The sequence below is a fragment of the Streptomyces sp. NPDC032161 genome (genome assembly GCF_040636995.1).
GTDB lineage: Bacteria > Actinomycetota > Actinomycetes > Streptomycetales > Streptomycetaceae > Streptomyces.
Map to the genome: position 1 here is coordinate 1,278,875 of NZ_JBEZVN010000001.1, position 53,184 is coordinate 1,332,058.

Here is a 53,184-nt window from a genome sequence, read left to right on the forward strand (position 1 = left end):
GGGCGGGGCGAGGCAGGTGTCGCAGTTGCCGCAGGCCGCGGCGCCGGGCTCCTGGCCGAAGTACCGCAGCAGCTGGCCGCGGCGGCACTGTGCCGTCTCGCACAGGGCCAGCATCGCGTCGAGGTGGGAGGCGGCGCGGCGGCGGAACGCCTCGTCGCCCTCGCCGCCCTGGATGAGCTTGCGCTGCTGGACGACGTCCTGGAGTCCGTAGGCCATCCACGCCGTGGACGGCAGCCCGTCACGGCCCGCGCGGCCGGTCTCCTGGTAGTAGCCCTCGACCGACTTCGGCAGGTCGAGGTGGGCGACGAAACGGACGTCCGGTTTGTCGATGCCCATGCCGAAGGCGATGGTCGCGACGACGACCAGGCCCTCCTCGCGCAGGAACCGGGACTGGTGCGCGGCGCGCGTGCCCGCGTCCAGACCCGCGTGGTACGGAACGGCCTCGATGCCGTTGCGGCACAGGTACTCGGCGGTCTTCTCGGTCGCGTTGCGCGACAGGCAGTAGACGATGCCCGCGTCCCCGGCGTGCTCCTCCTTGAGGAAGGAGAGCAGCTGCTTCTTCGGATCGGCCTTGGACACGATCCGGTACTGGATGTTGGGCCGGTCGAAACTGGCGACGAAGTGCTTGGCGTCGGGCATGCCCAGGCGCCGGGTGATCTCCTCGTGCGTGGCGTTCGTCGCGGTGGCCGTCAGGGCGATCCGCGGGACGTCGGGCCAGCGCTCCCCGAGGACCGAGAGGGCCAGGTAGTCGGGGCGGAAGTCGTGGCCCCACTGGGCGACGCAGTGCGCCTCGTCGATCGCGAAGACGGAGATCTCGCCCCGCGCGAGCAGGCCCAGCGTGGAGTCCAGCCGGAGGCGCTCCGGGGCCAGGTAGAGCACGTCCAGCTCGCCCGCGAGGAACTGCGCCTCCATCGAGCGGCGCTCGTCGAAGTCCTGCGTGGAGTTGATGAAACCGGCCCGCACGCCCAGCGCCCGCAAGGCGTCGACCTGGTCCTGCATCAGGGCGATCAGCGGGGAGACGACCACGCCCGTACCCGACCTGACCAGGGCCGGGATCTGGTAGCACAGGGACTTCCCGCCACCGGTCGGCATGAGCACGACGGCGTCGCCGCCCGCCACCACGTGGTCGACGACGGATTCCTGCTCCCCGCGGAACGCCTCGTACCCGAACACGCGGTGCAGGGTCCGCCGTGCTTCGCTCTCGGTCACATCCATGGTCCCGCCCGTCGTGCTCATCCGCCTGGCCCCGGTGCCGCACGTGCCGTGCCTCCACCGCTCCCTGCCACGATAGGCGCCGCGTACGACAACGCCGGACGGGCTTGACTTCTCGAGCCCGTCCGGCGCCGTTCCGGCCGGGGGTGCCGGCCGTGCGCGTGTGCGCTACCTCACGAAGACCCCCGCCTGGCTCGCCAGGTCCAGGAAGTACTGCGGGGCCAGGCCCAGCACCAGCGTGACCGCGACGCCGACCGCGATCGTCGTCATCGTCAGCGGGGACGGGACGGCGACCGTCGGGCCGTCCGCCTTCGGCTCGCTGAAGAACATCAGCACGATGACCCGGATGTAGAAGAACGCGGCGATCGCCGACGAGATCACACCGACCACGACCAGCCCGCCCGCGCCTCCGTCCGCCGCCGCCTTGAAGACGGCGAACTTCCCGGAGAACCCGGAGGTGAGCGGGATACCGGCGAAGGCCAGCAGGAACACCGCGAAGACCGCCGCGACCAGCGGCGAACGGCGTCCGAGCCCCGCCCACTTCGACAGGTGCGTCGCCTCGCCGCCCGCGTCGCGCACCAGGGTGACGACGGCGAACGCGCCGACCGTCACGAAGGAGTACGCGCCCAGGTAGAAGAGGACCGACGAGACGCCGTCCGGGGTGGCCGCGATGACACCGGCGAGGATGAACCCGGCGTGCGCGATCGACGAGTAGGCGAGCAGCCGCTTGATGTCGGTCTGGGTGATGGCGACGATCGCACCGCCCAGCATCGTGACGATCGCGACGGCCCACATGACCGGCCGCCAGTCCCAGGTGAGGCCCGGCAGCACCACGTACAGCAGACGCAGCAGCGCGCCGAACGCGGCGACCTTCGTGGCCGCGGCCATGAACCCGGTGACCGGTGTCGGTGCGCCCTGGTAGACGTCCGGGGTCCACATGTGGAACGGGACGGCGCCGACCTTGAAGAGCAGACCGGTCAGGATCATCGCCCCGCCGATCAGCAGCAGCGCGTCGTTGCCCATGGTGGCGGCGAGCGCCGGGTCGACCTTCGTGACGGAGCCGTCGACCACGTGCGCGATCTCGGCGTACGAGACGGAGCCCGCGTACCCGTAGAGCAGGGCGATCCCGAACAGCAGGAACGCCGACGAGAAGGCACCGAGCAGGAAGTACTTCACCGCCGCCTCCTGCGACATCAGCCGCTTGCGGCGGGCGACGGCGCACAGCAGGTAGAGCGGGAGGGAGAAGACCTCCAGGGCCACGAACAGCGTCAGCAGGTCGTTGGCCGCCGGGAAGACCAGCATCCCCGCCACCGAGAAGAGGACCAGCGGGAAGACCTCGGTGGTGGTGAACCCGGCCCGGACCGCGGCCTTCTCGCCGTCGCTGCCGGGGACCGACGCGGCCTGCGCGGCGAAGGAGTCGACCTTGTTGCCGTGCGAGGCGGGGTCGAGCCGGCGCTCGGCGAAGGTGAAGACGGCGACCAGCGCGGTCAGCAGGATGGTGCCCTGCAGGAACAGCGTCGGGCCGTCGATCGCGATGGCGCCCATCGCCACGATGCCCGCCTTCGTCGCGGCGTGTCCCCCGGCCGCGAGGCCGATGATCGCGGCGAAGGAGGCGGCGAGGGCGACGACCGTCAGGAAGACCTGTGTGTAGTAGCGGAACCGGCGCGGCACGAACGCCTCGACGAGCACTCCGACGACGGCCGCGCCGATCACGATCAGGACCGGCATGAGCTGGGTGTACTCGATGACGGGTGCCTGGAACTTCTCGCCCGGGGCGGCCGACGTCACCCCGCCCGCCGTCGCCCACAGGTTGTGGACAGCTGTTGCGCTCACTTGGCGGCCTCCACCTCAGGCTGGGGGTCCTTCTTCTGGACGTCCGACATGGTGTGCTGCACCGCCGGGTTGACGATCTCGGTCAGCGGCTTCGGGTAGACCCCCAGGAACAGCAGCAGCGCGATCAGCGGCAGGACCACCGCCATCTCCCGGACCTTGAGGTCCGCCATGCCCTTGACCTCAGCCTTCACCGGGCCGGTCATCGTCCGCTGGTAGAGGACGAGGACGTAGAGCGCGGCGAGCACGATGCCGGTCGTGGCGATGATGCCAGCCGCCGGGTACGCGCTGAACGCGCCGACCAGGACCAGGAACTCGCTGACGAACGGGGCGAGCCCGGGCAGCGACAGGGTGGCCAGACCGCCGATCAGGAACGTGCCGGCCAGGACGGGCGCCACCTTCTGCACCCCGCCGTAGTCGGCGATGAGCCGCGAACCGCGCCGGGTGATCAGGAAGCCCGCCACCAGCATCAGCGCGGCGGTCGAGATCCCGTGGTTGACCATGTAGAGCGTGGCACCCGACTGGCCCTGGCTGGTCATCGCGAAGATGCCCAGGACGATGAAGCCGAAGTGCGAGATCGACGCGTAGGCGATCAGCCGCTTGATGTCGCGCTGGCCGACGGCGAGCAGCGCCCCGTACACGATGCTGACCAGGGCCAGGACGACGATCACCGGCGTCGCCCACTTGCTGGCCTCCGGGAAGAGCTGGAGGCAGAAGCGGAGCATCGCGAACGTGCCGACCTTGTCGACGACCGCGGTGATCAGGACGGCGACCGGGGCGGTCGCCTCGCCCATCGCGTTGGGCAGCCAGGTGTGCAGCGGCCACAGCGGTGCCTTCACCGCGAAGGCGAAGAAGAACCCGAGGAACAGCCAGCGCTCCGTGCTCGTCGCCATGGAGAACGAGCCGCCCGCTCGGGCCTCGGCGATCTCGGAGAGCGAGAACGTCCCCGCGACCACGTACAGCCCGATCACGGCGGCCAGCATGATCAGCCCGCCGACCAGGTTGTAGAGGAGGAACTTCACCGCCGCGTACGAGCGCTGCGCCGCCGCGTTCTCGTCGCTGCCCGTGTGCGCCCGGTCCCCGAAGCCGCCGATGAGGAAGTACATCGGGATGAGCATGGCCTCGAAGAGGACGTAGAAGAGGAAGACGTCGGTGGCCTCGAAGGAGAGGATCACCATCGCCTCGACCATCAGGATCAGGGCGAAGAAGCCCTGGGTGGGGCGCCAGCGCGAGGACTTCGTCACCAGGGGGTCGGCGTCGTGCCAGCCCGCCAGGACGATGAAGGGGATGAGCAGGGCGGTGAGCGCGATGAGCGCCACCCCGATGCCGTCCACGCCCAGCTCGTACCGGACGCCGAAGTCCTTGATCCAGGCGTGCGATTCGATGAGCTGGTAGCGGTCGCCGCCGGGCTCGAACCTGGCGAGCGCGACGCCCGCCAGGACGAGCGTGGCCAGCGAGAACACCAGCGCCGTCCATTTGGCGGCGGTGCGCCGGGCGGCCGGGACGGCGGCGGTGGCGATCGCGCCGATCGCCGGGAGCGCCGCCGTCGCTGTCAGGAGGGGAAAGGACATGGTGATCAGACCGCCCTCATCAGCAGGGTCGCGGCGATGAGGATCGCCGTACCGCCGAACATCGAGACCGCGTAGGAGCGGGCGTAGCCGTTCTGCAGCTTGCGCAGCCGGCCGGAGAGCCCGCCCATCGTGGCGGCCGTGCCGTTGACGACGCCGTCGACCAGGGTGTGGTCGACGTACACCAGGGAGCGGGTGAGGTGCTCGCCGCCGCGGACCAGGACCACGTGGTTGAAGTCGTCCTGGAGCAGGTCGCGGCGGGCCGCCCGGGTCAGCAGCGAGCCGCGCGGGGCGGTGACCGGGACCGGCCTGCGCCCGTACATCGCCCAGGCGATGGCGACGCCGACGGCGAGCACCACCATGGTGGCCGCCGTGACGGTCGTGGCACCGACCGGAGCGTGTCCGTGGCTGTGGCCGGTGACCGGCTCCAGCCACTTCAGGAAGCGGTCGCCGACGGAGAACAGGCCGCCCGCGAAGACCGACCCGAAGGCCAGGACGATCATGGGGATGGTCATCGACCTCGGGGACTCGTGCGGGTGCGGCTCGTTTCCGTCCGCGTCCGGCTGCCAGCGCTTCTCGCCGAAGAAGGTCAGCAGCATCACGCGCGTCATGTAGAACGCGGTGATCGCGGCGCCCAGCAGGGCGACCGAGCCGAGGATCCAGCCCTCGGCGCCGCCCTTCGCGAAGGCCGCCTCGATGATCTTGTCCTTGGAGAAGAAGCCGGACAGTCCGGGGAAGCCGATGATCGCCAGATAGCCGAGGCCGAAGGTGACGAAGGTGACCGGCATGTGCTTGCGCAGGCCGCCGTACTTGCGCATGTCGACCTCGTCGTTCATGCCGTGCATGACGGAACCGGCGCCGAGGAAGAGCCCGGCCTTGAAGAAGCCGTGCGTCACCAGGTGCATGATCGCGAAGACGTAGCCGATCGGGCCGAGGCCCGCGGCGAGCACCATGTAGCCGATCTGCGACATCGTCGAACCGGCGAGGGCCTTCTTGATGTCGTCCTTGGCGCAACCGACGATCGCACCGAACAGGAGCGTGACCGCGCCGACGATCACCACGACCAGTTGCGCGGCGGGCGCGGCGTCGAAGATCGCGGCCGAGCGGACGATGAGGTAGACGCCCGCGGTCACCATGGTCGCGGCGTGGATGAGCGCGGAGACCGGGGTCGGGCCCTCCATCGCGTCGCCGAGCCAGGACTGGAGCGGCACCTGGGCCGACTTGCCGCAGGCGGCGAGCAGCAGCAGCAGGCCGATCGCCGTCAGCTTGCCCTCACCCGTCTCCCCCGTCGCCGCCAGGACGGGGCCGAACGCGAACGTGCCGAAGGTGGTGAACATCAGCATGATCGCGATCGACAGGCCCATGTCGCCGACCCGGTTGACCAGGAACGCCTTCTTGGCGGCGGTGGCCGCGCTGGGCTTGTGCTGCCAGAAGCCGATCAGCAGGTACGACGCCAGGCCGACGCCCTCCCAGCCGGCGTACAGCAGCAGATAGTTGTCGGCGAGGACCAGCAGCAGCATCGCCGCGAGGAACAGGTTCAGATAGGCGAAGAAGCGGCGCCGGCGCTCGTCGTGCGCCATGTAGCCGATCGAGTAGAGGTGGATCAGGGTGCCGACGCCGGTGATCAGCAGCACGAAGGTCATCGACAGCTGGTCGAGCTGGAAGGCCACGTCGGCCCGGAAGCCCTCGACCGGGATCCAGCTGAACAGCTTCTGGTGCAGGGCCCGTTCGTCGGCGGCCCGCCCCAGCATGTCGGTGAAGAGCACCGCGCCGATGACGAAGGAAACGGCGGCGAGCAGGGTGCCGATCCAGTGTCCGGAGCGGTCGAGTCGTCGGCCGCCGCAGAGCAGGACCGCCGCTCCGAGCAGAGGCGCCGCGACGAGCAGCGCAATCAGGTTCTCCACGATTCAACGTCCCCTTACAGCTTCATCAGGCCGGCGTCGTCGACCGAGGCCGAGTGGCGGGAACGGAACACCGACACGATGATCGCGAGCCCCACCACGACCTCGGCGGCGGCGACGACCATCGTGAAGAACGCGATGATCTGGCCGTCGAGGTTGCCGTGCATCCGGGAGAAGGTCACCAGCGCGAGGTTGCAGGCGTTGAGCATCAGCTCCACGCACATGAACAGCACGATCGCGTTCCGCCGGATCAGCACCCCGGACGCGCCGATGGTGAACAGCAGGGCGGCGAGGTAGAGGTAGTTGACCGGATTCACTTGGCGACCTCCTCTGTTTCGTTGTCGCTGCCATCGTTGTTCCGGCCGCGCGACCCGCCGCGGCCCTCGCCCTCGCGGCCCTCGCCGTCACGGCCGAGCCGCTCCTCGGAGCGCTGTTCCAACGCCCTGAGCTGTTCCAGGGACTCGCCCGACACGTCGCGGATCTGGCCGCGTTCGCGCAGGGTCCGCATGACGGTGAGCTCGGCCGGGGTGCCGTCCGGGAGCAGACCCGGGATGTCCACGGCGTTGTGCCGGGCGTAGACGCCGGGGGCGGGCAGCGGCGGCAGCTGCGCCCCGCGCACCCGGGCCTCGGACAACTCCCGCTGGGTGCGGGCGCGTTCGGTGCGCTCCCGATGCGTGAGCACCATCGCGCCGACCGTCGCCGTGATCAGCAGGGCGCCGGTGATCTCGAAGGCGAAGACGTACTTGGTGAAGATGAGGGCGGCCAGCCCCTCGACGTTCCCGCCGTGCGCGGAGTTGGCCGCGCCGAGCCCGTTGAAACTGTTCAGCGAGGCGTTGCCGATGCCCGCGATCAGCAGGACGCCGAAGCCGATCCCGCAGGCCGCGGCCAGCCAGCGCTGCCCCTTGATGGTCTCCTTCAGCGAGTCGGCGGCCGTGACGCCGACGAGCATGACGACGAAGAGGAACAGCATCATGATCGCGCCGGTGTAGACGACGATCTGGACGATGCCGAGGAAGTAGGCGCCGTTGGCGAGATAGAACACCGCCAGGACGATCATGGTCCCGGCGAGGCTCAGCGCGCTGTGCACGGCTTTTTTCATCAGTACGGTGGACAGCGCGCCGATCACGGCGACGATGCCCAGCAGCCAGAACTGGACGGCCTCACCGGTCGAGGTCTGCGAGGCCGCCGCGGCCAGGAGCATCATGCGTCCACCTCCCGCGCCGAGCCGTCGTTCTCACGGTCGCCGCTCGTCCCGGACGCCTCGTCGAGGGGCTTCTCGCCCTTGGAGACGGCGGTCTGACGCACCGTGCCCGGCGCGGCCTCGGTGACCAGGCCCCGGTAGTAGTCCTGCTCGTCCATCCCCGGGTAGATCGCGTGCGGGGTGTCGACCATGCCCTCCTCCAGGCCCGCGAGCAGCTCGTCCTTGGTGTAGATGAGGCTCGCGCGGGAGGTGTTGGCGAGCTCGAACTCGTTGGTCATCGTGAGCGCCCGGGTCGGGCACGCCTCGATGCACAGCCCGCACAGGATGCAGCGCGCGTAGTTGATCTGGTAGACGCGGCCGTAGCGCTCGCCCGGGGAGTAGCGCTCCTCGTCCGTGTTGTCCGCGCCCTCCACGTAGATGGCGTCCGCCGGGCAGGCCCAGGCGCACAGCTCGCAGCCGATGCACTTCTCCAGGCCGTCCGGGTGACGGTTGAGCTGATGCCGGCCGTGGAAGCGCGGCGCCGTCACCTTCGGCGTCTCCGGATACTGCTCCGTCAGCCGCTTCTTGAACATGGCCTTGAAGGTCACGCCGAAGCCGGCGACGGGGTTCTGGAACTTCTCCCCCGAGGGCTCCTTCGACTCAGACACCGTCAGCCTCCTTTCCGTCACTCGAATCTCCGTCACTCTCAGTATCCGATCCGCCACTGACAACGAGCTGCCGTTCGCCCCGCGGCCTGCGGCGCGGCACCGGCGGCAGGGTCTGTCCGGGCAGCGGCGGCACCGGGAATCCGCCCGCCATCGGGTCGAACTCGGGCTCCGGCCCGGCCTTCGCCGCCTCGGCCCGGCCCTTCTTGTCGCGGAAGACGTCCGCGACGAAGGAGAGCAGCAGGACCGCGATCACGGCCCCGGCCACGTACAGCACGATCCGCGTGAAGTCGTAGCCGTCGTTGCGCAGCGCCCGTACCGTGGCGACCAGCATCAGCCAGACCACGGACACCGGGATCAGGACCTTCCAGCCGAGCTTCATCAGCTGGTCGTAGCGGACCCGGGGCAGCGTGCCGCGCAGCCAGATGAAGAAGAACAGCAGCAGCTGGACCTTGAGGACGAACCAGAGCATCGGCCACCAGCCGTGGTTCGCGCCCTCCCAGAAGGTGCTGATGGGCCACGGGGCCCGCCAGCCGCCGAGGAACAGGGTGGTGGAGACCGCGGAGACGGTCACCATGTTCACGTACTCGGCGAGCATGAACATCGCGAACTTGATCGACGAGTACTCGGTGTTGAAACCGCCGACCAGGTCGCCCTCGGACTCCGGCATGTCGAACGGGGCCCGGTTGGTCTCGCCGACCATCGTGACGATGTAGATGAGGAACGACACCGGCAGCAGCAGGACGAACCAGCGCTCCTGCTGCGCCTCCACGATCTTCGAGGTCGACATCGACCCGGAGTAGAGGAAGACCGAGGCGAACGCGGCGCCCATCGCGATCTCGTAACTGATCATCTGGGCGCAGGAACGCAGCCCGCCGAGCAGCGGGTACGTCGAACCGGAGGACCAGCCCGCCAGCACGATGCCGTAGATCCCGACCGAGGCGACCGCGAGGATGTAGAGCATCGCGATCGGCAGGTCGGTGAGCTGCATCGCCGTGCGCTGCCCGAAGATCGAGACCTCGTTGCCGGGCGGGCCGAAGGGGATCACGGCGATCGCCATGAACGCCGGGATGGCGGCGACGATCGGCGCGAGCACGTACACGATCTTGTCGGCGCGCTTGACGACGACGTCTTCCTTCAGCATCAGCTTCACGCCGTCGGCGAGCGACTGGAGCATGCCCCAGGGCCCGTTCCGGTTGGGGCCGATGCGCAGCTGCATCCAGGCGACGACCTTGCGCTCCCACACGATGGAGAACAGCACGGTCACCATCAGGAACGCGAAGCAGAACACCGCCTTGACGACGACCAGCCACCACGGGTCGGTGCCGAACATCGACAGGTTCTCGGCGGCGAGCACGGGTCCGTGCGGTGCCGCGGCCAGTTGAGCGAAGGCAGTCACGCCCCCACCTCCGGTGTGGTGTCGTCGGTGCCCGGTGCGGCGGGGCCGATCCGGACCAGGCCGCCGGGCCGGGCGCCGGTGTCGGCCGGGACGCCCCGCCCGACGGAGTTCAGCGGCACCCAGACCACCCGGTCCGGCATGTCGGTGATCTTCAACGGGAGTTCGACGCGGCCCGTCGGGCCGCTCACGGCCAGCAGGTCGCCGTCCTTGACACCCGTCTCGGCCGCGGTGGCGGCGGAGAGCCGGGCGACCGAGGCGTGCCGGGTGCCGGCCAGCGCGTCGTCGCCCTCCTGGAGCCGGCCCAGGTCGAGCAGCATCCGGTGGCCCGCCAGGACCGCCTCGCCGTCGCCGGGCCGGGGCAGCGGCCGGGTCGGCTCGTCCGGGTCCTCGGCGTGCGCGCCGCTCCAGCCGCCGAGCCGGTCCAGCTCGCGGCGTACGGACCTCAGGTCCGGCAGCGCGAGCGGGGTGCCCATCGCGTCGGCCAGCATGTGCAGCACCCGGGCGTCGGTCGGCGGGAGCGTCCGCGTCATCTGCTCGGGCTTCAGCGCCGCCGCGAACGGCCGGGCCCTGCCCTCCCAGTCGAGGAAGGTCCCGGCCTTCTCCGCGACCGCGGCGACCGGCAGGACCACGTCGGCCCGCTCGGTGACCTCGCTCGGCCGCAGTTCCAGCGAGACCAGGAAGCCGACCCCGTCCAGGGCCTCCAGGGCCCGCGCCGGGTCCGGCAGATCGGCCGGCTCGACCCCGGCGACGAGCAGCGCGCCCAGCTCGCCGGTGGCCGCGGCCTGAAGGATCTGGCCGGTGTCGCGGCCGAAGCCGGAGGGCAGTTCGGCGACGCCCCAGACGGCCGCCACCTCGTCCCGGGCCCGCGGGTCGGTCGCGGGGCGCCCGCCGGGCAGCAGCGACGGCAGCAGGCCCGCCTCGATCGCGCCGCGCTCACCGGCCCGACGCGGGATCCACACCAGCTTCGCCCCGGTCGCCGTCGCGGCCCGCACCGCGGCGGTCAGCCCGCCCGGCACGGCGGCCAGCCGTTCGCCGACCACGATCACGGCGCCGTCGCCGCGCAGCGCCTCGGCCGCCGCGGCCCCTTCGCCGTCGAGTCCGGAGCCGCCCGCGAGGGCGTCCAGCCACTGGGGCTCGGTGCCGGGGGCGGCGGGCAGCAGCGTGCCGCCCGCCCTCGTGAGGCCGCGGGTGGCGTGCGAGGCGATGGCGAAGGTGCGCTGGCCGTGCTTGCGCATCGCCTTGCGCAGCCGCAGGAAGACGCCGGGCGACTCCTCCTCCGCCTCGAAGCCGACGAGCAGCACCGCCGGGGCCTTCTCCAGCGAGGCGTAGGTGACGCCCGTGCTTCCCGGTTCCAGGTCCCGGCCGCGTCCGGCGACGCGGGCGGCCAGGAAGTCGGCCTCCTCGCCGCTGTGCGCGCGGGCCCGGAAGTCGACGTCATTGGTGTCGAGGACGACCCGGGCGAACTTGCCGTACGCGTACGCGTCCTCGACGGTCAGCCGGCCGCCGGCCAGGACGCCCGCCCGGCCACGCGCGGCGGCGAGCCCGGTGGCCGCGGCGGCCAGGGCCTCGGGCCAGCTCGCCGGTTCCAGCACCCCGTCGGCGCCGCGCACCAGCGGGGTGGTGAGCCGGTCGCGCTGCTGCGCGTAGCGGAAGGCGAAGCGGCCCTTGTCGCAGATCCACTCCTCGTTGACCTCGGGGTCGTCGGCGGCGAGCCGCCGCATGACCTTGCCGCGCCGGTGGTCGGTGCGGGTGGCGCAGCCGCCCGCGCAGTGCTCGCACACCGACGGCGACGACACCAGGTCGAAGGGGCGGGAGCGGAACCGGTACGCGGCCGAGGTCAGCGCCCCGACCGGGCAGATCTGGATGGTGTTCCCGGAGAAGTACGACTCGAACGGGTCGCCCTCCCCCGTGCCGACCTGCTGGAGCGCGCCGCGTTCGATCAGCTCGATCATGGGGTCGCCCGCCACCTGGTTGGAGAACCGGGTGCAGCGGGCGCAGAGCACGCACCGCTCGCGGTCCAGCAGCACCTGGGTGGAGATCGGGACGGGCTTCTCGTACGTCCGCTTCTTCCCGTCGAAGCGGGATTCGGCGTCGCCGTGCGACATCGCCTGGTTCTGCAGCGGGCACTCGCCGCCCTTGTCACAGACCGGGCAGTCCAGCGGGTGGTTGATGAGCAGCAGCTCCATCACACCCTTCTGCGCCTTCTCCGCGACGGGCGAGGTGAGCTGGGTGCGCACCACCATGCCGTCGGTGCAGGTGATGGTGCAGGACGCCATCGGCTTGCGCTGGCCCTCGACCTCGACGATGCACTGCCGGCAGGCGCCGGCCGGGTCGAGGAGCGGGTGGTCGCAGAAGCGCGGGATCTCGATGCCGAGGAGTTCGGCGGCGCGGATGACCAGGGTGCCCTTGGGCACGCTGATCTCGATGCCGTCGATCGTCAGTGTGACGAGGTCCTCGGGCGGGACGGCCGCCTCGCCGCCCCCGGTGGGCGCGCTCGTGGTGACGGTCATGCGTTCACCCCCTGGTGAGCGGTCTTGTCGTCGGCCCAGGCGGTCGACCTGGCGGGATCGAAGGGGCAGCCGCTGCCCGTGATGTGCTGCTCGTACTCCTCGCGGAAGTACTTCAGCGAGGAGAAGATCGGCGAGGCGGCACCGTCGCCGAGGGCGCAGAAGGACTTGCCGTTGATGTTGTCGGCGATGTCGTTCAGCTTGTCGAGGTCGTCCGCCCGGCCCTTGCCCGCTTCGATGTCGCGGAGCAACTGGACGAGCCAGTACGTCCCTTCGCGGCAGGGCGTGCACTTGCCGCAGGACTCGTGGGCGTAGAACTCGGTCCAGCGGGTGACGGCCCGCACCACGCAGGTCGTCTCGTCGAAGCACTGGAGCGCCTTGGTGCCGAGCATGGAACCGGCGGCGCCGACGCCCTCGTAGTCGAGCGGCACGTCGAGGTGTTCGTCGGTGAACATCGGGGTGGAGGAGCCGCCGGGGGTCCAGAACTTCAGCCGGTGCCCGGGACGCATGCCGCCGCTCATGTCGAGCAGCTGGCGCAGTGTGATGCCGAGCGGAGCCTCGTACTGGCCGGGGCTCGCGACGTGTCCGCTGAGCGAGTACAGCGTGAAGCCCGGGGACTTCTCGGTCCCCATGGCCGTGAACCAGTCCTTGCCGTTGTTCAGGATCGCGGGAACCGAGGCGATGGACTCGACGTTGTTCACCACGGTGGGGCAGGCGTACAGACCGGCGACCGCGGGGAAGGGGGGTCGCAGCCGGGGCTGGCCGCGCCGTCCTTCGAGCGAGTCGAGCAGGGCGGTCTCCTCGCCGCAGATGTACGCGCCCGCGCCCGCGTGGACGGTGAGTTCCAGGTCGAGCCCGGGGCCGAGGGCGTCCTTGCCCAGGTATCCCGCCGCGTACGCCTCGCGCACGGCCTCGTGCAACCGCCGCAGTACGGGGACGACCTCGCCGCGCAGGTAGATGAAGGCGTGCGCGGAACGGATCGCGTAGCAGGCGATCACGATGCCCTCGATGAGGGCGTGCGGGTTGGCGAAGAGGAGCGGGATGTCCTTGCAGGTGCCGGGTTCCGACTCGTCGGCGTTGACGACGAGGTAGTGCGGTTTGCCGTCGCCCTGCGGGATGAACTGCCACTTCATGCCGGTGGGGAAGCCGGCCCCGCCGCGCCCGCGCAGCCCGGATTCCTTCACGTACGCGATGAGGTCGTCCGGGGGCATGGCGAGGGCCTTGTGCAGCCCTTCGTAGCCGCCGTGGCGCCGGTAGGTCTCCAGGGTCCAGGAGCGCGGTTCGTCCCAGAAGGCGGAGAGGACGGGGGCGAGCAGCTTCTCGGGGTCTCCCCCGCCGCCGCTGCCGTTGTCGCTGAGCTGGGTGGCCAACGTCATCACGCTCCCTCCTCTGCCGTGGGGCCTGCCGGGTGGTCCGGGTCGGAGGCCGAGGTCGGCTGCGGTGCGTCGTGGGAGCCGAGGTGCTCGGACGGCGACGGGTCGTGCGGCTGGTCACCGCGCGGGCTCTCGCCGCGGGGGGCGACGACGCGCGGGTGCGGTTCCTCGCCCCGGGCCAGCCGGAGCCCGGCGAGCGAGGCGGGCCCGGCGCCGCCGGAGGCCTCGACGGCGCCGGGGCGCTCGTCGGGGAAGCCGGCCAGGATGCGGGCGGTCTCCTTGTACGTGCACAGGGGCGCGCCCCGGGTGGGTTCGGCACCGCGCCCGGCGATGAGGTCGTCGACCAGGCGGGTCGCGCTCTCGGGCGTCTGGTTGTCGAAGAACTCCCAGTTGACCATCACCACGGGGGCGAAGTCGCAGGCGGCGTTGCACTCGATGTGTTCGAGGGTGACCTTGCCGTCGTCGGTGGTCTCGCCGTTGCCGACGCCGAGGTGCTCCTTGAGCCGGTCGAAGATCGCGTCGCCGCCCATCACCGCGCACAGGGTGTTGGTGCAGACGCCGACCTGGTAGTCGCCGCTCGGCCCGCGCCGGTACATGGTGTAGAAGGTGGCGACGGCGGTGACCTCGGCGGTGGTCAGGCCGAGCATCTCGGCGCAGAACGCCATGCCGGTGCGGGAGACGTAGCCCTCCTCCGACTGCACGAGGTGCAGCAGCGGCAGCAGTGCGGACCGGCTGCCGGGGTAGCGGGCGATCACCTCCTTCGCGTCCGCCTCGAGCCTGGCGCGCACCTCGTCCGGGTAGGCGGGTGCGGGGAGCTGCGGCATCCCCAGACTGACTTCCTGGCGTGCTTCGGTCACCGGTCGACGCCTCCCATCACGGGGTCGATGGACGCGACGGCGACGATGACGTCGGCGACCTGGCCGCCCTCGCACATCGCCGCCATGGCCTGGAGGTTGGTGAAGGACGGGTCGCGGAAGTGGACCCGGTAGGGGCGGGTGCCGCCGTCGGACGCGACGTGCACGCCGAGTTCGCCCTTGGGTGATTCGACGGCGGTGTACGCCTGCCCGGCGGGGACGCGGAAGCCCTCGGTGACCAGCTTGAAGTGGTGGATCAGGGCCTCCATGGAGGTGCCCATGATCTTCTTGATGTGGTCGAGCGAGTTGCCGAGCCCGTCGGGGCCGAGCGCGAGCTGTGCCGGCCAGGCGATCTTCTTGTCGGCGACCATGACCGGTCCGGGTTCGAGCCGGTCGATGCACTGCTCGACGATCCGCAGCGACTGGCGCATCTCCTCCAGGCGGATGAGGAAGCGGCCGTAGGCGTCGCAGCTGTCGGCGGTGGGCACGTCGAACTCGTACGTCTCGTATCCGCAGTACGGGTCCGTCCTGCGCAGGTCGTGCGGGAGTCCGGCGGAGCGCAGGATCGGGCCGGTGGCGCCCAGCGCCATGCAGCCGGTCAGGTCGAGGTAGCCGACGTCCTGCATGCGGGCCTTGAAGATGGGGTTGCCGGTGGCGAGCTTGTCGTACTCCGGCAGGTTCCTCTTCATGGTCTTCACGAACTCGCGGAGCTGGTCGATCGCGCCGGGCGGCAGGTCCTGGGCGAGTCCGCCGGGCCGGATGAACGCGTGGTTCATGCGCAGGCCGGTGATCAGCTCGAAGAGGTCGAGGACGAGCTCGCGGTCGCGGAACCCGTAGATCATGATCGTGGTGGCGCCGAGCTCCATGCCGCCGGTGGCGATGCACACCAGGTGCGAGGAGATCCGGTTGAGCTCCATCAGCAGCACGCGCAGGACGGTGGCCCGGTCGGGGATCTGGTCCTCGATGCCGAGGAGCTTCTCGACGCCGAGGCAGTACGCCGCCTCGTTGAAGAACGGCGTCAGGTAGTCCATGCGCGTCACGAACGTGGTGCCCTGGGTCCAGCTCCGGAATTCGAGGTTCTTCTCGATGCCGGTGTGGAGGTAGCCGATGCCGCAGCGGGCCTCGGTGACGGTCTCGCCGTCGATCTCCAGGATCAGCCGCAGCACCCCGTGCGTGGACGGGTGCTGGGGGCCCATGTTGACGATGATGCGTTCGTCGTCGGACTTGACCGCGGACTCGGCGATCTCGTCCCAGTCGCCGCCGGTGACCGTGTACACGGTCCCCTCGGTCGTGGCGCGGGAGTCCGACAGGGGCGTCCCGGGAGGCGTTGCGTGGGAAGTAGACATCAGGAGTACGACCTCCGCTGGTCCGGAGCCGGGATCTGGGCGCCCTTGTACTCGACGGCGATGCCGCCGAGCGGGTAGTCCTTGCGCTGCGGGAAGCCCTGCCAGTCGTCCGGCATCATGATCCGGGTGAGGGCGGGGTGCCCGTCGAAGACGAGCCCGAAGAAGTCGTACGCCTCGCGCTCGTGCCAGTCGTTGGTCGGGTAGACCGCGACGAGCGACGGGATGTGCGGGTCGCTGTCCGGGGCCGACACCTCCAGGCGGATCAGCCGGCCGTGGGTGATCGAGCGCAGGTGGTAGACGGCGTGCAGCTCGCGGCCCTTGTCGCCGAGGAAGTGGACGCCGCTCACGCCGGTGCACAGCTCGAAGCGGAGCGCCGGGTCGTCGCGCAGCGTGCGGGCCACCCGGACGAGGTGTTCGCGGGCGATGTGGAAGGTGAGTTCGCCGCGGTCGACGACGGTCTTCTCGATGGCGTTGGCGGGCAGCAGGTCCTGCTCCTCCAGGGCCCCTTCGAGTTCGTCGGCCACCTCGTCGAACCAGCCGCCGTAGGGGCGTGACGAGGCGCCGGGCAGCGCCACGGTGCGGACGAGGCCGCCGTAGCCGGAGGTGTCGCCGCCGTTGTTCGCGCCGAACATGCCCCTGCGTACGCCGATGACCTCGCCGCTCTCGTCGCGCGGTGCGGGCAGGCCGTCCGCGCCGTCGCGCTCGTGGCCGTGGTTCTCGCTCATCGCAGCAGCCCCTTCATCTCGATCAGGGGAAGGGCCTTGAGCGCCGCGTCCTCCGCCTCGCGGGCGGCCTCCTCCGCGTTGACCCCGAGCTTGGTGTTCTGGATCTTCTGGTGGAGCTTGAGGATCGCGTCCATCAGCATCTCGGGCCGCGGCGGGCAACCGGGCAAATAGATGTCAACCGGCACAATATGATCAACACCCTGAACAATGGCGTAGTTATTGAACATGCCGCCCGATGAGGCGCAAACCCCCATGGAGATCACCCACTTGGGGTTGGGCATCTGGTCGTAGACCTGACGCAGGACAGGCGCCATCTTCTGACTGACCCGTCCCGCCACGATCATCAGATCCGCCTGGCGCGGAGATCCACGGAAGACCTCCATCCCGAAACGGGCCAGGTCGTAGCGCCCCGCGCCGGTCGTCATCATCTCGATGGCGCAGCAGGCGAGACCGAACGTGGCGGGGAAGACGGAGGACTTCCGCACCCATCCCGCGGCGTGTTCGACGGTGGTCAGCATGAAGCCGCTGGGCAGCTTCTCTTCGAGTCCCATGGTGTGCCCCTCAGCCCCTCAGTCCCATTCCAGGCCGCCGCGACGCCATACGTACGCGTAGGCGACGAAGACGGTGAGCACGAAGAGCAGCATCTCCACGAGCCCGAAGATCCCCAGCGCGTCGAAGGTGACCGCCCAGGGATAGAGGAAGACGATCTCGATGTCGAAGACGATGAAGAGCATCGCCGTCAGGTAGTACTTGATGGGGAAGCGGCCGCCGCCGGCCGGAGTGGGGGTGGGTTCGATCCCGCACTCGTACGCTTCGAGCTTCGCCCGGTTGTATCGCCTGGGGCCGATAAGCGTGGCCATGACCACGGAGAAGATCGCAAACCCTGCCCCGAGGGCGCCGAGCACGAGGATGGGCGCGTAGGCATTCACGCTCCTCGCTCCTTCCAGTCGTCCTTGACCGTTGGACCGCATCGGGCGTTTCCGGCTCGCCACCCCACCAAGATCGTGCACATGTGAGGCAGTTCACAAGCCCGACTGCCCCGCATCCTATGCCCGCCGTCCTGTGATCTGCGACACGGGGTAGGAGACGGAGTTTGTGATCTCCACCACCCGGCGAACGATCATGAAGCCGGATGAGGGCCGATCTTTTCACTCAAAGCGGCAGTGCCGTTACGAGATGTGACATCTGGTGCTGTCGTTGCTGGTCAAAGCCTTGTTCCTTTAACAATGGAACGCCTCTGCACGCAAATTGGCAATGGACAGCGATGCATGATATGGGCATCCATCCCACTCCGGACTCACCCGCGCGAGGGGGGTCCGTGCGGAGCGAAGTGGACGTGTGCACGCATTCACGATCTTCCGGACGCGGGACACATGGCGCCCGTGAGCCGACGGGGCGTCGCTCGCGGAAGATCCCGTGCGACCGCACCCCCGGACCGCCCGCGCACCTCCCGGCCGACGGCGCCCCGAAGCCTCCGCGCACCCCTCCGCACCACCCCGTCGCGCGAGCGGTTCGCACGACCACCCGCACGGATCGCCCGCATGGATCGCGCGCACCCCGCACGCGGCGGTCAGGATGTGACCTGCGCCACTCACCCACCACCCCGAGAAAAGCGGGCTTGGCCATCAGTGCGAGTGGATGGTAAGTGGCGGGCATTTCGGACGAATTGGCGAAAGTCCGTGATCACAGCGGTGATCGGGCGTGCCCGATTTGCCCGTTACGGCGTCAATAAGGCTCATCGGAAAGCGGATTCAGGGATTCCGAACGTAACTGTGTCGCAACACACGTTTCTTGATGGGAGCCCCGAGGCCCTGATAGCGCTAGTACTCATGTCCCACACCGCTCACATACCCAGCCACCGGAAGCCCCGCCGCAGCGCGCCGAAGACGGCGCTGCGCGCCGGAGTTGCCGGTGGCGTCCTCAGCACCATCGCGGTCGCGGGCGCGGCCGGTCCGGCCCAGGCCGAGCCGGTGACCCGGACGATCGAGATGCCCACCATCACCGACGGCCTCTCCACCGCCGTCGCCGCCTCCGCCCAGGCGACCGAGCAGGTCGCTCAGGACCTTCGGACGCAGGCCCAGCAAGACGAGGCCGCGGCCTCCGCCGCGAAGGCCGCCAAGAAGGCCAAGGCCGAGGCGGTCCGCAAGGCCGAGGCCAAGAAGAAGGCGGAGGCCGCCGCCAAGGCGAAGGCCGAGGCCGCGCTGCGCGCCTCGCGCACCCAGGCCCGTACGACGCTCAGCGCGCCCACCGGCGGTTCCCCCGCGAGCACGGCCGTCGCCTCCTCGTCCTCCTCTTCCTCTTCCTCCTCGTCGAGCGCGACCGGTTCCGCCGCGTCCGTCGTCTCCTTCGTGAAGGCCCAGGTCGGCGACGCGTACGTGTCCGGTGGCACCGGCCCCAACTCGTGGGACTGCTCCGGCCTCGTCCAGGCCGCGTTCCGCACGGTGAGCGTCGACCTGCCGCGCGTCTCGCAGGCCCAGTCCACCGCCGGCACCCAGGTCTCGCTGAGCAACCTTCAGCCGGGCGACATCCTGTACTGGGGCGGCGCGGGCAGCGCGTACCACGTCGCGGTGTACGTGGGCGGCGGCGAGTTCGTCGGCGCGCAGAACTCCAGCACCGGCGTGGTGCAGCGCTCCCTTTCGTACGACCCGCCGTCCGGCGCGGTCCGCGTTCTCTGATTCACAAGCGCGATACGCGCGAAGGGCCGTCGCTCCCCATCCTTGCCCGGGGGCGACGGCCCTTCGCCATGAGCGGTCGGCCCCTCCCCCGCCTCCGGCCCGGCTGTTACCGCCCTGGGCACCACGATGGGCGGGCCCCGGTGGGGAAGACCCCACCACGGCACCCGGTGCTGACCCCCGGAAGGATTCGGGTGCCCTCTTTACTGTGTGTATCCGCCGCTGATCACACAATAATTGAATGCAGCCGACGCGAGCTCATTCATCAAGTCACGGTCGCGACTCGTTCATAGACATCATCCGAGCGCTGTGCGTGCTTGCTGTCATTTCCCAGCACTGGCTGATGCCGGTCCTTTCCTATGAGAATGGGAATTTGAGCACCGGGAATGCCCTCGCCAGTCCTGGATGGTGGATTCTCACCTGGCTGACACAGGTCATGCCCATGGTGTTCTTCGCCGGCGGGGCCGCCAATTTCTTCTCGTTCCGAACCGTGGACTCGGTGCGCGACTGGCTCCGGAGCAGGATCGCCCGCCTCCTGGCGCCGGTCGTCCCGTTGGCCGCCGTATGGCTGCTGTTGCCCCATGTGCTGGTGAGTGAAGGCGTGCCTGCTCAACCGGTGCTGATAGCCGGCAAGATCGCCGGTCAGCTGCTCTGGTTCCTCGCCGTCTACCTGCTTGTCATCGCAGCCACTCCGGTCATGTTCAAGCTGTATCACCGGCACGGATGGCGCGTGATCGGAATTCTCGCCGCCTGTTCCCTGACCGTCGACGTATTGCGCTTCGAGGTCAGCCCTGCGATCGGTTATCTGAATGCCTTGTTCGTTTGGCTGGCGGCCCATCAATTCGGCTTCCACTATGCCGACGGCGGCCTGCGCAAGTGGGCCGGCTGGAAATCTTCGGGTCTGGCCGTCGTCGGCTTCGGACTCACCGCGACCGCTGTTCTCCTCGGGCCCTACCCGGCGTCCATGATCGGAATGCCCGGCGCCCCCGTCTCCAACATGAGCCCTCCGACCGCGGTGATGCTGTCGCTGACGATCGGCCAGCTCGGACTGTGGCTGACGCTCAAGCCCGTGATGACGCGACTCGCTGCACGGCCGTTCGCCGTCACCGTCCTGCGGTGGTGCGGGGCCCGGTTCATGACCCTGTACCTCTGGCACATGCCGGCGCTCGTGGTCACCGCGGGAATCTCGGTCGTCGGGCTCGGCTTCGCCTCACCGCCGCCCGGCAGCCCGATGTGGTTCGCCGTGGCTCCGGTGTGGGTCGGCGTCGCGGGGATCTTCCTGGGATGCTTCACCGGACTCTTCGGCCGGTTCGAGATCCGCCGCAGGTCCGGCAGGACGCCGCGTACGAGTCTCCACAGGGTCGTTCTTTCGGCCGTGCTCTCCTCCTGCGGCCTCCTCGGGCTCGCGGCTCAGGGGTTCATGTCCCCCGGAAACCCGCTGGGTCCGGTGCTCTGGGTGCTGATGGTGCTGTCAGGGCTGCTCCTCGTACGGGAGAAGAGCATCCCGGCAACCATCGACGTGCGATGGTCCCGCACGGGTCCCGCTCATGCGGGGATCCGCCATGACGGCGCCCGGGCTCTCACGGCAAAGGCAGGCGGCGAGGGCCTCGCGCCCTGAGCGCGACCGGCTCCGCCGCCGTCCGTCGTCTCCCTAGCGCTGTGACCGGCAAGGTTTGCCCGGAAGGAGCGTCGTCCGGTGCGTGCGATCGCAAGGCGGCCACAAGCCCTCGAATGGGGTCTCCCCTGCTCGAACGAAGTCGAGAGCTCGGGGAAGGGGCTACGTGGGCTTCTGGCCAACGCTGCGAGCAATGGGGGCTCACCTGCTCGAACGAAGCTGAGAGCTCGGGGAAGTGCCGGGCGGCGCGACGGGGCAAACGTTGCCGGTCACAGCACTGGTCGAGGCCCGGTGCACCACCGGCCGCCCGGGTCCGCCCGAGCCGCCTTCAAACCGGGGCTGCCGGGATCGGGGCCCCGCCCGGGACCCCGATCCCGGCAGAGCGAAAATGCCTATGATCAGCGACATGCTCAGCTTCGCCCCGGCTCTGGTGTTTCTCTCCGCCTTTGCGATCAGCGTGCGCCAGGACCGCAGAATGTTCCGCAATGCCGTGCTCCTGGGGCTGACCGTCATCAGCGCCGGGGCCGGTCTGCTGCTGAGCCGGCCTGAGCACGCCGGGGTGCTGCTGATGCTGTACCTCGTCCTTCCCGCGTTCGCCAGCCTCGTCCTGTCGGCGTTCCTGATCGCGAACGGCCTGACGATGGTGCGCAAGGAGGGGCGCAGCCCCGCCAACCTCCTCTCCCTGCTGACCGGGCTGGCGATCATCGCCCTGTACTTCGTGCTGATCGTCCTGGGCCGCAATCCCTCGGCCCTCACATCACTCGTTCTGGCGATCCTGCTCATGCTGTGCGCCTACGTCTCCTTCCTCTTCGTCTGCTTTCTCGGCTACGCCTTCCTCTACGGCCGGATCGTCGTGCGCGGGGACGTGGATTTCGTGGTGATGCTGGGGGCGGGGCTGCTCGGCGGTGAGCGGGTCTCCCCGTTGCTGGCCTCGCGCCTGCGCGAAGGGCTGCGGATCCACGACCGGCAGGTGGCACGCGGCGGGCGGGCACCCCGGCTGCTCACGTCCGGCGGCCAGGGGCCGGACGAGAAGGTGCCGGAGGCCACGGCCATGGCCGGATGGCTGGTCGGGAACGGCGCGCCCGCGACCCACGTGCTCACCGAGGACCGCTCCCGCGACACGGAGGAGAACCTCCGTTTCAGCCGCGTGATCATGGAGGCGGAGAAGCCGGACTACACCTGTGTGGTGGTCACCAACGACTTTCACGCGTTCCGCGCCGCGATGACCGCCCGCCGGGAGGGAGTGCGCGGACAGGTGCTGGGCTCCCCCACCGCCCGGTACTTCTGGCCGAGCGCCACCATCCGCGAGTTCGTGGCCGTGCTCTGGGAGAACCGGACCGTCAATCTCGCCATGACCGCCCTGATGGCGGGACTGGGCCTGCTGCTCACCCTTCCGCAGTGGTCGTCCTGACACCCCGCCCCTCCAACTCGCCCGAACAGGGCCGGGCTTCGCACCACGACGGCTGCCGGGCGGCATCGGCGCGGGACCCCTGAGACACATGAGTACCCCGGAGCAGGATTGCCGTCAGCGCCTCACGACGACCGGGTGGACCGGACCGTCCGCACCGCGCGAGACTGTGCGCGATCAGAGGAAGGTGACATGCCACCGAGGGACAACCCCACCGCACGACAGGTGCGCCTGGGCTGCGAGTTGAGAAAGTTGCGCGAGCAGGCCGGCATGACCGCGCGCGAGGCCGCCGGGCTGATCTCCACCGACCAGGCGAAGATCAGTCATATCGAGGCGGGCCGCATCGGCGTGAGCGAGGAACGGATCCGCCGCCTGGCGAGCTTCTACTCGTGCGACGACTCCGCGTTGATCGACGCGCTGTGCGCCATCGCGCGCGAGCACCGGGGACAGTTCTGGTGGGACGAGTACCGCGGTGTGCTGGCGCCCGGCTTCCTGAACATCGCGGAGCTGGAGCACCACGCCCGTTACATGCGCTGCCTCCAGCCCGTGATGGCACCCGGGCTGCTCCAGACCCCGGAGTACGCGCGGGCGCTCTTCGGAGGTGTCCTTCCCAAGCTGCCCGAGGACGAGGTCGAGGCGCGGGTCGAGCACCGGATGCGCAGACAGACCGTGCTCGACCGCGAGGTGCCGCCGAAGTTCGACGTCGTCATCCACGAGGCCGGACTGCGCATGCGGATAGGCGGCCGCAAGGTGGCGCGCGCCCAGCTGGAACGCCTCCTGGAGGCGGCGGACCGGCCGGCGGTGACCCTGCGTGTGATCCCGTTCGCCAGCGAGCAGTTCGTCGAGGCGACGCAGACCGTGCTGTACGCGGGCGGCGTGACACCGCAGCTGGACACCGTCCATATCGATGCCCCGTTCGGCGGGGGCCAGCTGGACGCCGTGGCCGATCTGAACCGGTATCGCGTGCAGCTCGACTTCGCGGAACAGGCCGGTCTCGACCCCGAGGAGTCGCGCAGCTTCATTCACCACCTCGCTCGCGACCTGTGATAATCCGCGCCATGGACACTCAGATCAGCTGGCAGAAGTCGTCGTTCTCCGGCGGCGGCGGAGAGCAGTGCGTCGAGGTCGCACGGCACGCCGGGGAGATCCTGTTGCGCGAGAGCGACGACCCGCGCGTGGTCACCCGGACGAGCCGCGACGAGTTCGCCGCGCTCGTCCAGGGTGTCAAGGCGGGCGAGTTCGACCACTTCGTCCGTTAGAGGTCGCGCGCGTAGGTGGGGCGGCGTCGCGTGCCGATGGGCGGCGCCTGGCAGCGTTGTCGTCGGTCGACGACGCTCCGCGTCGCCTCCCTCCTCCGCCTTGCCGGGCTTGCCCCTCGCCCCGCTCCTTCCTCCGCCCCACCTCTGCGCGCGACCTCTGAGCACGCCCCGCCGTCACATGCGGGAGCCCCTGCCCCTTTTCTCCCTCCGGGCGGGGGCTCCCGCACGTGACGGACGCCTACGCCCAGGAGCAGGGCTGCGCCCGGCGCACGTACGACGCCGCGGTCATCGCGCGTCGCCACCCGTCGGAGCCGAACGCCCCACCGGGCCCGGCGAGCCCATCGGCTCGCCCCGCACCGGCCGTCCGGCGGTGACCTGCGGAGGCTCGGCATCCGGCCATCCCCGCCCGGCACCCCGCGATTCCGGAATACGCATGGGTTAGGCTCGGCGGGGCGCAGCGAGGGGCCTCGACCGGGATCCGGAGCCAGGATCCAGTGCCGCCGCGCATCGGACTCGCCGATCGGCCCGTCCCAACCCTGAGCAGCAGCCCCGGAGAAGCGGAACCGGAAGAAGCTGTTCAGGAATCGGCCCGACGGGCCGGGATGTGAGGCCGCCCGTGCGGGACTACTTGCTCATGCTGTTCATCACGGCGGCGGTGACCCATCTTCTGACCGGCCCGGTGCGGAAGTTCGCCATCGCGATCGGCGCGATGCCGGAGATCCGGGCGCGCGACGTCCACCGCGAGCCCACTCCGCGCCTCGGCGGGATCGCCATGTTCGGCGGGCTGCTGACCGGTTATCTGGTGGGCTCCCATCTGCCGTACATGGAGGAGATCTTCACCCAGAGCTCGACGCCCCGGGCGCTGCTGTCCGGTGCCACGATCATCTGGCTGCTGGGCGTCCTGGACGACAAGTGGGAGCTGGACTCGCTGGTCAAGCTCGGCGGGCAGGTGCTCGCCGCCGGGGTGATGGTGTTCCAGGGTCTGACGATCCTCTGGCTCCCGGTGCCGGGCACCGACGGGTTCTACCTCGCCGACTGGCAGGGCACGCTGCTGACCGTGGGGCTGATCCTGGTCACCATCAACGCGGTCAACTTCGTCGACGGACTCGACGGGCTGTCCGCCGGCACGGTCGGCATCGCGGCGACGGCGTTCTTCCTGTACGCGTACCGGCTCTGGTACGGCTACGGCATCGAGTCGGCCGCCTCCACGACCCTGATCTCCGCGATCCTCGCGGGCATGTGCCTCGGGTTCCTGGTCCACAACTCGCACCCGGCGCGCATCTTCATGGGCGACTCGGGCTCCATGCTGCTCGGGCTGCTGATCGCGGGCTGCGCGGTCTCGGTCACGGGCGAGGTCGACCCGAGCCTCCTCAACCAGTCGGTCGACGGCACGGCCGGGTCGGCCGCGATGGTGCCGGTCTACATTCCGCTGCTGCTGCCGCTGTCCGTGATCGCGCTGCCCATCGCCGACCTCGTGCTCGCGGTCGTCCGGCGCACATGGAACGGGAAGTCGCCGTTCGCCGCCGACAAGGGCCACCTCCACCACCGGCTGCTCCAGCTCGGCCACTCGCACCGGCGGGCCGTGCTGCTGATGTACTTCTGGTCGGCGCTGTTCTCGTTCGGGATCGTGGCGTTCTCCGCCCGCGGCGCCAAGTCGTGGATCCTGTACGGCGTCACATGCGTCTGCGCGCTGGGGCTCGTCCTGCTGCTCCAGCCCCGTTACGAGACCGCCCTCGCCCGCCGGCTGGGCTCGCTCACGCCGCGCTGGTACCGGAAGGGCCGGACGCACCTGGCCCCCAAGGAATCCGACGCCGAACGGCACACGGAGACGGACGCCGGACGGCCGCTGCCGCAGGTGGAGGACGACCGCGTGGAGGCGGGGGCCGGCGTCGGCGGCGGCCTCAGGTGATGAAGGCGAGCAGGAGGGCGAGCACCGCGCCCGCGGCACCGCAGACCACCCCGGCCAGGGCCTGACCGGGGTTCCGGGCCTCGCCGCGCGCGGCCATCGCGCGGCCGGCCAGCCCGAGCGCCACGGCGAGAGTGCCGAGAAAGAGCGCGAGGGGCCAGAGCAGGACGAGCACGATCGCGGCGATCCCGAAGGCCATGGAGATCGTGCCGAGACCGTCTCCGGGAAGGGGCGGTACGGCGGTACGGAAGGCGTCCCGTACCGTCCTCCCCTTCCGGACCGAGGGCACACAGGCCGCGACCAGCAGCACCGGGACCAGGCTCAGGGTGATGTCCAGGGACGCGGCGGCCGGATCGGGAGCCGCGCACCGCCCTGTCCCGCAGTCGAGCAGCGCGAGCACCAGCCGTGAAGTGACGAAGGCGAGAACCGCGGCGAGGCCGCACGCCGACACCGCGTGGGCGTAGGCGAGACCGCTGTCGCGGGGCCTGCGGCCCGTCCGTACGGCCAGGAGGATCAGCGTGCCGGTCACGGGGACGATCCCGAGAGGACCGGCCCCGGCGAAGGCGAGCAGGACCAGTCCCGCCGTGAGCAGCAGGCCCCAGCGCAGACCGCTGCCCAGTGTGCGGAACAGCCCGGAGCGGGCTCCGGCGTACGCGTGCGGGGCCAGCGCCTGCCCCACCAGCGGCACCAGCGCCGCCAGCACGAACGCGCACAGCAGGTAGGGGGCACGGACCGCCGCGTCCGCCCCGGCGCCCAGGACGAACGAGATCGGTTCGGGGGTGCCCGGGCCGAGGATCGTCGACATCAGCGCCTGGGCGGTCATGAGCTCCATCAGCCAGCACAGGACGCACCCGAAGACCGCCCCCACCACCGCGACGAGCACGCACCACGCCGGAGCCGCCCGCCTCCGGCGCCGCAGCGCCTGGCGCCACGGCCGGAGCGCGACGGACATCCACCGGGCCGAGAGGTACAGGACCAGGGAGAGCAGCACCGCCCACGGGAGGAAGCCGATCCCCGACTGGCCGGTGCTGGCCAGGGTGAACGTCGTACCCGGATTCACCACCCCGCCGCCCAGTGCCAGGCCGCAGCCCAGCCCCCAGACGGGTGCCCACATGAGGCGCGGTCTCTCCCCGGGGAACCCTTCGTCGTGGCGCAGGGCCAGGAACGCCACGGCCGCGCCCAGGAGCACGCCGGTGGTCCCGAGCGCCAGCGCCTGCTCGACCAGGTGGGCCGCCCGCTCGCCGAGCGACAGGTTGAGGACGTACGTCTGGCTGAGGTGGTTGTGGAGCACGCCGATGACGCTCCCCACCGCGAACAGCTCCCAGAAGCCGCTGCGGAACAGCGGGGCGGTGTCGTCGAACATGGCCCGCCGCCGGCGCGCGGTGGGGTGCACCCGCAGCAGGTCGCGCACCGGGCGGCGCCGGGCGTCCGGCGCCTCGAACAACGCGCGCAGGGCGAGCGGCGAGGCGCTCCACTGCCAGGCGCGCGCGTCGGCGTAGAACTCGCGGCTGCGCAGGACCGCCCGGCGGGAGAGCGGCATCACGACGAGCAGGCAGAGGGGGAGGAGCGAGTTGGCGACCCCCTGGGCCATGGCGCCCGCACCGCCCAGGCCCCACAGCAGTTCCCAGGCGATGCCGGCCGGGAGGGTGATGAGGAGCACCGGCAGGCCGAAGCGGGCGGCGACGATGGTGATGAAGCTGATGTCCACGTCGCGGTTGCGGATGTGGCCCAGTTCGTGGAGCACCACGGATTCGAAGGTCTCGGGCTGTCTGGTCCGCAGCGCGAGGAGCCCGCCGCTGAGCACGACGCACTTGTGCCGCCACCGGCCGAACGCGAGCGCCGAGACCCGCGGATCCAGCGGCTGCGCATACCAGGAGACCGGCCCGGTGCGCCCCCGGGCGCGCAGCGCCTCCAGCGCCCGGATCACCTCGGCCGACCCGTCGCCCAGCGGCACGTAGCGGCGACGGCGGATCCGCCACCGGGGCAGGACCCAGTAGACGGCGAGGACCAGCAGCCAGAAGACGAGGACCGCCGTCAGGGGCACCCACAGGCTCACCAGGCGCGGGTCCGCGCCGCAGACCTCCTCGATCGGTTGCTTCCCCGACGGAAGGCCGCTCGCCGTGGCGTTCTCCCGTTCCCAGCACGCCTCGTACGCGGCGAAGCGGCGTTCGACGCCCTTCTCCACGGGGGCGAACCGCGAGGACGAGAACGCCATGACCGTCACGGTCGTGGTCAGCACGAGCAGCGCGAAGCGCAGAGTCGTGCCGGACGGCACCGCGAAGGGGTCGCGCAAGTGGTCCGCGGCCGCCCTCGGGCCGGTCACCGCCGCTGCTCGTCGGGCTCGGACTCCCCACCGTCCGGGGCTCCCGCCGAAGCCGGGGGCGTGTCGGCCCCCATGGCCAGTTCCGCGACGATCCCGTCGGCGATCGCCGCCGCGACCTCGGCGGGCACCCGCATCCTTCGGGCATGCCGGTCCGCCGACCGATGGATCCGTCGCATCTGCTCCGCGGTCAACGGCGCGGGGGCGCGCCGCGCCGCGGCTCCCGCGGAGTCCTCCGCCGAGTGATCCGGGCGTCGCAGCACCACCCGCCGGAACCAGGAGGAGACGCGGGTGCCCAGGCGTCGGGTGGACTCCTGGGCGACCTGGGTCAGTGTGTCGGCGGCGACCGCCAGGACCAGGGTGGTGACGGCCACGGTGGCCCCGTCGAAGTCGAAGCCGAGCGCTTCGTCCCGGCGGGCTCCGCGTCCGGGCCGGGGCGTGGCGTGGAAGGCGGCGGCGACCATGTCGAACTGTTCCAGTTCCGCGCGGGCGCCGGAATCCGTCTTCTCGTTGAGCTCCTGCCCCGCCAGCACCGCGCGCGCCAGCCTGTTCACGGCTTCCCGGTCATGTGGTCGGCGCACCGCTGCCCTCCCCCGAATCGCCCGAGCCGACGTGAACGGCGAGGAGCCGCAACCTCGTTCGGTGCCGTCTGCGCGACCGTTCTACGGCACGTCCCGGGGCGCGGGCCGACGGATCACAGAACATTCACACGCGCCGGAGCCCGCCCGGCGGCCACGGGAAACGGGCGGCCGGGCGGGAAGCACCGGAGCGGGAGGAGAGAGGCCGGGCGGACCGGGGCGGCGGATCAGGCCCTCGGGGCCACCTTGGAGAGGCCGTTGATGATCCGGTCCATGGCGTCGCCGCCCGTCGGGTCGGTCAGGTTGGCGAGCATCTTCAGCGTGAACTTCATCAGCAGCGGGTGCGTCAGACCGCGCTGGGTGGCGACCTTCATCACCTTCGGGTTGCCGATCAGCTTCACGAAGGCGCGGCCCAGCGTGTAGTAGCCGCCGTAGGTCTCCTTGAGCACCTTCGGGTAGTTGGTGAGGGCCAGTTCTCGCTGTGCGGGGGTGGCGCGGGCATGGGCCTGGACGATGACGTCGGCGGCGATCTGGCCCGACTCCATGGCGTACGCGATGCCTTCGCCGTTGAACGGGTTGACCATGCCGCCCGCGTCGCCGACGAGCAGCAGGCCGCGGGTGTAGTGCGGCTGGCGGTTGAACGCCATCGGCAGGGCGGCGCCGCGGATCGGGTCCGTCATGTTCTCCGGGGTGAAGCCCCAGTCCTCCGGCATCGAGGCGCACCAGGCCTTGAGGACCTCGCGCCAGTCCAGCTCCTTGAACGCGGACGAGGAGTTGAGGATGCCGAGACCGACGTTGGACGTGCCGTCGCCCATGCCGAAGATCCAGCCGTAGCCGGGCAGCAGCCGGTCCTGCGGACCGCGCCGGTCCCACAGCTCCAGCCAGGACTCCAGGTAGTCGTCGTCGTGCCGGGGCGAGGTGAAGTACGTGCGCACGGCGACGCCCATCGGGCGGTCCTCGCGGCGGTGCAGGCCCATGGCGAGCGACAGCCGGGAGGAGTTGCCGTCGGCGGCGACGACGAGCGGGGCGTGGAAGGTGACCGGGGTCTTCTCCTCGCCGAGCTTGGCGTGGACGCCGGTGATGCGGCCGGTGCGGTCGTCGACGACCGGGGCGCCGACGTTGCAGCGCTCATGCAGCCGCGCGCCCGCCTTCTGCGCCTGCCGGGCCAGCTGCTCGTCGAAGTCGTCGCGCTTGCGGACCAGTCCGTAGTTCGGGTAGGAGGCGAGCTCCGGCCAGTCGAGCTGGAGGCGCATGCCGCCGCCGATGATGCGCAGGCCCTTGTTGCGCAGCCAGCCGGCCTCTTCGGAGATGTCGATTCCCATGGCGGCGAGCTGCTTGGTGGCGCGCGGGGTGAGGCCGTCGCCGCAGACCTTCTCACGGGGGAAGGCCGTCTTCTCCAGCAGCAGGACGTCCAGCCCGGCCTTGGCGAGGTAGTACGCGGTGGTGGAGCCTGCCGGGCCTGCCCCGACGACGATCACGTCCGCGCTGTGCTCGGAGAGGGGCTCGGTCACGGTCGGATCTCCCGGAGGCTCGAAAGCGCGTGCCGCGCGGCACCTGTCCCATGCAGTCTATGGGGGTCCCTCGCCCGGCTCCCGGAGGGCTCCTCGATCGGGGCCGGGGTCGGTTCCGAAGGGCGGGCCGAACGACCGGTCCCGAGGACCCGGTTCCGGGCGGCCGAGCGGAACGCCCGGTTCCGAAGGGCCGGTTCGGAGAGGCCGAGCGGAGGGGGCCGAGCGGAACGCGCCCCTCCGGAGGACCGGCTCCGAAGGGCCGGGAGGACTACGCGCGCACGCCCCGGTGCAGGGCCACCACACCGCCGGTGAGGTCGCGCCAGGCGACCTTCGACCAGCCGGCCCGCTGGAGCTTCGCCGCGAGCCCCGGCTGGTCGGGCCAGGCGCGGATGGACTCGGCGAGGTACACGTACGCGTCCGGGTTGGACGACACCGCGCGCGCGACCGGAGGCAGCGCCCGCATCAGGTACTCGGTGTACACCGTGCGGAACGGCGTCCACGTCGGCTTCGAGAACTCGCAGATGACCACCCGGCCGCCCGGCTTCGTCACCCGGTACAGCTCGCGCAGCGCCGCGTCCGTGTCCTGGACGTTGCGCAGCCCGAAGGAGATCGTCACGGCGTCGAAGGTCTCGTCGCGGAACGGCAGCTTCGTGGCGTCGCCCGCGGTGAACGGCATCCACGAGTGGCGCCGCTTCCCCTCCCGCAGCATGCCGAGGGAGAAGTCGCAGGGCACCACGTACGCGCCGGTCGCGGCGAACGGCAGCGAGGACGTCGCCGTGCCCGCCGCCAGGTCCAGGATCTTCTCCGCGGGCCGGGCGTGCACCGCCTTCGCGACCTCCTTGCGCCAGAGCCGGGCCTGGCCGAGGGACAGCACGTCGTTGGTGAGGTCGTAGTTGGCCGCCACGTCGTCGAACATCGTGGCGACTTCGTGCGGCTGCTTGTCCAGGGAAGCTCGGATCACCCGTCCATTCAAGCAGCCCGGTCCGCGGCGCCTCGCGCCGGTCGCGCCCGGGGCGCGTCTCCTCGCCCGGCGGCCCGGAGCACCCCATCTGGTAGGCAAGTCGTGACTTGCCTATAGTGGTGGTCATGGCGGACGACGTCTTCAAGGCACTGGCCGACCCGACCCGTCGGCGCATCCTCGACGAGTTGGCGGAACGGGACGGTCAGACCCTGTTCGAGATATGCACGCGGCTGGTGACCAAGCACGGTCTGGGCCTGTCCCGCCAGGCGATCAGCCAGCATCTGGCCGTACTCGAATCGGCGGGTCTGGTCCTCTCCCGGCGCCGGGGCCGCTACAAGTTCCATGATCTGAACACCGAGCCCCTTGAGCGGATCGCGACCCGATGGCTCAGGCCCGACGCACCGGAGAACACCCCATGAAGATCCATCTGACCAGCGTCTTCGTCGACGACCAGGTCAAGGCCCTGCACTTCTACACCGACGTGCTGGGCTTCGTGAAGAAGCACGACGTCCCGGTGGGCGAGGCCCGGTGGCTGACCGTGGTCTCGCCGGAGGATCCCGACGGGACCGAGCTGCTGCTCGAACCCTCCGGCCATCCCGCCGTGCGGCCGTACAAGGACGCGCTGGTCCAGGACGGCATCCCGGCCACCTCCTTCGCCGTGGACGACGTACGGGCGGAGTTCGACCGGCTGCGCGGGCTCGGGGTGCGCTTCACCCAGGAGCCGCTGGAGATGGGCCAGGTCACCACCGCGGTCTTCGACGACACCTGCGGCAACCTGATCCAGATCGTGCACAGCGCGTAGGGCGCCCACCGCGCCGCTCCCGTACCGGCTCGCGTGACGGGACCCGTCCGTGTCAGCCGCGGCGGAAGACCAGACGCCCGCCGAGCACCGTCGCCACGCAGCTCCCGGCACCCTCCGTGCGCAGGTGTGCCATGTCCCGTACGGCGAACACCGCCAGGTCGGCGGGGCCGCCGACGGTCAGGGGCGCGGCGAACGCCTCGGCCGGGTCCGGTACGGAGGCCAGCGGGTCGAGGCCGGTCGGTTCCGGCACGGCGGACAACGGGTCGACGGCGAGCTGCCCCACCGGGCGGGCCGGGGCGTGGACGCGCAGCCCCGAACGGGCGACGGCGCTGCGCACGGCGGGACGGGCGAACGGCCCCCGGACGGCCGTCGTACCGTGCCGCAGCATCCGCTGCAGCCCGCGCCGGGCACTCGCGCCCCAGCGGACCTCGTCCATGCCCAGCGCGGTGAGCGCGGCGCCGGTAAGCGGTTCGGTGCCCAGTTCGTCCGCCTCGCGCGGGTCCGGGTGGTAGGCGGCCTCCAGCAGGGCCGGTGCCCCCGCGTTCAGCAGCCCCGGGGTGATCAGCCCGGACCACCGCCGCACCCGCGCCTCGGGGCGGTCCGCGACCAGCTCCTCGTACGGGCCGATCGCGACGACCACGGCACCGTCCACGGCCACGGAGTCCGCCCAGGCCGGGGCGGACGCGGCGCCGTGCACCGCGTCCGCGGTATGCACCGTCAACACGTGGGTCCCCGGCCTCAGTTGGCGTCCAGGAGCTTCAGCTCGGGGTGCGCCGTGCCCCCCTCGATCGCGATGGACGAGATGTGCGAGACGACGCGGTCGTCGACCGGGTCGTTCGCCGGGTCGTCGTGGACGACGAGGTGCTCGTAGGTGGTGGAGCGCTGCGCGGGCACCCGGTCGGCCTTGCGGATCAGGTCGATGATCTCCAGGCGGTTGGAGCGGTGCTTGGCACCGGCCGAGGAGACGACGTTCTCCTCCAGCATGATCGAGCCGAGGTCGTCGGCGCCGTAGTGCAGCGACAGCTGGCCGACCTCCTTGCCGGTGGTCAGCCAGGAGCCCTGGATGTGCGCGACGTTGTCGAGGAAGATGCGGGCGATGGCGATCATCCGCAGGTACTCGAAGAGCGTCGCCTGCGTCCGGCCCTTCAGGTGGTTGTTCTCCGGCTGGTACGTGTACGGGATGAAGGCGCGGAAGCCGCCCGTACGGTCCTGCACGTCACGGATCATCCGCAGGTGCTCGATGCGCTCGGCGTTGGTCTCGCCGGTGCCCATCAGCATGGTGGAGGTGGACTCGACACCGAGGCCGTGCGCGATCTCCATGATCTCCAGCCAGCGCTCGCCGGACTCCTTGAGCGGGGCGATCGCCTTGCGCGGGCGGGCGGGCAGCAGTTCGGCGCCCGCGCCCGCGAAGGAGTCGAGGCCGGCCGCGTGGATCCGCTGGACGGCCTCCTCGACGGACACCTTGGAGATCCGGGCCATGTGCTCGACTTCGGAGGCGCCCAGCGAGTGGATGACCAGCTGCGGGAACGCCTCCTTGATCGCGGAGAAGTGCTTCTCGTAGTACTCGACGCCGTAGTCCGGGTGGTGCCCGCCCTGGAACATGATCTGCGTGCCGCCCAGTTCGACGGTCTCCGCGCAGCGGCGCAGGATGTCGTCGAGGTCGCGGGTCCAGCCCTTGGCGGTGTCCTTGGGCGCCGCGTAGAAGGCGCAGAACCGGCAGGCCGTGACGCACACGTTGGTGTAGTTGATGTTGCGCTCGATGATGTACGTCGCGATGTGCTCCGTACCGGCGTAACGGCGGCGGCGCGCGGCGTCGGCGGCGGCCCCCAGCGCGTGCAGCGGCGCCGACCGGTAGAGGTCGAGGGCCTCCTCCGGAGTGATCCGGCCGCCTTCGGCGGCGCGGTCGAGGACGGGCTGGAGAGCGGCCTTCTCGGTCACCGGGCTGTCACCTTTCGGCGGGTTTTCAACGGGTCCACGAACCGGTTCAGCGTACGCCAGCGCCCGTCGGCGTCAGCCGCCGGACCGGGTGAGCGTGCCGTACGGGAGCCCGGCGCCCCTCTCCTCGGACCGGAAGCGCAGGGTGCCGTCCGCGTTCCGCGTGAAGTGCACGTCGGTCTCGGTGGAGGTGCAGAAGGTGCGGTCGCCGGGGCGGTCCGGGTCGGAGCGTTCGTGCAGGACGAGTTCCTCGTCGGTGCCGGAGGTGAGGGCGGCGACGCTGTTGCAGCGGACGGTCAGCCCGAGGGCGGTGACCTCGGTGGTCATGCGGACCACGTCCGTGCCCTTCCGGCCCTCGGTGAACACGGCGGTGAGCGTGCCGTGCGGCTGTCCGGTGGTCTTCTCGGTGAGCGGGCCGCTCCAGGTGCCGACGAACGCCTTCGGCACCTCGGTGACCTGCTCGGCACCGCCCTGGCCCGGGTCCGTGTCGGACGCCGGGGGGGTGGTGCCCACGCCGTGCTCGGCGGCGTCCCGGCCGCCCCCGCCCGGCATCAGGTCGAAGAGGAGCGCGCCGCCGACGGTGACCGAGGCCAGCGCGCCCGCCACGGCGAGGGCCACGGTGCAGCTGAGCCGTCGGCCGCGGTGCCCGTCGGACCGCGACGGGCCGGATTCCGCGCCGACGGTGACGGAGAACCGGGGGTCCGGCGTCCGCTGCCCCGGCAGCCCGGTGGCCCCGGGCGTGTCCGGCCGCGCGGGGCCGCGCGCCGCGGAGCCGTCCGCGGCGGTCGGGGTCCAGAAGGGCGGCCGGGTCGGTTCGTACGCGTCCGGGGCGGGCGAAGGAGACGGGAACGAGGACGAAGACGCGGGCGAAGACGGCTCACCCGGCGGGCCGTACACGCCTCCCGCGCCCTTCGAGCCGCGCCCGTCGTACGCACCTCCCACGCCCTCGGGGCCGGTCCCGCCCCACCCGCCGCGCCCGCCGTCCGGGGCGTCCGCGGCATTCGCGGCGTCCGAGCCCCAGGACGCCGCGCTGAACGGCACCGGTCCCGACTGCGCCGGGGCGGCGTCCTGCGGCTCCAGGTCCAGCAGCGCCACCGCCGCCCGGCTCACCTGGCGCACCAGCGGACCGGGCAGCCAGCCCCCCGCCACCAGCCCCGCGGCCCCGCCCGGCGCCAGCCGACGGGCCAGTTCCATGGGGGTCGGCCGGTCCTCCGGGTACTTCTCCAGGCACCCGGCGACGACCTCCCTCAGCTCGCCCTCCAGCTCCCCCAGCTCGGGCTCCTCGTGCACGACCTTGTAGAGCAGTACGGCGGACGAGTCGCCCAGGAAGGGGGCGCTGCCGGTCGCCGCGTAGGCGAGCACCGCGCCGAGCGAGAAGACGTCGACCGCCCCCGAGATGTCCTCCGTGCCCCTGATCTGTTCCGGCGCCATGTAGCCGGGCGAGCCGACGGAGACCCCGGTGGAGGTGAGGGAGGAGGTGGCGCCGACGGCGTGGGCGATCCCGAAGTCGATCAGCCGGGGGCCGTCGAGGGCGAGCAGCACGTTGGACGGCTTCACGTCGCGGTGGACGAGCCCCAGTCCGTGGACCGCGGCCAGCGCCTCCGCGAGACCGGCACCCAGGGTCCGCACCGCGTGCTCGGGCAGCGGCCCGTGCTCGACGATCGCGGTGGACAGCGGCGGGCCGGCCACATAGCCGGTGGCGACCCACGGAATGGGAGCGTCCGGGTCGGCGTCCAGCACCGGCGCCGTCCACTGCGCGCCGATGCGCCGGGCCGCGTCCACCTCCCGCCGGAAGCGGGCCCGGAACTGTTCGTCGAGGGCGAAGTGGGGATGCACGACCTTGACCGCGACGGTGCGGCCCCCCGCGCTGCGCCCCAGATACACCCGGCCCATGCCGCCCGCACCGAGCCTGCCGAGCAATCGGTAGGCACCGATGGTCAGCGGTTCGCCGGCTTCCAGCGGCTGCATATACGTGACTCCCCCTGTGGACGGCCGGATCTCCGGTCGAAGCCTAGGCGGCGAAGGTCATCGGTTCCCAGAGGAAACCATCCGCCGATTTCGCTCCCAAGGGAACGAAGAACGGCTTTCGACACAACAAAAGGCGTGAATACGTCGTTCACGCGAGCGATTCCGACGTAGAACCGCGACTGTGTCCGGACAGCTTCCGGGAATCGGCTATTCGCCGCGTATTAACCCGAACCGATAGCTGGCGAGGAGAAGGCGCGGAGAAGAACGGGAGAGGCCGACGAGAACGGCGGAGGGATTTTTCCGCCCCGAAAGTTCGAGGTTCATCCACTTTCTCGAACCCATTCCGCGCCGTCGCGCACGGCATCCGTCCGCGGTGCCGCCCGGCCCCCTTCCCGCGCCGCCCTTCCCGTCCGGTCAGCCGCCGAGCAGCTCGACCTTCACGTCGGCCGGAAACCCGGTCGTGGGGCCGACCCGGCGCGCGAACTCCGCCACACCCGCGAGCTGCTCGGGGCCGAAGCGGAAGTCCAGGGTCGTGAAGTACCGCTCCAGCGTCCGCGCGTCGAACGCCTCCCAGCGCGCCGCCTGCTCCGCGACCTTGGTGACCTCCTCCAGGGAGACGTCCCGCGAGGCCAGGAACGCCTCGTGCACCTTGCGCACCTGGTCGGGCTCGGCGGCGACGAAGTCCTTGCGGGCCGCCCAGACCGCGAAGACGAACGGCAGCCCGGTCCAGTCCTTCCACATCTGCCCCAGGTCGTGGACCTGGAGGCCGAGACGGGGGGCGTCGTGCAGGTTGGCCCGGAGCGCGGCGTCGCCGATCAGCACGGCGGCGTCCGCCTCCTGCATCATCACGCCGAGGTCCGGCGGGCAGGTGTAGTAGTCCGGGCTGACCCCGTACCGTTCGGCGAGCAGCAGCCGGGCCAGCCGCACGGAGGTCCGCGAGGTCGAACCGAGCGCCACCCGGGCCCGGTCCAGCTGCTCCAGCGGCACCTGCGACACGATCACGCACGACATGACGGGTCCGTCGCAGCCCACCGCGATGTCGGGGAAGGCGACCAGGTCGTCGGCGTTGCGCAGGAACTCGACCAGCGTGACCGGGCCGATGTCCAGATCGCCCCGGACCAGCTGCTCGCTGAGCTTCTCGGGGGTGTCCTTCGACAGCTCCAGGTCGAGCAGGGTCCCGGTCCTGGCCAGGCCCCAGTAGAGGGGGAGGCAGTTCAGGAACTGGATGTGACCGACGCGCGGCCGACTGCGACGGTCGTCGCGCACTGCGGTTGAAACGGTTGAATTGTCCACGTCGCGAGGCTAGACCCGGGGCGCCGCCCCAGGGGCACCGGGTGCGCGCGACACAGGCCGGCCCCCGCGCCGACGCGCCGGAACCACCCCGGAAGCGCTCCCGAGCCCCCTTCGCCCCTCTTGAAGTCGCCGCCTCGGCCGCGCCCGGAAGTCGCCCCTCGAAGTTGACTCCGAAGACGCTCCCGAGACGCCTCGGGGACGCCTGCGCGTCACCCTCCCGGACGCGTACTTCATCAGCTCATCCGCACAGCAATGAAACATCCGGGTGAAGTGATCTTTCCCTCTACCCTTCCGTACACGCTGCGTGCTAGGCTCGACGCAAGTTGCAGTTTGGTTTCCCTTGCAGTACAGAGCCTGCGGAGCATGTGACCCGCAGGCTTTTGTAGTTTTCAGACTTCTTTGCAGGTTCTGGAGCAGGGCAACCCTTTGGCCCAAGGAGGGCTTATGGCTACCGGAACCGTCAAGTGGTTCAACGCTGAAAAGGGCTTCGGCTTCATCGCCCAGGACGGCGGCGGCCCGGATGTCTTCGTCCACTACTCCGCGATCAACGCGTCCGGGTTCCGCTCCCTTGAGGAGAACCAGGTCGTGAACTTCGACGTCACCCAGGGTCCGAAGGGCCCGCAGGCTGAGAACGTCACCCCGGCCTAGTTGCCCGGGTCGGCCGATCGCGGCCGACTAGCAGTACCCAAGGAGCTCTGTTCCCCGTCTCGCCGGGGAGCAGGGCTCCTGCCTTTTCGCGCCGGAATCCTCCGCCGCGCGACAAACCCGCCCCGTGAAACGGACCCGCCTTCGTGAACGGACTCGTCCTCGCGGCGAATCCCACCGGACGGCGTCCCACCCCGGCGGCGGACCGCACTTGACCTTGACACCGTGTGAAGCCCTGCACTGGGAGACGTCATGTTCACCATCGGAGACTTCGCCAGGTACGGGCAGGTGTCGGCCCGGATGCTGCGCCACTACGACGCCATCGGGCTCCTGCGCCCCGACCGGACCGACCCCATCACCGGGTACCGCTTCTACACCGCCGCCCAGCTCGCCCGTCTCAACCGCGTCATCGCCCTGAAGGAGCTCGGCTTCACGCTCCAGCAGGTGCGCGCCGTCCTCGACGAGCGGGTGAGCACGGAGGAGCTGCGCGGAATGCTGCGGCTGCGGCGGGCGGAACTGGAGGAAGCCATGGCGGCGACGGCGGCACGGCTGGCGCGGGTCGAGGCGAGGCTCCGGTCGATCGAGAGCGAGGGACGCATGTCCGCGGACGACGTGGTGGTACGGAAGGTGCCCGCGGTGCGGGTGGCCGAGTTGACCGGTGTCGCGGCGGGCTACGGGCCGGAGGACATCTCTCCGGTGATCGGGCCGCTGTACGACCGGCTCTTCCCGCTGCTGGCGGCGGCGGGCGTCAGCCCGAGCGGCCCCGGGATCGCGCATTACGAGGCCGCTCCGGACGGTGGCGGCGCGGTCGTCGTGCACGCGGGGGTGACGGTCTCCGCCCCGCCGGGGCCGATCGGTGACACCGGGATCACGGTGGTGGAGCTGCCCCCGGTCGAGGCGGCCACCGTGGTCCACCGCGGACCGATGGACGACGTGCTGCCCACGGCACAGGCCCTGGCGCGCTGGATCGACGCCAACGGCTACCGGTCGGCGGGGTACGCCCGCGAGGTCAACCTGGAGTGCCCCGAGGACCGGGACGCGTGGGTGACCGAACTCCAGGAGCCGATCGCGAGGGCCTGACGCGCGGCAGGGCCCGGCCGTACCGGCGGGGCCCCCGCGCACTGCGGGCCCGGCCCCGCGTCGGCCCCGGTACGCCCCGGGGGCCGGCCCACTTCAGGCCCCGTGGCGGCGGGGCGGCCGGGCGGCGGGGCGGCGGGGCGGCGACGGAGGTGACGGAGGTGACGCCTCCGGCCCCGACACCCGCGTCCAGGGCGCCCGCACCCCGTACGTCCGCGCTCCGGGCGCCCACGCCCGGATGTCACGCCCTCTCCGCACCTCGGCCGCCCTCGGCCGCCTTCAGGGCCCCTCCGGCGCTTCTCCTCGCACCGCTGCCGCTCCCCCGCCCGCTATCGCCCTCCCGGCCCGGCCCACAGCCCCTCGTCCGTCAGCCCCAGCAGCTCGATCGCGTTGCGGCGGACGATCCGTTCCACCACGTCGGCGGCCAGATGCCCCATCTGCGCCTCGCCGACCTCGCGGGACCTGGGCCAGGTGGAGTCGGAGTGCGGGTAGTCCGTCTCGTACAGCACGTTCCCGACGCCGATCGAGTCCAGGTTCCTGAGCCCGAAGGCGTCGTCGAAGAAGCAGCCGTAGACGTGGTCCGCGAACAGTTCCGACGGCGGGCGACGGACCTTGTCGGCGACGCCGCCCCAGGCCCGGTTCTCCTCCCAGACCACGTCGGCACGTTCCAGGATGTACGGGATCCAGCCGATCTGCCCCTCCGCGTACATGATCCGGAGGTTGGGGAACCGCTCGAACTTGCCGCTCATCAGCCAGTCGACCATCGAGAAGCAGCAGTTGGCGAAGGTGATGGTGGAACCGACGGCGGGCGGGGCGTCGGCCGAGGTGGACGGCATCCGCGAGGACGAGCCGATGTGCATCGCGATCACCGTCCCCGTCTCGTCACAGGCGCGCAGGAACGGGTCCCACTCATCCGTGTGAATGGACGGCAGCCCGAGATGCGGGGGGATCTCGGAGAACGCCACCGCGCGCACCCCGCGTGCCGCGTTGCGCCGGACCTCGTCCGCGGCCAGCTCCGCGTCCCAGAGCGGGATCAGCGTGAGCGGGACGAGCCGGCCGCGCGCCTCGGGCCCGCACCACTCCTCCACCATCCAGTCGTTGTACGCGCGCACGCCGAGCAGCCCCAGCTCCCGGTCCTTCGCTTCGGTGAAGGTCTGGCCGCAGAAGCGGGGAAATGTGGGGAAACAGAGGGCGGACTGGACGTGGTTGGCGTCCATGTCGGCGAGCCGGTCCGGCACCGAGAACGAGCCCGGACGCATCTGCTCGTACGTGATGATCTCCAGCTTGATCTCGTCCCGGTCGTAGCCGACCGCGGTGTCCAGCCGGGTGAGCGGCCGGTGCAGGTCCTCGTACACCCACCAGTCGCCGATCGGGCCTTCGTCCCCCTCGGCACCCATCACAGGCGCGAACTTTCCACCCATGAAGGTCATTTCCTTGAGCGGCGCGCGGACGATCCGGGGAGCACGGTCGAGGTACTTGGACGGGAGCCGGTCCCGCCAGACATGAGGGGGCTCCACCGTGTGGTCGTCCACCGAGATGATCTTCGGGAAGGTCTCCATGCACACCACGGTAGCGTCGATCTGACGAACCGTCAGCTCCCTGGACCGGTCCCCGTTCTGCGATCGTTGTCGAGGGCTTGTGCAGAGCGTCACCCACTGCTGACGTCCCCGCCCGCGACAAGGCAGACTGTTGAGCGCGATACCAGCGGTACGCGGCAATCCGGATGCGCCCCGGACCGGAACACGGGACGGCGGGCGGTCCGGGACGGCACACCGGCACGATCGGCAGGACCGGCAAGGCGAGCAGGACAAGGAGGCGGCAATGGACCGTGACAACGGACCGCGAGCGCGGGTTCCGGAGCAACGTGCTCCGCACCAGCGGTCCGCCGCCGACGACGGCGGTCTGCGCTTCTCCGTCCTCGGTCCGGTACGGGCGTGGCGGGGCGGCGAGGCCCTGCCGTCCGGTTCCCCGCAACAGCGCGCCCTGCTGACCGCCCTGCTGCTGCGGGGCGGCCGTACGGCCACCGCCGCCGAACTCATCGACGCCATCTGGGGCGAGGACCCGCCGTCGCAGGCGCTCGCCGCCGTACGCACGTACGCCTCCCGGCTCCGCAAGGTCCTCGACCAGCAGACGCTCGTCAGCGACGCCGGCGGATACGCGATCCGCACCACTCACGACGCCGTCGACCTGACCGTGGCCCAGGAACTGGCGGCCGGGGCGGAGAAGGCCCGCGCCGGCGGCGACCGCGCCCGGGCCCGTGCCCTGCTCGACAAGGCCCTCGGCCTGTGGGACGGCGAGGCGCTGGCCTCCGTGCCCGGCCCGTACGCCGAGAACCAGCGCACCCGCCTGGAGGAATGGCGGCTCCAGCTCACCGAGGCCCGGCTGGATCTGGACCTGGACCTCGGCTGCCACGCGGAGGCGGTCTCCGAACTGACCGCGCTCACGGCCGCGCACCCGCTGCGCGAGCGGCTGCGCGAACTCCTCATGGTCGCCCTGTACCGCAGCGGCCGTCAGGCGGAGGCGCTCGCGGTGTACGCGGACACCCGCCGGCTGCTCGCCGACGAACTGGGCGTCGACCCGCGGCCCGAACTCTCCCAGCTCCAGCAGCGCATCCTGCGGGCCGACGAGGAACTGGCCCGCCCGGCCGACGAACCGGCCCCGGTCCACGTGCCGCTGCGCCCCGCGCAGCTCCCGGCCACCGTGCCGGACTTCACCGGCCGCGCCGCCTTCGTCCGGGAGCTGGGCGAGCGGCTGGCGACCGCCGAGGGCTCCGTCATGGCCGTCTCCGCGCTGGCCGGCATCGGCGGCGTCGGCAAGACCACCCTCGCCGTGCACGTCGCCCACCAGGCGCGCCAGCACTTCCCGGACGGCCAGCTGTACGTGGACCTCCAGGGCGCGGGCGCCCGCGCGGCCGAACCGGAGACGGTCCTCGGCGCGTTCCTGCGTGCCCTGGGCACGGCGGACTCGGCGATCCCCGACTCGCTCGACGAACGCGCCGCCCTCTACCGCTCGACGCTCGACGGGCGCCGCATCCTGGTCCTGCTCGACAACGCCCACGACGCGGCCCAGATCCGCCCCCTGCTCCCCGGCACGCCCGGTTGCGCCGCCCTGGTCACCAGCCGCGTCCGGCTCGTCGACCTGGCCGGCGCCCATCTGATCGACCTGGACGTGATGTCCCCGGAGGAGGCGCTCCAGCTCTTCACCCGCATCGTCGGCGCGGACCGCGTCGAGGGGGAACGCGAGGCCGCCCTCGACGTGGTCGCCGCCTGCGGCTTCCTCCCCCTGGCCATCCGCATCGCCGCCTCCCGCCTCGCCGCCCGCCGTACCTGGACGGTCTCCGCCCTGGCCGCGCGGCTCGCCGACGAGCGCCGCCGCCTGGACGAACTCCAGGCCGGGGACCTCGCGGTGAAGGCCACCTTCGAACTCGGCTACGGCCAGCTCGAACCCGCCCAGGCCCGCGCCTTCCGCCTGCTGGGTCTGGCCGACGGCCCCGACATCTCCCTGGCCGCCGCCGCCGCGCTGCTCAACCTGGACACGCATGTCGCGGAGGACGTGCTGGAGTCCCTCGTCGACACCAGTCTCCTGGAGTCCGCCGCCCCGGGCCGCTACCGCTACCACGACCTGGTGCGCCTCTACGCCCGCTCCTGCGCGGAACGGGACGAACAGCCCCCGGAGGAGCGCGAGGCGGCACTGTCGCGACTGCTGGACTTCTACCTGGCGACGGCGGCGGGGGTGTACGCGCTGGAGCGGCCGGGGGACCGGACCGTGGATCACCTGGAGCCCACGCAGTACCCGGGGCTCACGTTCAGCGAGCGTCCTCAGGCGCTCGACTGGCTGTACTCCGAGGCGGACTGCCTGCTCGCATGCGTGCTCCAGTCCCTCGGCGAGCGAACCCGGCGGCGAGCGATCGACCTGTTGATGGCCGTCAAGGACCTCGCGGAATCAGGGGCCAACGCCCGTAGGTACGAAAGCGCGGTCACCGCGCTCCGCGACGCCGCCATCGCCGCGGGCGACCCCCGGACGGAGGGCCGCGCACGCATCACGCTCACGCAGGTCTACAGCAACGCGGGCCTGTTCGAACAGGCTGATACCGAAGCGCACCACGCCATGGCGCTCGCCGCGGCGGCCCAGGACCCGTGGACCAGTGGAAACGCCCCCAACGAGCGTGGAATCCTCGCGATTTACCGTAATCAGCACGCGGATGGAGAGGCATACCTCCAGGAGGCCATCGCGGCCTTTCGCGCGGACGGCAACAGGCCCGGGGAGGCGAGTGCGCTGTGCAATCTCTCCAGAATTCACCTGGCCCTGTCCCGCACCGTCAGCGCCGTGGATCTCGCTGAACAAGGGATCGAAATCTACGATCAGTTGGGTTTCGCGCTGCGTCTCGCCAACGGGCGTTACGCCCTCGGCCTCGCGCTCACCCAGGCCCGCCGGCTGCCCGAGGCGCTCGACCAGTTGACACAGGCACTCGGCATATTCCACGAGAACCGCCAGCCTCTGTGGGAAGGTGTCACCCACTTCAGGCTCGCGGAGCTGCATCTCGCCGCCCAGCGTTACGCGCTGTCGGCAGCCCATGCCGAACAGGCGATAGCCCTGCGGGGCATCGGCGGCGAGTGGCGACGGGGCACCGTGCTCACGGTTCTGGGCCAGGCGCTGAAGCACATGGGCCAGGCGGACCGGGCCAGAGCCTGCTGGAACGAGGCCCTGGCCATCTACGAGCGTCTGGGCGCCGACGAGGCGGAGGAGGTCCGCAACCTCCTGGAACCCCTCACGGCTGCGTGAGAGCCCTTCCGTCCCGGCGTTCATCGTTCGTTTATCGGCTGGCGACACTCTTACACCCGTCGACCCGTCGCGTCGGGGGGCAGACGGATCGACGAATGGCCGCCCCACTATGGTGAACGGCCCAGCGATGCCCGTCCGGCGATCCACGGGGGAATCACCGGACGGGCGTCCCCGACCTTTTGCCTCGAACGAATCACGGGAGTTGACCACGATGAGCGACGCCAAGAAGCCTGTCACCAAGCCGCTGGACAGCCACGCGTCCGGCGAGGAGCTCACGGTGCAGGACAGCCACGCCTCCGGGGGGAAGCTCACCGTTCAGGACAGCCACGCGTCCGGCGGGAAGCTCACCGTTCAGGACAGCCACGCCTCCGGCGGGAAGCTCACCGTTCAGGACAGCCACGCCTCCGGCGAGACGATCACCACGCTCGACAGCCACGCCTCGGCTCCCAAGCCCAACTAGTCCTCACCGGCACGGGGGAACGGCCGCGGCGGCGCGGAGGGGGAGCCGTCGCGGCCGTGGCGCGTCCACGGGCGTGAGGCCCGGAAGAGGGGCACGGACCGACGGTTCGTGCCCCTCTCCGCGTCCCGCGTGTCTACACCCCCCGGACCAGTACGTCCGCCCCGCACAGCTTGCCCATGTCGTCCTCGTCCGAGGTGAAGACCACCACCCGGCCCGCCTGACGCCCCGCGATCACCGCAAGCGCCGCGTCGATGGCGTACTTGTGGCCGTGCAGTCCGGTGGCACCCAGCAGGCGGATCGCCTCGTCGGCGACGTCTCTGCTCACGGGCTCCACGACGATGCCGGACATCGCCCAGTTCCAGACGGGCCTCCGGATCTTGCTGTGATACGCCTCGATCAAGGTCATCGAACTGGTCACCACACGGATACCTGTACGGTGCGCATCCTTGAGACGCGCCTTCATCTCCGCGTTTCCGAGCGCGGCCCGAGAAAGCGCCTCACAGTCCAGCACGTAAGAGGTCTCGGGCATCAGGCCGCATTCCGGCGTGGTTCCGCGTCGGCGTCGCGCTCATCGAACCACTGATCGATCTCGCGCCGCTCGGCCTCGGCCGCCGCGAGATCGGCATCCGTGACCGGCCCGTACTCGCCCTCCAGCCGCCCCACCAGCTCCCCCAGCCGGTCGTGCTCGCGCTGCCGCTCTATGGCACGCGTGACGTACGCGCTGAAAGCACCGGGGCCGACCTCGCGGCGGATCTCCTCCGCCAGCTCCTCCGGCAGGGTGACCGTGTACTTCTTGGTTGCCATACCAGGCACCATACTCCCGCTCCCGGCCGCACGACTGCTCCGTTCACCCGGTTCAGCGGCCCCCGAGGCCCCGCGTTGACACATGTAAGAGCCGTATGCCGCCCTCTCTTCGACCGTTCCGGGGACCTTCCTCGGCTATCGGCCCGGCTCGTCCGCCCGCCCCCGCAGCTCCCCCTTCAGGACCTTGCCGCTCGCGTTGCGCGGCAGGGCGGGGACGAACTCCACCGATCTGGGGACCTTGTAGTTCGCCATCTCGCGGCGGGCGTACATCAGCATGCGTCCGAGCCGGGTGCCAAGGTCCTCTCGCGGCGTGCGGGTCGCTGGCGGACTTGGGCGTCAGAAGTGTGCGGTGCGGTGATGACGCTGTGGTCCGGGAGGGTGCGTGCGACGAGGGTGACACCGCTGGCGATGCGGCAGTCGCGGCCGAGCGCGAGGCCGGGGCCGAGGCTGATGTTGTTGCCGGTCTGGACCCGGTCGCCGATCAGGGCGCCGAATTGCGGTGTGCCACAACGGTAGAGGCCGTCGGAGGTACGCAGGATGATCTCCCGTTCCGGGTTGCTCATGTGGGAGTTCCACATGCTGATGACTGCGACGGTCAGATTGGCGGACAGGTGGGCATCGGCGCCTACGAGGGTGCGGTTGATCCCGATACGGTGGCCGAGGATGGCCCGTTCGCCGAGGAACGAGCGGGTGACCTCGCAGTTGAAGCCGATCGAGACATCGGCGCACAACACGGAGCCGGCGCGGACGGTGGAGAACTCCCATACACGTACACGGGGGCCGATGATCACGTCGTCGCCGACGATCGCAGTCGGGTGGATCTGCGCGGTGGGGTGAATACGGTGCGGGAGCCGGGCGAGGGCCCGGCGATGCCAGTCCTCCCAGAGTGAGAGGAAAACGGACAGATCGGTCTTTACCAGGTGCTGGTACGGGGTGCCGTTCAGCATTCCGCTGGTGGGAACGGTGAGGTAGTCGCCGAGGCGGATGGTGGGCATCGGTGGCCTTCCGGTGGTGTGGTCGGTGGCCGTTTCTCTGGGCGGCTAGCATCGCTGGCACCGGCCCCGAGGAACGGAGAGTTCATTCGTGCGTCACCCGCGCGTAGGCGTCGCCATCTTGACCATGGGCACGCGGCCCGCCGAGCTGGCCGACCTCCTGGCATCGGTTGCCAGGCAGGAAACGCGTGCGGCGCGGGTGGTGGTCGTCGGCAACGGTTCGCCGCTGCCGCCCCTGCCGGAGGGGGTTACCGGTGTCGAACTGCCGGAGAACCTGGGGGTGGCCGGCGGCAGGAACGCCGCACTGGCCCGGCTGCGGGAGTTCGGGGATGTCGATGTGGTGGTGGACCTGGACGATGACGGTCTGCTGATCAGCCCGGACGTCTTCACCCGGCTCGCGCAGTTGTACGCGGCGGACGAGCGGCTCGGCGTCGTGAGTTTCCGCATCGCCGACGAGCAAGGCCGTACCCAGCGCCGTCACGTTCCGCGGCTGCGGGCGGCGGATCCGATGCGCGGCGGGCTGGTGACGACGTTCCTCGGCGGCGGGCACGGGCTGTCCGTACAGATGCTGAACCAGATCGGTGACTGGCCCGAGCCGTTCTTCTACGCGCACGAGGAGACCGACCTGGCTTGGCGGGCACTGGACGCGGGCTGGAAGGTGCTCTACGAGCCGGAGCTGGTGCTCCAGCATCCATGGACGTCGCCGACCCGGCACGCGGTCTTCTACCGCATGGTCGCCCGTAATCGGGTCTGGCTTGCCAAGCGGCACCTTCCCGCCCTCCTCGCTCCCATCTATCTGGGTATCTGGACTGTGATGACCCTGGCCCGCACACGGTCGGCGGCGGGGCTGAGAGCCTGGTTCGGCGGATTCGCCGAGGGCCTTCGCACCCCATGCCCGCCCCGTCGGCCGATGCGGTGGTCCACGGTGTGGCGGATGGCTCGCCTGGGCCGGCCACCGGTCATCTGATCAGACGGCCGCCGCCTCGGCCTGGGCCCGCAACCACGCGGGGATCGCTTCGGGCGTCCTACTCAGCCAGTCCGCGTAGCGGGCCACCCCGTCCTTGACGGTGATGGTCGGTCGCCAGCCGAGCACCGCTTCCAAGCGGTGGGTGGACGCGTAGCCGCCGAGTGGGTCGCCGGGCGGCATCGGCGTCTCCGCGAACCGGGTGCCGGGGTACTGCTCGGCGACCAGATCGGCCACGGCGCGGATGCTGGTGGGGGTGCCGGTGCCGATGTTGATCGTCTCGTTGTGGGCTCGCGGGGCGATGAGGGCCCGCACGGTGGCAGCGGCGATGTCCTCGACGTGGACCAGATCCCGGATCTGGTGGCCGCCGCCGTTGAGGTGCAAGGGCAGCCCCAGGGCAGCGCGGGTGGTGAACCATGCGATCACCCACGAATGGCTGTTCTCTTTGACGACCTGCGGCTCTCCGTAGACGGAGAAGTACCGCACGACCGTGTACGAGGTGCCCACGGCGCCCAGCGTGAGAGCGGTCTGTGTCTCGCCCCATGCCTTGGTGTTGGCGTAGACGGACATCGGCCGCAGCTGCGTGTACTCGTGGAACTGCGGCGGCACCCGGCCGTGGACGGCTTCCAGCAGCTGGCGCACGGTCCGGTACTCCTCGCACGGGCGCGCCCAGTCTTCCGGGTCGCCGTTGCCGTAGACGCTGGCGGAAGAGACGAAGACGAGCCGACGAGTCCGCTCGCAGGCGGCCACCGCGTCCAGCAATACCTGGGTGCCGGTGATGTTGGTGTGGATCGCCGCCATGGGCTTGCGGGTGCAGGCTGCGACATCGGCAAGGGCGGCGGCGTGGATCACGTAGTCGGCGGCGCGGACGCCCTCACCGTGGCCGAAGCCCACCGCATGGTGTCCTCCGCCTGGCGCCGGCAGGGACACTACGCCCGCGCCACCGACGTCGCCGTCACCGCCGCCCAGCAACTGACCGCCGGCCACATCACCGACGTGACCGAACGGCTCTCCGTCCAGGGCAACCTGTACGCCACCGCCGCTTACACCGCGGCAAAACAAGGCGACCGGCACACCGCACTCGCCCTCATCGCCGAGGCCGAAGCCACTGCCGGGCAACTCGGCCACGACGCGCTGCTACGCGGCGCCGTCTTCGGCCCCAGCCAGGTTCTCCTCCACCAGGTCTCGATCAGCCACCTGCTCGGCGACGCGGGCCAAGCGATCGAGTCCGCGCGCCGCATCGATCCCGCTGCCCTGCCCACCACCGAACGCCAAGCCCGATACTGGATCGACGTCGCCCGAGCCTTCGACCAATGGGGCAAGCCTGAACGCTGCTACCGAGCCCTCCTTGCCGCAGAGCAGGCAGCGCCACAGGAGGTCCGTCGCAGCTCGGTCCGCACCATGGCCGCCGACCTGGTGCGGCACGACCGCCCCCTCCCCGGCGTACGCGCGTTCGTGCACCGCGTCGGTGCCCTCGCTTGACCAATTGCCACTGCCGGAACTAGTGGCCGCACCGAGGAGACCCGGGCAGCGGACCGACGTGTCTCACATGTCTGAAGGTCGATATGGCGTTGAGCTGCAAGTTCGCTGACAACGCAAGCTATCGCCCATGCCATGTGCCAGTCCGGCGTTCATGTCCCTCCTTGGAGAGTGGCTGACGGCGTGAACCGTCAGCTCTCCACCCGGCCTGGCGCCCCGTCCGCCCGTCAGCCCCGCGGCTCGTCCGCCCGCCCCCGCAGCTCCCCCTTCAGGACCTTGCCGCTCGCGTTGCGCGGCAGGGCGGGGACGAACTCCACCGACCTGGGGACCTTGTAGTTCGCCATCTCGCGGCGCGACCAGGCGACCAGGTCGTCGGCCGTGGCGGTGGCTCCCGGCCTGCGGACTACGTATGCCCGCCCGACCTCGCCCAGGCGGGGGTCCGGGACGCCGATGACGGCCACGTCGGCGACGTCCGGGTGCAGGCCGAGGATCTGCTCTATCTCGGCGGGGTACGCGTTGAAGCCGCCGACGATGAACATGTCCTTGATCCGGTCGGTGATCCGGAGGTTGCCGTGCTCGTCGAGGACGCCCACGTCGCCGGTGTGCAGCCAGCCGTCCGGGGTGATCGCCGCCGCCGTGGTCTCCGGGTCCTCGAAGTAGCCCGCCATCACGTTGAAGCCGCGCACCAGGACCTCGCCGGGGGCGCCCGGCTCGGCCAGGACGCGGATCTCCGTGCCCGGGATCGCCCGGCCCGACGTCGAGGCGATCGTCTCCGGCGGGTCGCCCCGGCGGCACATCGTGACGATGCCGCTCGCCTCGGAGAGGCCGTACGCCGTGAGGACCGTCGCCACGCCCAGCTCGGTGCGCAGGCGTTCCACCAGCCGCAGCGGCACCACCGCCGCGCCCGTCACCACCAGGCGGAGGGCGGAGAGGTCGTGGCTGCCCCGGGCCGGATGGTCGAGCAGGGACTGGTGCAGGGTGGGCGGGCCGGGCAGCACCGAGATGCGTTCGGCGGCCACGTTGGCCAGGACCGTGTCCACGTTGAACACCGGATGCGGCACCATCGTCGCCCCGCGCATCAGGCAGGCGAGCAGCCCCGCCTTGTAGCCGAAGGTGTGGAAGAAGGGGTTCACGATCAGGTAGCGGTCGCCCTCGCGCAGGCCCGCCAGCTCGCTCCAGATCGCGTAGCAGCGCAGGGTCTGGGCGTGGGTGATGACGGCGCCTTTGGGCCGGCCGGTGGTGCCCGAGGTGTAGATGATGTCGGAGGGGTCGGTGGGGGCGATCGTGTCGGCGCGGGCCCGGACCGCCGCGGCACCGACCCCCTCCCCCGCCGCCAGGAAGTCCTTCCAGGTGAGGTAGTCGTCGGGGGCGCTGTCCGCCAGCACCACCACCCGCTCCAGGTGCGGGAGCGGTACGTCGGCCCGGCGCAGCGACGCCACGTACGAGGTGCCGAGGAAGGTGCCGGTGACGAAGAGGATCCTCGCCCGGCTGCGACGCAGGACGTACGCCGCCTCCGTGCCCTTGAAACGTGTGTTGAGGGGGACGAGGACCGCTCCGGCGGTGACGGCGCCGAGTGCGGAGACGATCCAGTCCAGGGTGTTCGGAGCCCACACCGCGACCCGGTCCCCCGGCTCGACGCCCGCGGCCATGCATGCGGCGGCGGCCCGCTCGACGCGTTCGCCGAATTCGGCGTACGAGACCCGGGTCCGGCCCTCGACGACCGCCTCCCGGTCCCCGTACCGCCGCGCCGCCGCGCGCACCAGTCCCGGGACACTGCCCCACTCCTCGTCGCCGCGCATCGCCCGCCCTCCTGACGCAGTAGTCGATCGACGCGGTGGCCGATCGACACGGCAGCCGATCGCAGCGGCAGTCGACCACCAGTAGCTGACTATCCGTCAGATTAGCTGTAGCCTCTGCCGCTGTCAGCGGTCAGGACGGTCTCGGAGGTGGCGGTGACGGCACTCAAGGACAGGACGGCGATAGCCGGCATAGGTCAGACACGGTTCGCGAGGCAACTGCCGGAGTCCGAGAAGACGTTGGCCTGCCGGGCCATCGTCGCGGCGCTCGACGACGCCGGGATCGACGCCTCGGAGGTGGACGCCTTCGCCTCGTACACGATGGAGGAGACCGACGAGGTCGAAATCGCCAAGGCGATCGGCGCGGGCGACGTGACCTTCTTCAGCAAGGTGGGCTACGGGGGCGGGGGCTCGTGCGCCACGGTCGCGCATCTGGCCGCCGCGGTGGCGACCGGGCAGGCGAGCGTCGGGGTGGCCTGGCGGTCGCGGAAGCGGGGCTCGGGCCCCCGCCCGTGGAAGAACACCACCGCACAGCTGCCCACGCCCGCCCAATGGACCCGGCCGTACGGGCTGTTGCGACCGGCCGACGAGATCGGGATGCTGGCCCGGCGCTACATGCACGAGTACGGGGCGACCCGCGACCACCTCTTCAACGTGGCCCTCGCCTGCCGCAACCGCGCCAACCAGAACCCGGACGCGGTGATGTACGAGCGCCCGCTGACCCGCGACATGTATATGACCTCGCGCTGGATCAGTGAGCCGCTCTGCCTCTTCGACAACTGCCTGGAGACGGACGGGGCACTGGCCTGCGTCATCGTCTCCGCGGAGCGGGCCAGGGACTGCCGACACCGGCCCGTCTACATCCACTCCGTCGCGCAGGGCCTGCCCGCGCAGCACCACGGGATGGTCAACTACTGGAACGACGACCCGCTCTCGGGCCCGGCGTGGACGGCCGCCCGCCAGCTGTGGAAACAGGCCGACCTCGGCCCTCAGGACGTGGACGTCGCGCAGATCTACGACGCCTTCACCCCGCTCATCCCCTTGTCGCTGGAGGGCTACGGCTTCTGCGGGCGCGGCGAGGGCGCCGCGTTCACCGAGGGCGGGGCGCTGGAGAGCGGCGGGCGGCTGCCCCTCAACACCGGGGGCGGCGGGCTCAGCGAGGCGTACGTGCACGGCTTCAACCTGATCAACGAGGGCGTGAAGCAGCTGCGCGGCACCTCCACCGCCCAGGTCCCGGACGCCGGGACGTGCCTGGTCACCGCCGGCGAGGGCGTGCCCACGTCCGCCGTACTGCTGAGGAACTGAGGAGCCGAGGGACCGAGGAACCGAGAAATCGGGGAGCCGGGGAATCGAAGAATTGGAGAGCCGACATGGATGACGCTCTGCTGACGCCCGTCGTGGACGACGACGGCGCCCCCTTCTGGGAGTACGCGGCCCGCGGCGAACTCCGGGTCCAGGCGTGTGCCGCCCCGGAGTGCGGGAAGCTCCGTTTCCCGCCCCGGCCGTGCTGCCCGCACTGCCGGTCCTTCGAGAGCGGGTGGCGGGCGATGAGCGGGCGCGGCCGGATCTGGTCGTACGTGCTGCCGCACCCGCCGCTGCTGCCCGCGTACGCCGCGCAGGCGCCGTACAACGCCGTCGTGGTCGAACTGGCCGACGCGCCCGCGATCCGGCTGGTCGGGAACGTGGTGAGCGGTCCCGACGCCCCGCTGGACTCGGTCGATCCGGGGCGACTGCGCATCGGGGCGCCGGTGCGGGCGGTGTTCTGTCCGGACGCCTCCGGAACCACCCTGGTGCGCTGGCTGCTGGAGCGGTGAGGGGACGGCGGCGATGACCGTGCGCACGGAGAAGGACGAGGAGACCGGCGTCGCGCTCGTCACCCTGGACCGGCCGGAGAAACTGAACGCGATCGACCTGAGGACGGCCGCCGAACTGGCCGCCGTCTGGCGGGCGTTCCGGTACGACGACGGGGTGCGTGCGGTCGTCCTCACCGGCGCGGGCGGCCGGGCGTTCTGCACCGGGATCGACCGGTCGGCGCACGTCCCGCAGCCCTCGTCCCCGTACACGATCGACGATCCGCTGCTCACGATCGGGCCGAAGGCGAACGATCTGTGGAAGCCGGTGATCGCGGCCGTGGAGGGAATGGCCTGCGGCGGGGCGTTCTATCTGCTGGGCGAGGCGGAGTTCGTCGTGGCGTCGGAGGAGGCGACGTTCTTCGACCCGCACACCACGTACGGCATGGTCAGCGCGTACGAGGCGATCGCCATGGCGCAGCGGATGCCGTTCGGGGAGGTGGCCCGGATGTCCCTGATGGGGACGGCGGAACGGGTCACGGCCCGGCGGGCGTACGAGACCGGGCTGGTCAGCGAGGTGACGGCGCCGGGCGACGCCGTGGCGGCGGCGCTGAGCGCCGCGGGGGTGATCGCCTCGTACCCGACGGGGGCGGTGCAGGGGACGGTACGGGCGGTGTGGTCCGCGAAGGAGGCGGCCAGGGCGCAGGCCATGGCCCACGCCCCGCACCTGATCGCGCTCGGGAACCTGCCGCCGGAGCGGCAGTCCGAGCTCTTCCGGGGGCGGGGCGTGGGCGGGAAGGGCGGCGGATTCCGGCCGCGGTGAGGGCGGCGGCCCGGTGGCTCCGTGGTCCGGGATCCCGGGTGTCCGGCCGGTCCGGTGTCCGGACGGTCCGGTGTCCGGACGGCTCAGTAGGTCAGTTCCGCCTCGACGCGGCACTTCTTGACCCTGGAGACCCTGCGCGGGTTGTCCATGCGCACGGACACGGTCCTGGCGTCCCCGCCCTCGGCCTTCACCCGCGCCTCACCGGTGTCGACGGTGTTGCCCATCGCGTCGAGGAAGGTCACGTCGACCTCGTAGGTGTGCGGACCGGCGGCGTTCGCCGTGAGCCTGACCGTGGCGGTGGTGACGGCCTTGCGCTTGCCCTTGCGGGGCTGGGCGCACCGGAACACGTACGCGTCGGCCGCGTCCGAGGCGGACGGCGACGGGGCCGTGCCGCCGGAGGAGCTGCTCGACGATCCGTAGTCGTCGTTGTCGCCGCTGCTGCCGTAGCCGCTGTGCCCGTAGTCGTCGTTGCTCTTCTTGGAGCTGGAGCAGCCGCCACCGCTGCTGCTCGATCCGCCGCTCCTGCTCTTGCTCTTGCCGGAGTGGCCCCGGCCGGTGGAGAAGCCGGTGAGTGCGAGCACCACCACGAGCAGTACCGCGGAGAGTCTGATGTGCCGCCGCATCATCGATGCAGCCCCCCTTAGAGGTCGCGCGTATAGGCGGGGCGGCGTCGCGTGCCGATGGGCGGCGCCTGGCGGCGTTGTCGTCGGTCGACGACGCTCCGCGTCGCCTCCCTCCTCCGCCTTGCCGGGCTTGCCCCTCGCCCCGCTCCTTCCTCCGCCCC

The 53,184-nt window shown here is 70.9% G+C and carries 48 protein-coding genes (1 of these 48 running past the window's edge); 17 read left to right on the forward strand and 31 right to left on the reverse strand.

What is annotated here, in order from left to right:
- From recQ to AB0E67_RS05625, 15 genes are all read right to left on the reverse strand, one after another.
- Positions 1-1,215 carry the 5' portion of a DNA helicase RecQ gene (gene recQ / locus AB0E67_RS05555; protein WP_362021196.1) on the reverse strand. It extends 921 nt beyond the left edge of the window, so the window shows 1,215 of its 2,136 coding nt (coding positions 1-1,215); it begins with the start codon at positions 1,213-1,215; the stop codon falls past the left edge of the window.
- A 165-nt stretch (positions 1,216-1,380) separates the two neighbouring features.
- The gene (gene nuoN, locus AB0E67_RS05560; protein ID WP_362021199.1) at positions 1,381-3,045 is read right to left on the reverse strand and encodes an NADH-quinone oxidoreductase subunit NuoN; all 1,665 of its coding nucleotides are present in this window, start codon (positions 3,043-3,045) and stop codon (positions 1,381-1,383) included.
- A complete protein-coding gene (locus tag AB0E67_RS05565; protein WP_362021201.1) occupies positions 3,042-4,613 on the reverse strand; it encodes an NADH-quinone oxidoreductase subunit M in 1,572 nt (523 codons plus the stop codon). Before AB0E67_RS05565 ends, nuoN begins: the two co-directional genes overlap by 4 nt.
- Positions 4,614-4,618: 5 nt before the next feature.
- A complete protein-coding gene (gene nuoL, locus AB0E67_RS05570; RefSeq protein ID WP_362021204.1) occupies positions 4,619-6,514 on the reverse strand; it encodes an NADH-quinone oxidoreductase subunit L in 1,896 nt (631 codons plus the stop codon).
- Between the two features lie 14 nt (positions 6,515-6,528).
- A complete protein-coding gene (gene nuoK / locus AB0E67_RS05575; RefSeq protein ID WP_362021207.1) occupies positions 6,529-6,828 on the reverse strand; it encodes an NADH-quinone oxidoreductase subunit NuoK in 300 nt (99 codons plus the stop codon).
- Positions 6,825-7,712, reverse strand: a complete 888-nt coding sequence (locus tag AB0E67_RS05580; protein WP_362021505.1) for an NADH-quinone oxidoreductase subunit J — start codon at positions 7,710-7,712, stop codon at positions 6,825-6,827. The genes nuoK and AB0E67_RS05580 overlap by 4 nt, the downstream gene beginning before the upstream one ends.
- Positions 7,712-8,359 (reverse strand): NADH-quinone oxidoreductase subunit NuoI, encoded by a 648-nt coding sequence (nuoI, locus tag AB0E67_RS05585; RefSeq protein ID WP_362021210.1) that lies wholly within the window; start codon positions 8,357-8,359, stop codon positions 7,712-7,714. The genes AB0E67_RS05580 and nuoI overlap by 1 nt, the downstream gene beginning before the upstream one ends.
- Positions 8,352-9,755: an NADH-quinone oxidoreductase subunit NuoH gene (gene nuoH, locus AB0E67_RS05590; RefSeq protein ID WP_362021213.1), complete on the reverse strand. Its 1,404-nt coding sequence runs from the start codon at positions 9,753-9,755 to the stop codon at positions 8,352-8,354. Before nuoH ends, nuoI begins: the two co-directional genes overlap by 8 nt.
- A complete protein-coding gene (locus AB0E67_RS05595; RefSeq protein ID WP_362021215.1) occupies positions 9,752-12,265 on the reverse strand; it encodes an NADH-quinone oxidoreductase subunit G in 2,514 nt (837 codons plus the stop codon). The genes nuoH and AB0E67_RS05595 overlap by 4 nt, the downstream gene beginning before the upstream one ends.
- Entirely contained in the window at positions 12,262-13,638 is a 1,377-nt protein-coding gene (nuoF, locus tag AB0E67_RS05600; protein ID WP_362021218.1) for an NADH-quinone oxidoreductase subunit NuoF, read from the reverse strand. The genes AB0E67_RS05595 and nuoF overlap by 4 nt, the downstream gene beginning before the upstream one ends.
- On the reverse strand, positions 13,638-14,459 hold the full coding sequence (gene nuoE, locus AB0E67_RS05605) for an NADH-quinone oxidoreductase subunit NuoE (RefSeq protein WP_362021508.1): 822 nt from the start codon (positions 14,457-14,459) through the stop codon (positions 13,638-13,640). Before nuoE ends, nuoF begins: the two co-directional genes overlap by 1 nt.
- Before the next feature lie 29 nt (positions 14,460-14,488).
- Positions 14,489-15,835 (reverse strand): NADH-quinone oxidoreductase subunit D, encoded by a 1,347-nt coding sequence (locus AB0E67_RS05610; protein WP_362021221.1) that lies wholly within the window; start codon positions 15,833-15,835, stop codon positions 14,489-14,491.
- On the reverse strand, positions 15,835-16,560 hold the full coding sequence (locus tag AB0E67_RS05615) for an NADH-quinone oxidoreductase subunit C (RefSeq protein ID WP_362021223.1): 726 nt from the start codon (positions 16,558-16,560) through the stop codon (positions 15,835-15,837). Before AB0E67_RS05615 ends, AB0E67_RS05610 begins: the two co-directional genes overlap by 1 nt.
- Entirely contained in the window at positions 16,557-17,111 is a 555-nt protein-coding gene (locus tag AB0E67_RS05620; protein ID WP_362021226.1) for an NADH-quinone oxidoreductase subunit B family protein, read from the reverse strand. The genes AB0E67_RS05615 and AB0E67_RS05620 overlap by 4 nt, the downstream gene beginning before the upstream one ends.
- Before the next feature lie 18 nt (positions 17,112-17,129).
- Positions 17,130-17,489 carry an NADH-quinone oxidoreductase subunit A gene (locus AB0E67_RS05625; RefSeq protein WP_031093067.1) on the reverse strand — a complete coding sequence of 120 codons (360 nt, stop codon included), beginning with the start codon at positions 17,487-17,489 and terminating at the stop codon, positions 17,130-17,132.
- Between the two features lie 900 nt (positions 17,490-18,389).
- Here AB0E67_RS05625 and AB0E67_RS05630 point away from each other — a divergent pair.
- The 6 genes from AB0E67_RS05630 to AB0E67_RS05655 all read left to right on the forward strand — a co-directional run bounded on the left by AB0E67_RS05630 (position 18,390) and on the right by AB0E67_RS05655 (position 25,423).
- On the forward strand, positions 18,390-19,235 hold the full coding sequence (locus AB0E67_RS05630; protein ID WP_362021229.1) for a C40 family peptidase: 846 nt from the start codon (positions 18,390-18,392) through the stop codon (positions 19,233-19,235).
- Positions 19,236-19,473: 238 nt separating this feature from the next.
- On the forward strand, positions 19,474-20,850 hold the full coding sequence (locus AB0E67_RS05635) for an acyltransferase (protein ID WP_362021231.1): 1,377 nt from the start codon (positions 19,474-19,476) through the stop codon (positions 20,848-20,850).
- Positions 20,851-21,253: 403 nt separating this feature from the next.
- A complete protein-coding gene (locus tag AB0E67_RS05640; protein WP_362021234.1) occupies positions 21,254-22,258 on the forward strand; it encodes an ElyC/SanA/YdcF family protein in 1,005 nt (334 codons plus the stop codon).
- A 189-nt stretch (positions 22,259-22,447) separates the two neighbouring features.
- Positions 22,448-23,302 (forward strand): helix-turn-helix transcriptional regulator, encoded by an 855-nt coding sequence (locus AB0E67_RS05645; protein ID WP_351517713.1) that lies wholly within the window; start codon positions 22,448-22,450, stop codon positions 23,300-23,302.
- A gap of 11 nt (positions 23,303-23,313) precedes the next feature.
- Positions 23,314-23,514, forward strand: a complete 201-nt coding sequence (locus AB0E67_RS05650) for a DUF397 domain-containing protein (protein WP_362021237.1) — start codon at positions 23,314-23,316, stop codon at positions 23,512-23,514.
- A gap of 616 nt (positions 23,515-24,130) precedes the next feature.
- On the forward strand, positions 24,131-25,423 hold the full coding sequence (locus tag AB0E67_RS05655) for an MraY family glycosyltransferase (protein WP_362021240.1): 1,293 nt from the start codon (positions 24,131-24,133) through the stop codon (positions 25,421-25,423).
- Here AB0E67_RS05655 and AB0E67_RS05660 read toward each other — a convergent pair.
- The 4 genes from AB0E67_RS05660 to AB0E67_RS05675 all read right to left on the reverse strand — a co-directional run bounded on the left by AB0E67_RS05660 (position 25,416) and on the right by AB0E67_RS05675 (position 30,790).
- Entirely contained in the window at positions 25,416-27,743 is a 2,328-nt protein-coding gene (locus AB0E67_RS05660; RefSeq protein WP_362021243.1) for a M48 family metalloprotease, read from the reverse strand. The genes AB0E67_RS05655 and AB0E67_RS05660 overlap by 8 nt on opposite strands.
- Positions 27,740-28,321 (reverse strand): hypothetical protein, encoded by a 582-nt coding sequence (locus tag AB0E67_RS05665; protein WP_362021245.1) that lies wholly within the window; start codon positions 28,319-28,321, stop codon positions 27,740-27,742. Before AB0E67_RS05665 ends, AB0E67_RS05660 begins: the two co-directional genes overlap by 4 nt.
- 224 nt (positions 28,322-28,545) lie before the next feature.
- Positions 28,546-29,829: a geranylgeranyl reductase family protein gene (locus AB0E67_RS05670; protein WP_362021247.1), complete on the reverse strand. Its 1,284-nt coding sequence runs from the start codon at positions 29,827-29,829 to the stop codon at positions 28,546-28,548.
- Between the two features lie 268 nt (positions 29,830-30,097).
- Positions 30,098-30,790, reverse strand: coding sequence for a demethylmenaquinone methyltransferase (locus tag AB0E67_RS05675; protein WP_362021249.1), 693 nt, complete (start codon positions 30,788-30,790; stop codon positions 30,098-30,100).
- 125 nt (positions 30,791-30,915) lie between these two features.
- Between AB0E67_RS05675 and AB0E67_RS05680 the strand changes: the two genes are divergently transcribed.
- Both AB0E67_RS05680 and AB0E67_RS05685 read left to right on the forward strand, forming a co-directional pair.
- Positions 30,916-31,209, forward strand: coding sequence for a metalloregulator ArsR/SmtB family transcription factor (locus tag AB0E67_RS05680; protein WP_362021252.1), 294 nt, complete (start codon positions 30,916-30,918; stop codon positions 31,207-31,209).
- On the forward strand, positions 31,206-31,592 hold the full coding sequence (locus AB0E67_RS05685; RefSeq protein ID WP_362021255.1) for a VOC family protein: 387 nt from the start codon (positions 31,206-31,208) through the stop codon (positions 31,590-31,592). The genes AB0E67_RS05680 and AB0E67_RS05685 overlap by 4 nt, the downstream gene beginning before the upstream one ends.
- A 52-nt stretch (positions 31,593-31,644) precedes the next feature.
- On the opposite strand, the gene AB0E67_RS05690 is transcribed toward AB0E67_RS05685, so the two are convergent.
- The 4 genes from AB0E67_RS05690 to AB0E67_RS05705 all read right to left on the reverse strand — a co-directional run bounded on the left by AB0E67_RS05690 (position 31,645) and on the right by AB0E67_RS05705 (position 36,788).
- The gene (locus AB0E67_RS05690) at positions 31,645-32,313 is read right to left on the reverse strand and encodes a hypothetical protein (RefSeq protein WP_362021258.1); all 669 of its coding nucleotides are present in this window, start codon (positions 32,311-32,313) and stop codon (positions 31,645-31,647) included.
- Between the two features lie 17 nt (positions 32,314-32,330).
- Positions 32,331-33,530, reverse strand: a complete 1,200-nt coding sequence (gene mqnC / locus AB0E67_RS05695; protein WP_362021260.1) for a cyclic dehypoxanthinyl futalosine synthase — start codon at positions 33,528-33,530, stop codon at positions 32,331-32,333.
- Positions 33,531-33,602: 72 nt separating this feature from the next.
- A complete protein-coding gene (locus tag AB0E67_RS05700; RefSeq protein WP_362021263.1) occupies positions 33,603-35,495 on the reverse strand; it encodes a serine/threonine-protein kinase in 1,893 nt (630 codons plus the stop codon).
- Positions 35,496-35,909: 414 nt separating this feature from the next.
- The gene (locus tag AB0E67_RS05705; RefSeq protein WP_360119345.1) at positions 35,910-36,788 is read right to left on the reverse strand and encodes a menaquinone biosynthesis protein; all 879 of its coding nucleotides are present in this window, start codon (positions 36,786-36,788) and stop codon (positions 35,910-35,912) included.
- Between the two features lie 444 nt (positions 36,789-37,232).
- On the opposite strand from AB0E67_RS05705, the gene AB0E67_RS05710 reads away from it, so the two are divergent.
- Both AB0E67_RS05710 and AB0E67_RS05715 read left to right on the forward strand, forming a co-directional pair.
- The gene (locus AB0E67_RS05710; RefSeq protein ID WP_003967102.1) at positions 37,233-37,436 is read left to right on the forward strand and encodes a cold-shock protein; all 204 of its coding nucleotides are present in this window, start codon (positions 37,233-37,235) and stop codon (positions 37,434-37,436) included.
- Positions 37,437-37,685: 249 nt separating this feature from the next.
- Positions 37,686-38,513, forward strand: a complete 828-nt coding sequence (locus AB0E67_RS05715; RefSeq protein WP_362021266.1) for a MerR family transcriptional regulator — start codon at positions 37,686-37,688, stop codon at positions 38,511-38,513.
- A gap of 326 nt (positions 38,514-38,839) precedes the next feature.
- On the opposite strand, the gene AB0E67_RS05720 is transcribed toward AB0E67_RS05715, so the two are convergent.
- Positions 38,840-40,069, reverse strand: coding sequence for an amidohydrolase family protein (locus tag AB0E67_RS05720; protein ID WP_362021269.1), 1,230 nt, complete (start codon positions 40,067-40,069; stop codon positions 38,840-38,842).
- A 262-nt stretch (positions 40,070-40,331) separates the two neighbouring features.
- On the opposite strand from AB0E67_RS05720, the gene AB0E67_RS05725 reads away from it, so the two are divergent.
- Positions 40,332-43,292 (forward strand): BTAD domain-containing putative transcriptional regulator, encoded by a 2,961-nt coding sequence (locus AB0E67_RS05725; protein WP_362021272.1) that lies wholly within the window; start codon positions 40,332-40,334, stop codon positions 43,290-43,292.
- 211 nt (positions 43,293-43,503) lie between these two features.
- Complete coding sequence (locus tag AB0E67_RS05730) at positions 43,504-43,752, forward strand: hypothetical protein (RefSeq protein WP_362021275.1); 249 nt, start codon at positions 43,504-43,506, stop codon at positions 43,750-43,752.
- 133 nt (positions 43,753-43,885) lie between these two features.
- Here AB0E67_RS05730 and AB0E67_RS05735 read toward each other — a convergent pair whose 3' ends face one another.
- The 4 genes from AB0E67_RS05735 to AB0E67_RS05750 form a co-directional block, all read right to left on the reverse strand.
- A complete protein-coding gene (locus AB0E67_RS05735; RefSeq protein ID WP_362021278.1) occupies positions 43,886-44,281 on the reverse strand; it encodes a hypothetical protein in 396 nt (131 codons plus the stop codon).
- Complete coding sequence (locus AB0E67_RS05740; protein ID WP_362021281.1) at positions 44,281-44,556, reverse strand: hypothetical protein; 276 nt, start codon at positions 44,554-44,556, stop codon at positions 44,281-44,283. The genes AB0E67_RS05735 and AB0E67_RS05740 overlap by 1 nt, the downstream gene beginning before the upstream one ends.
- Positions 44,557-44,691: 135 nt before the next feature.
- A complete protein-coding gene (locus AB0E67_RS05745) occupies positions 44,692-44,832 on the reverse strand; it encodes a hypothetical protein (RefSeq protein WP_360108943.1) in 141 nt (46 codons plus the stop codon).
- Positions 44,826-45,551 carry a transferase gene (locus AB0E67_RS05750; RefSeq protein ID WP_362021284.1) on the reverse strand — a complete coding sequence of 242 codons (726 nt, stop codon included), beginning with the start codon at positions 45,549-45,551 and terminating at the stop codon, positions 44,826-44,828. Before AB0E67_RS05750 ends, AB0E67_RS05745 begins: the two co-directional genes overlap by 7 nt.
- A gap of 88 nt (positions 45,552-45,639) precedes the next feature.
- Between AB0E67_RS05750 and AB0E67_RS05755 the strand changes: the two genes are divergently transcribed.
- Complete coding sequence (locus tag AB0E67_RS05755) at positions 45,640-46,515, forward strand: glycosyltransferase (protein WP_360108937.1); 876 nt, start codon at positions 45,640-45,642, stop codon at positions 46,513-46,515.
- Here the strand turns inward: AB0E67_RS05755 and AB0E67_RS05760 are convergent, their stop codons facing one another.
- The gene (locus AB0E67_RS05760; RefSeq protein WP_362021287.1) at positions 46,516-47,406 is read right to left on the reverse strand and encodes an NAD-dependent epimerase/dehydratase family protein; all 891 of its coding nucleotides are present in this window, start codon (positions 47,404-47,406) and stop codon (positions 46,516-46,518) included.
- On the opposite strand from AB0E67_RS05760, the gene AB0E67_RS05765 reads away from it, so the two are divergent.
- A complete protein-coding gene (locus AB0E67_RS05765; RefSeq protein WP_362021289.1) occupies positions 47,356-47,994 on the forward strand; it encodes a hypothetical protein in 639 nt (212 codons plus the stop codon). The two genes, AB0E67_RS05760 and AB0E67_RS05765, sit on opposite strands and share 51 nt — an antisense overlap.
- Positions 47,995-48,218: 224 nt before the next feature.
- Here AB0E67_RS05765 and AB0E67_RS05770 read toward each other — a convergent pair whose 3' ends face one another.
- Complete coding sequence (locus tag AB0E67_RS05770; RefSeq protein ID WP_362021292.1) at positions 48,219-49,790, reverse strand: FadD3 family acyl-CoA ligase; 1,572 nt, start codon at positions 49,788-49,790, stop codon at positions 48,219-48,221.
- 153 nt (positions 49,791-49,943) lie between these two features.
- On the opposite strand from AB0E67_RS05770, the gene AB0E67_RS05775 reads away from it, so the two are divergent.
- The 3 genes from AB0E67_RS05775 (at position 49,944) to AB0E67_RS05785 (ending at position 52,400) form a co-directional block, all read left to right on the forward strand.
- On the forward strand, positions 49,944-51,092 hold the full coding sequence (locus AB0E67_RS05775) for a lipid-transfer protein (protein ID WP_362021511.1): 1,149 nt from the start codon (positions 49,944-49,946) through the stop codon (positions 51,090-51,092).
- 65 nt (positions 51,093-51,157) lie between these two features.
- Positions 51,158-51,601 (forward strand): OB-fold domain-containing protein, encoded by a 444-nt coding sequence (locus AB0E67_RS05780; protein WP_362021295.1) that lies wholly within the window; start codon positions 51,158-51,160, stop codon positions 51,599-51,601.
- 13 nt (positions 51,602-51,614) lie between these two features.
- Complete coding sequence (locus AB0E67_RS05785; RefSeq protein ID WP_362021298.1) at positions 51,615-52,400, forward strand: enoyl-CoA hydratase/isomerase family protein; 786 nt, start codon at positions 51,615-51,617, stop codon at positions 52,398-52,400.
- Positions 52,401-52,483: 83 nt separating this feature from the next.
- Here the strand turns inward: AB0E67_RS05785 and AB0E67_RS05790 are convergent, their stop codons facing one another.
- The gene (locus AB0E67_RS05790; RefSeq protein ID WP_362021301.1) at positions 52,484-53,026 is read right to left on the reverse strand and encodes a hypothetical protein; all 543 of its coding nucleotides are present in this window, start codon (positions 53,024-53,026) and stop codon (positions 52,484-52,486) included.
- Between the last annotated feature and the right edge of the window lie 158 nt (positions 53,027-53,184).

Coding starts and splice junctions, on each gene's coding strand:
- AB0E67_RS05685 (WP_362021255.1), top strand. CDS start 31,206: ATGAAGATCCATCTGACCAGCGTCTTCGTCGACGACCAGGTCAAGGCC.
- AB0E67_RS05790 (WP_362021301.1), bottom strand. CDS start 53,026: ATGATGCGGCGGCACATCAGACTCTCCGCGGTACTGCTCGTGGTGGTG.
- AB0E67_RS05715 (WP_362021266.1), top strand. CDS start 37,686: ATGTTCACCATCGGAGACTTCGCCAGGTACGGGCAGGTGTCGGCCCGG.
- AB0E67_RS05565 (WP_362021201.1), bottom strand. CDS start 4,613: ATGTCCTTTCCCCTCCTGACAGCGACGGCGGCGCTCCCGGCGATCGGC.
- AB0E67_RS05700 (WP_362021263.1), bottom strand. CDS start 35,495: ATGCAGCCGCTGGAAGCCGGCGAACCGCTGACCATCGGTGCCTACCGA.
- AB0E67_RS05780 (WP_362021295.1), top strand. CDS start 51,158: ATGGATGACGCTCTGCTGACGCCCGTCGTGGACGACGACGGCGCCCCC.
- AB0E67_RS05785 (WP_362021298.1), top strand. CDS start 51,615: ATGACCGTGCGCACGGAGAAGGACGAGGAGACCGGCGTCGCGCTCGTC.
- nuoE (WP_362021508.1), bottom strand. CDS start 14,459: ATGCCGCAGCTCCCCGCACCCGCCTACCCGGACGAGGTGCGCGCCAGG.
- AB0E67_RS05680 (WP_362021252.1), top strand. CDS start 30,916: ATGGCGGACGACGTCTTCAAGGCACTGGCCGACCCGACCCGTCGGCGC.
- AB0E67_RS05640 (WP_362021234.1), top strand. CDS start 21,254: ATGCTCAGCTTCGCCCCGGCTCTGGTGTTTCTCTCCGCCTTTGCGATC.
- AB0E67_RS05580 (WP_362021505.1), bottom strand. CDS start 7,712: ATGCTCCTGGCCGCGGCGGCCTCGCAGACCTCGACCGGTGAGGCCGTC.
- AB0E67_RS05740 (WP_362021281.1), bottom strand. CDS start 44,556: ATGGCAACCAAGAAGTACACGGTCACCCTGCCGGAGGAGCTGGCGGAG.
- AB0E67_RS05770 (WP_362021292.1), bottom strand. CDS start 49,790: ATGCGCGGCGACGAGGAGTGGGGCAGTGTCCCGGGACTGGTGCGCGCG.
- AB0E67_RS05645 (WP_351517713.1), top strand. CDS start 22,448: ATGCCACCGAGGGACAACCCCACCGCACGACAGGTGCGCCTGGGCTGC.
- AB0E67_RS05650 (WP_362021237.1), top strand. CDS start 23,314: ATGGACACTCAGATCAGCTGGCAGAAGTCGTCGTTCTCCGGCGGCGGC.
- nuoF (WP_362021218.1), bottom strand. CDS start 13,638: ATGACGTTGGCCACCCAGCTCAGCGACAACGGCAGCGGCGGCGGGGGA.
- AB0E67_RS05725 (WP_362021272.1), top strand. CDS start 40,332: ATGGACCGTGACAACGGACCGCGAGCGCGGGTTCCGGAGCAACGTGCT.
- AB0E67_RS05735 (WP_362021278.1), bottom strand. CDS start 44,281: ATGCCCGAGACCTCTTACGTGCTGGACTGTGAGGCGCTTTCTCGGGCC.
- AB0E67_RS05710 (WP_003967102.1), top strand. CDS start 37,233: ATGGCTACCGGAACCGTCAAGTGGTTCAACGCTGAAAAGGGCTTCGGC.
- AB0E67_RS05630 (WP_362021229.1), top strand. CDS start 18,390: ATGTCCCACACCGCTCACATACCCAGCCACCGGAAGCCCCGCCGCAGC.
- AB0E67_RS05745 (WP_360108943.1), bottom strand. CDS start 44,832: ATGCTGATGTACGCCCGCCGCGAGATGGCGAACTACAAGGTCCCCAGA.
- AB0E67_RS05720 (WP_362021269.1), bottom strand. CDS start 40,069: ATGGAGACCTTCCCGAAGATCATCTCGGTGGACGACCACACGGTGGAG.
- AB0E67_RS05620 (WP_362021226.1), bottom strand. CDS start 17,111: ATGGGACTCGAAGAGAAGCTGCCCAGCGGCTTCATGCTGACCACCGTC.
- AB0E67_RS05595 (WP_362021215.1), bottom strand. CDS start 12,265: ATGACCGTCACCACGAGCGCGCCCACCGGGGGCGGCGAGGCGGCCGTC.
- AB0E67_RS05635 (WP_362021231.1), top strand. CDS start 19,474: ATGCAGCCGACGCGAGCTCATTCATCAAGTCACGGTCGCGACTCGTTC.
- AB0E67_RS05750 (WP_362021284.1), bottom strand. CDS start 45,551: ATGCCCACCATCCGCCTCGGCGACTACCTCACCGTTCCCACCAGCGGA.
- AB0E67_RS05615 (WP_362021223.1), bottom strand. CDS start 16,560: ATGAGCGAGAACCACGGCCACGAGCGCGACGGCGCGGACGGCCTGCCC.
- AB0E67_RS05610 (WP_362021221.1), bottom strand. CDS start 15,835: ATGTCTACTTCCCACGCAACGCCTCCCGGGACGCCCCTGTCGGACTCC.
- AB0E67_RS05730 (WP_362021275.1), top strand. CDS start 43,504: ATGAGCGACGCCAAGAAGCCTGTCACCAAGCCGCTGGACAGCCACGCG.